At 71.1% G+C, this 56,666-nt stretch carries 49 protein-coding genes (2 of these 49 cut by a window edge); 15 read left to right on the plus strand and 34 right to left on the minus strand.

The genetic code is table 11. The features are described from left to right. Window positions 1-331 carry the 3' portion of a type VI immunity family protein gene (locus tag K8612_RS10475; protein WP_223762177.1) on the plus strand. 596 nt of this gene lie to the left of the window's left edge, so only the last 331 of its 927 coding nucleotides appear in the window; its start codon lies beyond the left edge, outside the window; its stop codon occupies window positions 329-331. On the opposite strand, the gene K8612_RS10480 is transcribed toward K8612_RS10475, so the two are convergent. The 4 genes from K8612_RS10480 to K8612_RS10495 form a co-directional block, all read right to left on the minus strand. After that, a complete protein-coding gene (locus K8612_RS10480; RefSeq protein WP_223762178.1) occupies window positions 328-2,253 on the minus strand; it encodes a sulfatase-like hydrolase/transferase in 1,926 nt (641 codons plus the stop codon). The two genes, K8612_RS10475 and K8612_RS10480, sit on opposite strands and share 4 nt — an antisense overlap. 119 nt (window positions 2,254-2,372) lie before the next feature. Next, a complete protein-coding gene (locus K8612_RS10485; RefSeq protein ID WP_223762179.1) occupies window positions 2,373-4,346 on the minus strand; it encodes a PAS domain S-box protein in 1,974 nt (657 codons plus the stop codon). A gap of 119 nt (window positions 4,347-4,465) precedes the next feature. Then, a complete protein-coding gene (locus K8612_RS10490; RefSeq protein WP_223762180.1) occupies window positions 4,466-11,911 on the minus strand; it encodes a HAMP domain-containing protein in 7,446 nt (2,481 codons plus the stop codon). A 222-nt stretch (window positions 11,912-12,133) separates the two neighbouring features. Then, window positions 12,134-13,033, minus strand: a complete 900-nt coding sequence (locus tag K8612_RS10495; RefSeq protein WP_223762181.1) for a hypothetical protein — start codon at window positions 13,031-13,033, stop codon at window positions 12,134-12,136. Window positions 13,034-13,306: 273 nt separating this feature from the next. Between K8612_RS10495 and K8612_RS10500 the strand changes: the two genes are divergently transcribed. After that, the gene (locus K8612_RS10500; protein WP_223762182.1) at window positions 13,307-14,092 is read left to right on the plus strand and encodes a hypothetical protein; all 786 of its coding nucleotides are present in this window, start codon (window positions 13,307-13,309) and stop codon (window positions 14,090-14,092) included. A 77-nt stretch (window positions 14,093-14,169) separates the two neighbouring features. On the opposite strand, the gene K8612_RS10505 is transcribed toward K8612_RS10500, so the two are convergent. Next, the gene (locus K8612_RS10505; RefSeq protein ID WP_223762183.1) at window positions 14,170-14,907 is read right to left on the minus strand and encodes a MerR family transcriptional regulator; all 738 of its coding nucleotides are present in this window, start codon (window positions 14,905-14,907) and stop codon (window positions 14,170-14,172) included. A gap of 356 nt (window positions 14,908-15,263) precedes the next feature. On the opposite strand from K8612_RS10505, the gene rsgA reads away from it, so the two are divergent. Then, window positions 15,264-16,355 (plus strand): ribosome small subunit-dependent GTPase A, encoded by a 1,092-nt coding sequence (rsgA, locus tag K8612_RS10510; protein ID WP_223762184.1) that lies wholly within the window; start codon window positions 15,264-15,266, stop codon window positions 16,353-16,355. A gap of 54 nt (window positions 16,356-16,409) precedes the next feature. Here the strand turns inward: rsgA and K8612_RS10515 are convergent, their stop codons facing one another. Then, on the minus strand, window positions 16,410-16,955 hold the full coding sequence (locus tag K8612_RS10515) for a hypothetical protein (RefSeq protein WP_223762185.1): 546 nt from the start codon (window positions 16,953-16,955) through the stop codon (window positions 16,410-16,412). A 91-nt stretch (window positions 16,956-17,046) separates the two neighbouring features. Further along, on the minus strand, window positions 17,047-17,652 hold the full coding sequence (locus K8612_RS10520) for a TetR/AcrR family transcriptional regulator (protein WP_223762186.1): 606 nt from the start codon (window positions 17,650-17,652) through the stop codon (window positions 17,047-17,049). Window positions 17,653-17,756: 104 nt separating this feature from the next. On the opposite strand from K8612_RS10520, the gene K8612_RS10525 reads away from it, so the two are divergent. Continuing rightward, window positions 17,757-18,506 carry an SDR family oxidoreductase gene (locus tag K8612_RS10525; RefSeq protein WP_223762187.1) on the plus strand — a complete coding sequence of 250 codons (750 nt, stop codon included), beginning with the start codon at window positions 17,757-17,759 and terminating at the stop codon, window positions 18,504-18,506. A gap of 15 nt (window positions 18,507-18,521) precedes the next feature. Here K8612_RS10525 and K8612_RS10530 read toward each other — a convergent pair whose 3' ends face one another. Together K8612_RS10530 and K8612_RS10535 are read right to left on the minus strand one after the other, a co-directional pair. Continuing rightward, on the minus strand, window positions 18,522-18,752 hold the full coding sequence (locus K8612_RS10530; RefSeq protein WP_223762188.1) for a hypothetical protein: 231 nt from the start codon (window positions 18,750-18,752) through the stop codon (window positions 18,522-18,524). 28 nt (window positions 18,753-18,780) lie between these two features. After that, window positions 18,781-19,623 (minus strand): 2-oxo acid dehydrogenase subunit E2, encoded by an 843-nt coding sequence (locus K8612_RS10535; RefSeq protein ID WP_223762189.1) that lies wholly within the window; start codon window positions 19,621-19,623, stop codon window positions 18,781-18,783. A gap of 116 nt (window positions 19,624-19,739) precedes the next feature. Here K8612_RS10535 and K8612_RS10540 point away from each other — a divergent pair, with 116 nt between their 5' ends. After that, window positions 19,740-20,663, plus strand: a complete 924-nt coding sequence (locus K8612_RS10540) for a DUF1684 domain-containing protein (protein WP_223762190.1) — start codon at window positions 19,740-19,742, stop codon at window positions 20,661-20,663. Between the two features lie 74 nt (window positions 20,664-20,737). Here K8612_RS10540 and K8612_RS10545 read toward each other — a convergent pair whose 3' ends face one another. After that, on the minus strand, window positions 20,738-21,613 hold the full coding sequence (locus K8612_RS10545) for a hypothetical protein (RefSeq protein WP_223740990.1): 876 nt from the start codon (window positions 21,611-21,613) through the stop codon (window positions 20,738-20,740). Window positions 21,614-22,027: 414 nt separating this feature from the next. Continuing rightward, window positions 22,028-22,606 carry a type 1 glutamine amidotransferase domain-containing protein gene (locus tag K8612_RS10550; protein WP_223762191.1) on the minus strand — a complete coding sequence of 193 codons (579 nt, stop codon included), beginning with the start codon at window positions 22,604-22,606 and terminating at the stop codon, window positions 22,028-22,030. 165 nt (window positions 22,607-22,771) lie between these two features. Here K8612_RS10550 and K8612_RS10555 point away from each other — a divergent pair, with 165 nt between their 5' ends. After that, the gene (locus K8612_RS10555; protein WP_223762192.1) at window positions 22,772-23,944 is read left to right on the plus strand and encodes a PQQ-dependent sugar dehydrogenase; all 1,173 of its coding nucleotides are present in this window, start codon (window positions 22,772-22,774) and stop codon (window positions 23,942-23,944) included. Here the strand turns inward: K8612_RS10555 and K8612_RS10560 are convergent. Beyond that, the gene (locus tag K8612_RS10560; protein ID WP_223740987.1) at window positions 23,941-24,744 is read right to left on the minus strand and encodes an ABC transporter permease; all 804 of its coding nucleotides are present in this window, start codon (window positions 24,742-24,744) and stop codon (window positions 23,941-23,943) included. The two genes, K8612_RS10555 and K8612_RS10560, sit on opposite strands and share 4 nt — an antisense overlap. Beyond that, entirely contained in the window at window positions 24,741-25,511 is a 771-nt protein-coding gene (locus tag K8612_RS10565) for an ABC transporter ATP-binding protein (protein WP_223740986.1), read from the minus strand. The genes K8612_RS10560 and K8612_RS10565 overlap by 4 nt, the downstream gene beginning before the upstream one ends. A gap of 171 nt (window positions 25,512-25,682) precedes the next feature. On the opposite strand from K8612_RS10565, the gene K8612_RS10570 reads away from it, so the two are divergent. Further along, entirely contained in the window at window positions 25,683-27,272 is a 1,590-nt protein-coding gene (locus K8612_RS10570) for a cation:proton antiporter (protein WP_223762193.1), read from the plus strand. Continuing rightward, window positions 27,269-28,405, plus strand: a complete 1,137-nt coding sequence (locus tag K8612_RS10575) for a cyclic nucleotide-binding domain-containing protein (RefSeq protein ID WP_223740984.1) — start codon at window positions 27,269-27,271, stop codon at window positions 28,403-28,405. Before K8612_RS10570 ends, K8612_RS10575 begins: the two co-directional genes overlap by 4 nt. A 108-nt stretch (window positions 28,406-28,513) precedes the next feature. Here the strand turns inward: K8612_RS10575 and K8612_RS10580 are convergent, their stop codons facing one another. The 7 genes from K8612_RS10580 to K8612_RS10615 form a co-directional block, all read right to left on the minus strand. Next, window positions 28,514-28,906 carry a hypothetical protein gene (locus K8612_RS10580; RefSeq protein ID WP_223762194.1) on the minus strand — a complete coding sequence of 131 codons (393 nt, stop codon included), beginning with the start codon at window positions 28,904-28,906 and terminating at the stop codon, window positions 28,514-28,516. 7 nt (window positions 28,907-28,913) lie between these two features. After that, window positions 28,914-29,297, minus strand: a complete 384-nt coding sequence (locus K8612_RS10585; RefSeq protein ID WP_223762195.1) for a hypothetical protein — start codon at window positions 29,295-29,297, stop codon at window positions 28,914-28,916. 78 nt (window positions 29,298-29,375) lie between these two features. Continuing rightward, window positions 29,376-29,927: a hypothetical protein gene (locus K8612_RS10590; protein ID WP_223740981.1), complete on the minus strand. Its 552-nt coding sequence runs from the start codon at window positions 29,925-29,927 to the stop codon at window positions 29,376-29,378. Between the two features lie 72 nt (window positions 29,928-29,999). Beyond that, the gene (locus tag K8612_RS10595) at window positions 30,000-31,175 is read right to left on the minus strand and encodes a tetratricopeptide repeat protein (protein WP_223740980.1); all 1,176 of its coding nucleotides are present in this window, start codon (window positions 31,173-31,175) and stop codon (window positions 30,000-30,002) included. Between the two features lie 51 nt (window positions 31,176-31,226). Next, the gene (locus tag K8612_RS10600; protein WP_223762196.1) at window positions 31,227-32,942 is read right to left on the minus strand and encodes an aldehyde dehydrogenase; all 1,716 of its coding nucleotides are present in this window, start codon (window positions 32,940-32,942) and stop codon (window positions 31,227-31,229) included. 86 nt (window positions 32,943-33,028) lie between these two features. Then, entirely contained in the window at window positions 33,029-35,350 is a 2,322-nt protein-coding gene (locus K8612_RS39210; RefSeq protein ID WP_373692098.1) for a M56 family metallopeptidase, read from the minus strand. Window positions 35,351-35,354: 4 nt separating this feature from the next. Further along, window positions 35,355-35,735: a BlaI/MecI/CopY family transcriptional regulator gene (locus K8612_RS10615; RefSeq protein ID WP_120547074.1), complete on the minus strand. Its 381-nt coding sequence runs from the start codon at window positions 35,733-35,735 to the stop codon at window positions 35,355-35,357. A gap of 270 nt (window positions 35,736-36,005) precedes the next feature. Here K8612_RS10615 and K8612_RS10620 point away from each other — a divergent pair, with 270 nt between their 5' ends. Together K8612_RS10620 and K8612_RS10625 are read left to right on the plus strand one after the other, a co-directional pair. Then, a complete protein-coding gene (locus tag K8612_RS10620; RefSeq protein WP_223762197.1) occupies window positions 36,006-36,602 on the plus strand; it encodes a hypothetical protein in 597 nt (198 codons plus the stop codon). 104 nt (window positions 36,603-36,706) lie between these two features. Continuing rightward, complete coding sequence (locus K8612_RS10625) at window positions 36,707-38,074, plus strand: hypothetical protein (RefSeq protein WP_223740976.1); 1,368 nt, start codon at window positions 36,707-36,709, stop codon at window positions 38,072-38,074. On the opposite strand, the gene K8612_RS10630 is transcribed toward K8612_RS10625, so the two are convergent. The 10 genes from K8612_RS10630 to K8612_RS10675 all read right to left on the minus strand — a co-directional run bounded on the left by K8612_RS10630 (window position 38,071) and on the right by K8612_RS10675 (window position 46,302). Further along, entirely contained in the window at window positions 38,071-39,684 is a 1,614-nt protein-coding gene (locus K8612_RS10630) for a phospholipase D-like domain-containing protein (RefSeq protein WP_223762198.1), read from the minus strand. The two genes, K8612_RS10625 and K8612_RS10630, sit on opposite strands and share 4 nt — an antisense overlap. Before the next feature lie 61 nt (window positions 39,685-39,745). Next, on the minus strand, window positions 39,746-39,982 hold the full coding sequence (locus tag K8612_RS10635) for a chaperonin (protein ID WP_120608198.1): 237 nt from the start codon (window positions 39,980-39,982) through the stop codon (window positions 39,746-39,748). 638 nt (window positions 39,983-40,620) lie between these two features. After that, window positions 40,621-41,073, minus strand: a complete 453-nt coding sequence (locus tag K8612_RS10640) for a hypothetical protein (RefSeq protein ID WP_223740974.1) — start codon at window positions 41,071-41,073, stop codon at window positions 40,621-40,623. Next, on the minus strand, window positions 41,070-41,729 hold the full coding sequence (locus K8612_RS10645; protein ID WP_223762199.1) for an anti-sigma factor: 660 nt from the start codon (window positions 41,727-41,729) through the stop codon (window positions 41,070-41,072). Before K8612_RS10645 ends, K8612_RS10640 begins: the two co-directional genes overlap by 4 nt. Before the next feature lie 85 nt (window positions 41,730-41,814). Next, entirely contained in the window at window positions 41,815-42,429 is a 615-nt protein-coding gene (locus tag K8612_RS10650) for an RNA polymerase sigma factor (RefSeq protein WP_014400131.1), read from the minus strand. Window positions 42,430-42,490: 61 nt separating this feature from the next. Further along, a complete protein-coding gene (locus K8612_RS10655) occupies window positions 42,491-43,558 on the minus strand; it encodes an Immediate early protein ICP0 (RefSeq protein ID WP_223762200.1) in 1,068 nt (355 codons plus the stop codon). 174 nt (window positions 43,559-43,732) lie between these two features. Continuing rightward, window positions 43,733-44,254: a hypothetical protein gene (locus K8612_RS10660; protein ID WP_223762201.1), complete on the minus strand. Its 522-nt coding sequence runs from the start codon at window positions 44,252-44,254 to the stop codon at window positions 43,733-43,735. Beyond that, window positions 44,254-45,153 carry an oxygen-dependent coproporphyrinogen oxidase gene (gene hemF / locus K8612_RS10665; protein WP_223740970.1) on the minus strand — a complete coding sequence of 300 codons (900 nt, stop codon included), beginning with the start codon at window positions 45,151-45,153 and terminating at the stop codon, window positions 44,254-44,256. The genes K8612_RS10660 and hemF overlap by 1 nt, the downstream gene beginning before the upstream one ends. Window positions 45,154-45,196: 43 nt before the next feature. Further along, window positions 45,197-45,949 (minus strand): hypothetical protein, encoded by a 753-nt coding sequence (locus K8612_RS10670; protein WP_370639936.1) that lies wholly within the window; start codon window positions 45,947-45,949, stop codon window positions 45,197-45,199. 59 nt (window positions 45,950-46,008) lie between these two features. Continuing rightward, the gene (locus K8612_RS10675; RefSeq protein WP_223740968.1) at window positions 46,009-46,302 is read right to left on the minus strand and encodes a DUF3467 domain-containing protein; all 294 of its coding nucleotides are present in this window, start codon (window positions 46,300-46,302) and stop codon (window positions 46,009-46,011) included. Window positions 46,303-46,372: 70 nt separating this feature from the next. Here K8612_RS10675 and K8612_RS10680 point away from each other — a divergent pair, with 70 nt between their 5' ends. Next, window positions 46,373-47,197: an alpha/beta fold hydrolase gene (locus K8612_RS10680; RefSeq protein WP_223762314.1), complete on the plus strand. Its 825-nt coding sequence runs from the start codon at window positions 46,373-46,375 to the stop codon at window positions 47,195-47,197. On the opposite strand, the gene K8612_RS10685 is transcribed toward K8612_RS10680, so the two are convergent. After that, the gene (locus K8612_RS10685) at window positions 47,148-49,268 is read right to left on the minus strand and encodes an ATP-binding protein (RefSeq protein WP_223762202.1); all 2,121 of its coding nucleotides are present in this window, start codon (window positions 49,266-49,268) and stop codon (window positions 47,148-47,150) included. The genes K8612_RS10680 and K8612_RS10685 overlap by 50 nt on opposite strands. A gap of 224 nt (window positions 49,269-49,492) precedes the next feature. Here K8612_RS10685 and K8612_RS10690 point away from each other — a divergent pair, with 224 nt between their 5' ends. From K8612_RS10690 to K8612_RS10700, 3 genes are read left to right on the plus strand one after another with little or no spacing between them, the layout of a single operon-like run. Then, window positions 49,493-50,224 (plus strand): ABC transporter ATP-binding protein, encoded by a 732-nt coding sequence (locus tag K8612_RS10690; protein ID WP_223762203.1) that lies wholly within the window; start codon window positions 49,493-49,495, stop codon window positions 50,222-50,224. After that, window positions 50,221-52,761, plus strand: coding sequence for an FtsX-like permease family protein (locus K8612_RS10695; RefSeq protein ID WP_223762204.1), 2,541 nt, complete (start codon window positions 50,221-50,223; stop codon window positions 52,759-52,761). Before K8612_RS10690 ends, K8612_RS10695 begins: the two co-directional genes overlap by 4 nt. 3 nt (window positions 52,762-52,764) lie before the next feature. Continuing rightward, entirely contained in the window at window positions 52,765-53,967 is a 1,203-nt protein-coding gene (locus K8612_RS10700; RefSeq protein WP_223762205.1) for a lipocalin-like domain-containing protein, read from the plus strand. Between the two features lies 1 nt (window position 53,968). On the opposite strand, the gene K8612_RS10705 is transcribed toward K8612_RS10700, so the two are convergent. The 3 genes from K8612_RS10705 to K8612_RS10715 all read right to left on the minus strand — a co-directional run bounded on the left by K8612_RS10705 (window position 53,969) and on the right by K8612_RS10715 (window position 55,839). Then, window positions 53,969-54,382, minus strand: a complete 414-nt coding sequence (locus tag K8612_RS10705; RefSeq protein WP_223762206.1) for a DUF6194 family protein — start codon at window positions 54,380-54,382, stop codon at window positions 53,969-53,971. A gap of 76 nt (window positions 54,383-54,458) precedes the next feature. Beyond that, complete coding sequence (locus K8612_RS10710; RefSeq protein WP_223762207.1) at window positions 54,459-55,328, minus strand: hypothetical protein; 870 nt, start codon at window positions 55,326-55,328, stop codon at window positions 54,459-54,461. Next, complete coding sequence (locus K8612_RS10715; protein ID WP_223740961.1) at window positions 55,306-55,839, minus strand: hypothetical protein; 534 nt, start codon at window positions 55,837-55,839, stop codon at window positions 55,306-55,308. The genes K8612_RS10710 and K8612_RS10715 overlap by 23 nt, the downstream gene beginning before the upstream one ends. A 186-nt stretch (window positions 55,840-56,025) precedes the next feature. On the opposite strand from K8612_RS10715, the gene K8612_RS10720 reads away from it, so the two are divergent. Continuing rightward, on the plus strand, window positions 56,026-56,666 hold the 5' portion of the coding sequence (locus K8612_RS10720; protein WP_223762208.1) for an SDR family NAD(P)-dependent oxidoreductase. It continues 343 nt past the right edge of the window; the window shows 641 of its 984 coding nt (coding positions 1-641); the start codon lies at window positions 56,026-56,028; its stop codon lies beyond the right edge, outside the window.

Here is a 56,666-nt window from a genome sequence, read left to right on the forward strand (position 1 = left end):
CACCGGCTTCAGGTCCATCTTGGGAACCCGGGCCCTGGCCCCCGCCTGGCTCACGTTCCTCGGCCAGCCCCTGCTGGGACAACTGGGCGGCATCACCGCGCTCCGCAACGCCCTCCCCATCCCAGAGGTCTCCCTGCTCCCCATGGACGGAGACCGCGTGCTCGTCACCCTGGATGAATGGCCTGACCCCATCGACACGCAGGCCAAGGCCATCCCCCCCCAGTACCGCGCCCTTGCGCGCCTGCTTGAGCCGTTTACGTTCAAGTACGAGGGTCAAGAACTCATTCCATACGAGAGCGACACGAACCAGTGGCTCCGGCGGTTCCTCTAACCCTGCGGCCAGGGCGACAGCTTCTCCGCCTCGTACCGCTCCAGCAGCGCGTGCGTCGCGCGCGCCGCCTCCTCCACCTCCACGCGGGACAGCCCTCGCGGCAGTGACGGAATCAACGTCGGGAACGGCTGGTCGAAGACGAGCAGGTTCTCCAGCTCCAGCGGGTCCGTCTGCAGGTCATACAGCTCCCACTGGTCCGCGTGCGCTCCGGACGGGTCGAACGTCCTCGCCAGCTTCCAGCGGGGCGTGCGCACGCAGCGGACGTGGTTCGGCTGGCACACCGCTCCGGGCCTCAACCCGGGCACCTTGCCCTGCTCCCTCAGCCGCTCCACCGCTCGCGTATACACGTTGAACAGCGCGTCGTCGTGCACCTGGTGCGGGTCTCCCGTGCGCGGCAGCGGCTCCGTGATTTCGTCGTCCGTGATGAAGAGGACGCCTTCTCGCGGCGTGCCGTTGGGCTCCAGCACCGTGGTGGACTCGCCCTTCGCCAGCGGGCTCAGGTCCGCGCCCACGAACGGCGGCACCGGCCGGTGGAGCCGCAGGTCCGTGCGGATCGCCGCCTGCTCCTCGCGCGTGATCCCCGCCAGCCCCAACACCGTGGGCACGATGTCCGCGTGGCTCGTCAGCGCGTCGATGTACCGCGTCTCCTGCTCCTGGGAGAACTGCACCACCAGCGGCACGTGCAGCGCCTCCTGGTAGGACGCGTGCCACTTCTCCATCAGGTAGCCGTGCGCCGCGCCGTACTCGCCGTGGTCGGAGAGGAACACCACCACCGTGTTCTCCCGCAGCCCCGTCTCGTCCAGCGTCTTCAGCACCCTCGCCAGGTGCCCGTCCACCAGGTGGATGAGCCACGCGTAGTACTGCTGGAAGCGCTCCGCCGCCTTCTCCGGGTCGTGCGTCAACTGGAACGGGATGCCCGCGTTCAACGTCACCGTCACCGGGTCGATGTTCTCGTTCGCCTGGTGGAACGTCAGCCCCGTCTTCGACGACAGCGCGAGCCCCATCTTGTACGCGTAGTCCCGCTGGCAGTCCGGCTTGTTCGCCAGCGTGTCGCGCAGGTTCGACGGCACCCTCGCGTTGTCCTGCGGGAACCCCAGCGGGTTCAGCGGCACCGTGAGCGTCCCCGCCGTGGGCGTCACCGACCGCGCCCCCTGCGCCGGCACCGTCAGCGGCCCCAGCTTGGGCGCCCCCGGGTCCAACTGCCGCGGCAGGATGGGATACGTCGCGATGTCGTGCGGGTTGGTGAACGACGCCACCGCCAGCCATGGCTGGGCCTCGCCCTCCGGCGCCGCGGCCCGGGGCGCCGCGTACGACTGCTCCGCCAGGGCCCGGTTGTACGGCTCCCCCAGCGCCATCCGCCGCAGGAAGCCGCACGTCACGTCCGCGAAGCCCTCGTCGCGGAACGCGCCCAGGTTGTTGATGGAGGCCCCGTGCGGCTCCGGATACGACAGCTCCCAGTCGTCAAAGCCATACTGTTTCAACGAGTGGTCCGGCGGATTGCTCACGTGCCACTTGCCGAAGTAGTGCGTGTGGTAGCCCGCCTTCTGGAACCAGTGCCCCAGGGTCGGGATCCCCTGCGCCGACAGCCACGGGAAGGCCGCCGCGTCCCCGCTCTTGAACAGGCCGTCCGTCTGCGTGACGCCCGTGCGCGTGCCGTACTGCCCCGTGTAGATGACCGCGCGGCTGGGCGTGCACGCCGACGCCGCGATGGTGTGGTTGCGGAACACCGCCGCGTTCTTCCGCAGCGCCGCGAAGCCGGGGAAGAACTTCCGGAACGGGTTGTCCTCCCCGCCCTCGGCCACGAAGCCCAGGATGTCCTTGATGGCCGGCAGGAAGCCGCCCTCCGGCCCATAGGCGAAGCGGGGGAACTGGAGCTGATCAACCGTCAGGATGAGGATGTTGGGCCGCGAGGACGAGGGCATGCCCCGTCCCTGAGCACGCGCCGTACCAACGGCGCTTCAGAGCCACGGGCGGACACCCCCGCCCCCCGGACCGCGTCCCCCCGGGACGCACGCCGCGTCCCGGCCCGACGCGCGGGCTTTCAGCTCGGCGTGCGCGAGGACTCCGTCGGCGTCGCCGCCTGGGCCTCCGTGCGCCGGGGCAGCCAGACGTTGAAGGTGGAGCCCTGGCCGGCGGTGCCCGTGGACTCCGCCCAGATGCGGCCCCCGTGCTGCTCCACGATGCCCTGGCTGATGGTGAGCCCCAGCCCCAGCCCGCCGTACTTGCTGCCGTGCGCGCGGCCGAAGCGCTCGAAGATGAGGCGCTGCTTCTCGCTGGGGATGCCCACGCCCTGGTCCTTCACGGACAGGTGCACGCCGCTGTCGCCCTCCGCCACCAGGCGCACCAGCACCTGGCCGCCCTCCGGCGAATAGCGGATGGCGTTGGACAGGAGGTTCGTCAGCACCTGGTCCAGCCGCCCCCGGTCCCACGTGCCCTCCAGGTGCTCGGGCACCTCCACCTTCAGCTCGTGCGTCTGCGACAGCACCGCCATGCGGTCCCGCGTCTCCAGCACCAACTGCGACAAGTCGAACGGCTCCAGCTCCAATGACAGACGCCCCGCCTGCAGGCGGCTGATGTCCAGCAGGTCCTCCACCAGCTTCGCCATGCGGTCGATCTGCCGGTTGATGATCTGCAGCGACTTGCCGGGGCCGGCCTCCGTCTGCCCGCCCAGTTTGAGCAGCGCCAGGTGCGCGTGGCCCTTCGCCGCGGCCAGCGGCGTGCGCAGCTCGTGGCTCGCGGCGGCGAGGAACGCGTCCTTCGCCTCGCTCGCCAGCCGCAGCGCCGTCTCCGCGCGCTGGCGCTCGGTGATGTCGCGCGCCACGGAGATGAAGCGGCCGGGGCCGTCCCCCTCCGCCACGTACTGGAGCACCACCTCCACCGGCACCTCCGAGCCGTCGCGGCGGCGGTGGTTGGTGGAGTACGTCTGCGACGGCAGCGTGCCGGACATCAGCGGCGCCAGCAGCTTGCGGAAGCCCGTCTCGTCGAAGGCGCTCTCCACCTCCAGCACGGACAGGCCCACCAGCTCCTCCACGGAGGAGGCCAGTTGCTTGGCCGCGCCCGCGTTCGCGTACGCCAGCGTGAGCGAGTCCGGGGTGAACATCAGGACGCAGTCCAGCGTGGCGTCCAGCGTCGTCTTGAAGCGCCCCAGCGCCTCCTCCGCGCGCCGCTTGTCGTCGATGTCCGTGGCGATGGCCAGCCAGCCCACCAGTTGCCCGTGCTCGTCCTGCTCGGGCACCGCGCGCGCTAGGTGCCAGCGGTAGACGCCGTCCTTGCGCCGCAGCCGGAACTCCTGCGAGCTGCTCTGCACCTGCACCACACCCTCGCTCCACACGCCGCGCATCCGCTCGCGGTCCGCCGGGTGCACGTCCTGGAGGAAGGAGGAGAGCGACAGCTCATAGCCCTCCTGGTGGCCCGTGTACTCCCGCCAGGCGCGGTTGGCGTACGTCAGCGAGCCATCCGCCCGGGCCGCCCACATGGGCTCCGGCAGGGCCTCCGTGAGCCGGCGGTAGCGCAGCGCGCTCTGGCGCTCCAGGGCCTCGCGGTCGCGCTGGCGCAGGAGGGCCGCCTGGCGCTGGAGCTGCTGCTCCTTGAGGAACAGGTCCACGAAGACGCTGACCTTCGAGCGGAGGATTTCCGGGTCGAAGGGCTTGAGCAGGTAGTCCACCGCGCCGTGCGCGTAGCCCTTGAAGACATGCGCCGCGTCACGGCTGAGCGCGGTGAGGAAGATGATGGGGATGGTGCGCGTGCGCTCGCGCTGCTTGATGAGCGCCGCCGTCTGGAACCCGTCCAGCCCCGGCATCTGCACGTCCATCAGGATGACCGCGAAGTCGCGCTGCAACAACTGCTTGAGCGCCTCCTCGCCGCTGGTCGCCTTCACCAGTTCCTGGCCCAGGGGCTCGAGGATGGCTTCCAGCGCCAGCAGGTTGGCCGGGTGGTCGTCCACCATCAGGATGGCCGCGCGTGGGCTCGCGGCGGCTTCCTGGGGACGTTCCGGAGTGTGCTCAGTGGAGTTCATGTGCGCGGTGGGGGAGCGCGTGGGTCAGGGGACCCGAGACACGGCGAACAAGGCTAGGGCTGCCCCCTTCCAGACGGAAGTGCAAAGGGGGCACGAGGATGGATCGCCCTCGTTGAGTATCAAGCACTCACCCACAGCCGGACCAGCTCCAGCAGCTTGTCGGTGTCCACCGGCTTGGGCAGGTAGTCACTCGCGCCAGCGGCCATGCACTTCTCACGGTCGTCCTTCAGCGCCTTCGCGGTGACGGCGATGATGGGGAGGCTGGCGTACTTGGGGTCCTTGCGGATGGCACGCATGGTCTCATAGCCATCCATCTCCGGCATCATCACGTCCATCAGCACGACGTCCACGTCGGGGTGCTGGCCGAGCATCTCGATGGCAGCCCGCCCGTTCTCCGCGAAGACGACCTGCATGCTGTGATTTTCCAGCACGCTGGTGAGCGCGAAGATGTTGCGCATGTCGTCATCCACCAGGAGCACCTTCTTGCCGGCCAGCGGCGCGTCCTGGTCGTTGCGCTGCGCCAGGGCCGCGCGCGCGCGCGCCGGGAGGTTCTCATCCAGGCGGTGCAGGAAGAGCGCCGTGTCGCTGAGCAGTTGGTCCGGACTCTTCGCGCCGCTCTTCAGGATGACGCTGCCGGTGTAACGCCGCAGGCGGGACTCGTCCTTGGGCGTCAATTCACGGCCGGTGTAGACGACGATGGGCAGGTCGCGGAAGCGCTGCTGCGTCTTGACCTCCTCCACCAGCTTGATGCCGTCCATGTCGGGCAACAGGAGGTCGATGACGAGGCAGTCGTACTCGTTCTCCTCCAGCTTCTGGAGGGCCTCCTGGCCGGACGCCACCGCGGTGACGACGACGTCACCGCCGTCGCTGAGCAACTGGGTGAGGCTGTTGCGCTGCACGTCGTCGTCTTCAATGACGAGCAGGCGGCGCTCCCGGCGCTCCAGGAAGCGCGACAGTTGGCCGAAGACGCGCTCCAGCCCCTCCTTGCTCACGGGCTTGGTCAGGTAGCCGAACGCGCCCTGGGTGTTGCCCAGGTGTTTGTCCATGACGCTGATGATGTGGACGGGGATGTGGCGCGTGCGCGGGTTGCGCTTGAGGCGGTCCAGCACGCTCCAGCCGTCCACCACGGGCAGTTGGATGTCCAGGGTGATGGCGTCCGGCTGGTACTCGTGCGCCATGGACAGGCCGCTGTCACCGCGCGTGGCGACCAGGGCCTTGAAGCCCTTCTCGCGCGCCATCTGCACCATGATGCGGGCGAACTTCAGGTCGTCCTCGATGATGAGCAAGGTGCGGTCACCCTCGCGGATGGACTCGCGGTCGTCCTCCACCACGACGGGCGTGTGCGCCCCCTCCACCTGGGGGGGCAGCGCGGCGTCCAGCACATGGGCCTGCGGCTCCGCCACCGACACCGGCGCCGGCTGGGCGAGCGCCGACTGCGGCGTCGTCGCGGGGGTGCCGGAGGTGGACGGGGTGACGAGCGTCTCCGGCAGCGTCCCCACCGCGCGGCCGGCCGGCTCTCCGCCCTGCGGCACCTCCTCGTCCGCGCCCTGGTACTCCGGCGGCAGGTAGAGGGTGAAGGTGCTGCCCTTGCCCGGCTCGCTCTCCAGGCGGATCTCTCCGCCCAGCAGCTTGGCGATTTCGCGGCTGATGGACAGGCCCAGGCCGGTGCCGCCGTACTTGCGCGCGGTGGAGCCGTCCGCCTGCTGGAACGCCTCGAAGATGATGCGCTGCTTGTCCTTGGCGATGCCGATGCCGGTGTCCTTCACGGCGAAGGCCAGCACGTGGCGCGAGCGGCGCAGCGCCTCGTGGTCGAAGCGGATGCCCTTCTCCGCCAGGCGCACGGAGAGCTTCACGCCGCCCTCGTCGGTGAACTTGAAGGCGTTGGAGAGCAGGTTCTTGAGCACCTGCTGCAGCCGCTGCGGGTCGGTGCGCACGTGGCGCGGCGTGCCCGCGAGCACCTCCACCTGGAAGGTGAGGCCCTTCTGGTCCGCCACCGGGCGGAAGCTGCGCTCGATGAACTGGTTGAGCTCCGTGAGGACGATGTCCCGGGGCTCCACCTGCATCTTGCCCGCCTCCACCTTGGACAGGTCGAGGATTTCGTTGATGAGGCTGAGCAGGTCCCCGCCGGACGCGTAGATGGTGTTGGCGTACTCCACCTGCTTGGTGGAGAGGTTCCCGTCCTTGTTGTCCGACAGGAGCTTGGCGAGGATGAGCAGCGAGTTGAGCGGCGTGCGCAGCTCGTGGCTCATGTTGGCCAGGAACTCGCTCTTGTACTTGGAGATGATGGTGAGCTGCTCCGCCTTCTCCTCCAGGCTGACGCGCGCCAGCTCCACCTCGCGGTTCTTCTCCTCCACGCGGGTGTTCTGGTCCGCCAGCTCCTTCGCCTTGTCCTCCAGCTCGATGTTGGTGCGCTTGAGCTCGTCCTGCTGCTGGGTGAGCTCGCGCGACTGGCTCTGGAGCTCCTGGGTCAGGCGCTGCGACTCGGAGAGCAGCGTCTCCGTGCGCATGTTCGCCATGATCATGTTGAGCACCACGCCGATGCTCTCCGTGAGCTGATCCAGGAAGATTTGATGGATGGCGCTGAACGGGTGGAACGAGGCCAGCTCGATGACGGCCTTCACCTCGCCCTCGAAGAGGACGGGCAGGACGATGATGTTGAGCGGCGCGGCCTCACCCAGCCCGGAGGAGATGGTGATGTAGTCCGACGGCACGCGCGTGAGCAGGATGGTCTTCTTCTCCAGCGCGCACTGGCCGACCAGCCCCTCGCCCAGGCGGAAGCGGTTCGCCAGGTGCTTGCGCTCCCGGTACGCGTAGGTGCTGGTGAGCTTGAGGGACGGCATGCCGCCCTCGGGGTCGGAGAGGAAGAAGGCGCCGTGGTGCGCGGACACCAGCGGGGTCAGCTCGCTCATGATGAGGCGGCTGACGGCGTCCAGGGACTTCTGGCCCTGCATCATGCCGCTGAACTTCGCCAGGTTCGTCTTGAGCCAGTCCTGCTCCTGGTTCTTCTGCGTCGTTTCACGCAGGTTGACGATCATCTGGTTGATGTTGTCCTTCAGCGCCGCGACCTCGCCCTCGGCGACGACCGTGATGCTGCGGGTCAGGTCGCCCTTGGTCACGGCGGTGGCCACGTCGGAGATGGCGCGCAACTGGCTGGTGAGCGTCCCGGCCAACTGGTTCACGTTGTCCGTCAACTGCCGCCACGTGCCGCGCGCGCCGGGCACGCGGGCCTGGCCGCCCAGCTTTCCTTCGATACCCACCTCGCGGGCCACCGTGGAGACCTGCTCCGCGAAGGTGCCCAGCGTGTCGGTCATGTTGTTGATGGTGTCCGCGAGCGCGGCGACTTCACCCTTCGCGTCCACGATGAGCTTCTGGGTCAGGTCGCCGTTGGCCACCGCCGTCACCACGCGCACGATGCCGCGCACCTGGGTGGTGAGGTTGGACGCCATGAAGTTCACGTTGTCCGTGAGGTCCTTCCACGTGCCGGCGACGCCGGGCACGCGGGCCTGGCCGCCCAGCTTCCCTTCCACGCCCACCTCGCGGGCCACCGTGGAGACCTGCTCCGCGAAGATGCCCAGCGTGTCGGTCATGTTGTTGATGGTCTCCGCCAGGGCGGCCACTTCGCCCTTCGCGTCCACCACCAGCTTCTGCTTGAGGTCGCCATTCGCGACCGCGGTCACCACCTTGACGATGCCGCGCACCTGGGTGGTGAGGTTGCGGGCCATGAAGTTCACGTTGTCCGTGAGGTCCTTCCACGTGCCGGACACGCCCTTCACCTCCGCCTGACCGCCCAGCTTGCCCTCCGCGCCCACCTCGCGCGCCACGCGGGTCACTTCGGAAGCGAAGCTGTTGAGCTGGTCCACCATCGTGTTGATGGTGTTCTTCAGCTCCAGGATTTCGCCCTTCGCGTCCACGGTGATCTTCTTGGACAGGTCACCGTTCGCGACGGCCGTCGTCACCAGCGCGATGTTGCGCACCTGGCTGGTGAGGTTGGACGCCATGCTGTTCACGTTGTCCGTGAGGTCCTTCCACGTGCCGGCGACGCCGGGCACCGCGGCCTGACCACCCAGCTTGCCGTCCGTGCCCACCTCCTTCGCGACGCGGGTCACCTCGGAGGCGAACGCGCGGAGCTGGTCCACCATCGTGTTGATGGTGCTCTTGAGCTCCAGGATTTCGCCCTTCGCTTCGACGGAGATCTTCTGCGACAGGTCGCCGTAGGCCACCGCCGTGGTCACCTTGGCGATGTTGCGCACCTGGTCCGTGAGGTTCGCGGCGAGGACGTTCACGTTGTCCGTGAGGTCCTTCCACACGCCCGCGACGCCGGGCACAGCGGCCTGGCCGCCCAGCTTGCCCTCCGTACCCACTTCCTTGCCCACGCGCGTGACTTCCGAAGCGAACGCGCGGAGCTGGTCCACCATCGTGTTGATGGTGTTCTTCAGCTCCAGCACCTCGCCCTTCACGCTCACGGTGATCTTCTGGGACAGGTCGCCGTTGGCCACCGCCGTGGTCACCTTGGCGATGTTGCGCACCTGGTCCGTGAGGTTGCCGGCGAGGACGTTCACGTTGTCCGTGAGGTCCTTCCACACGCCGGACACGCCCTTCACGTCGGCCTGACCGCCCAGCTTGCCTTCGGTGCCCACTTCCTTCGCGACGCGCGTCACTTCCGCGGCGAACGCGCGGAGTTGGTCCACCATCGTGTTGATGGTGCTCTTGAGCTCCAGCACCTCGCCCTTCGCGTCCACGGTGATCTTCTTGGACAGGTCGCCGTTCGCGACCGCCGTGGTGACCTCCGCGATGTTTCGCACCTGGGCCGTGAGGTTATTGGCCAGCAGGTTCACGTTGTTCGTGAGGTCCTTCCACGTGCCCGCGACGCCCGGCACCTCGGCCTGGGCGCCCAGCTTGCCCTCCACGCCCACCGTGCGCGCCACGTCCGTCACCTGCTGCGCGAAGACGGACAGCGTCTGGGTCATCGCGTTGATGGTGTCCGCGAGCGCGGCGATTTCACCCTTGGCCTCCATCACCAGCTTCTGGGACAGGTCGCCGTCGGCCACCGCCGTCACCACCTTGACGATGCCGCGCACCTGGGTGGTGAGGTTGAAGGCCATGCTGTTCACGTTGTCCGTGAGGTCCTTCCACACGCCGGACACGCCCTTCACGTCGGCCTGGCCGCCCAGCTTGCCGTCCGTGCCCACTTCCTTCGCGACGCGGGTCACTTCGGCGGCGAACGCGCGGAGCTGGTCCACCATCGTGTTGATGGTGCTCTTGAGCTCCAGCACCTCGCCCTTCGCGTCGACCGTGATCTTCCGGGACAGGTCGCCCTTCGCGACCGCCGTCGTCACCTCGGCGATGTTACGGACCTGGTCGGTGAGGTTGTTCGCCAGGAGGTTCACGTTGTTCGTGAGGTCCTTCCAGGTGCCCGCGACGCCCGGCACCACGGCCTGGGCGCCCAGCTTGCCCTCCACGCCCACCGTGCGCGCGACGTCCGTCACCTGCTGCGCGAAGATGGAGAGCGTCTGGGTCATCGCGTTGATGGTGTCCGCGAGCTCCGCGACCTCGCCCTTGGCCTCCATCTTCAGGCGCTGGGTGAGGTCGCCGTTGGCGACCGCGGTCACCACCTTGGCGATGCCTCGCACCTGGGTGGTGAGGTTGGACGCCATGAAGTTCACGTTGTCCGTGAGGTCCTTCCACGTGCCGGACACGCCCTTCACTTCCGCCTGACCGCCCAGCTTGCCGTGCGTGCCCACCTCGCGGGCGACGCGCGTCACTTCCGAGGCGAAGCTGTTGAGCTGGTCCACCATCGTGTTGATGGTGTTCTTCAGCTCCAGGATTTCGCCGCGTGCGTCGACGGTGATCTTCTTGGACAGGTCACCGGTGGCCACCGCCGTCGTCACCAGGGCGATGTTGCGCACCTGGGTCGTGAGGTTGGAGGCCATGCTGTTCACGTTGTCCGTGAGGTCCTTCCACGTGCCGCCGACCCCCGGCACCGCGGCCTGACCGCCCAGCTTGCCGTCCGTGCCCACTTCCTTCGCGACGCGCGTCACTTCGGCGGCGAACGCGCGGAGCTGGTCCACCATCGTGTTGATGGTGCTCTTGAGCTCCAGGACCTCGCCCTTCACGTCCACGGTGATCTTCCGGGACAGGTCGCCATTGGCGACGGCGGTGGAGACCTCCGCGATGTTGCGCACCTGGCTGGTGAGGTTGGACGCCATCAGGTTCACGTTGTCCGTGAGGTCCTTCCACGTCCCCGCGGCGCCGGGCACCTGGGCCTGGGCGCCCAGCTTGCCCTCCACGCCCACCGTGCGCGCGACGCTGGTCACCTGCTGCGCGAACACGTTGAGCGTGTCCGTCATGTTGTTCAGCGTGGCGCCCAGCGCGGCGATTTCACCCTGCGACGGCACCATCAGCTTCTGGGTGAGGTCACCGTTGGCGACCGCCGTCACCACCTTCACGATGCCGCGCACCTGCGTCGTGAGGTTGGACGCCATGAAGTTCACGTTGTCCGTGAGGTCCTTCCACGTGCCGGACACGCCGGACACCGCGGCCTGACCGCCCAGCTTTCCTTCCGTACCCACCTCGCGCGCGACGCGCGTCACTTCGGAGGCGAAGCTGTTGAGCTGGTCCACCATCGTGTTGATGGTGCTCTTGAGCTCCAGGACCTCGCCCTTCACGTCCACGGTGATCTTCCGGGACAGGTCGCCGCGGGCCACCGCCGTGGTGACCTCCGCGATGTTTCGCACCTGCGCGGTGAGGTTGCCGGCGAGGACGTTCACGTTGTCCGTGAGGTCCTTCCACACGCCGGACACGCCCTTCACGTCGGCCTGGCCGCCCAGCTTGCCTTCGGTGCCCACCTCCTTCGCGACGCGCGTCACTTCGGCGGCGAAGCTGTTGAGCTGATCCACCATCGCGTTCACGGTGGTGCCGATGCGGAGGAACTCGCCCTTCACGGGCTGGCCGTCGATCTCCAGCGCCATCTTCTGGGTGAGGTCGCCTTCGGCCACCGCCACCAGCACGCGGGCGACCTCCGTGGTGGGCTGCACCAGGTCGCCGATGAGGGCGTTGATGGACTGGACGCTGGTGGCCCAGTCGCCGCGCACGTCGCCCAGGGTGACGCGCTCGCCCATGCGGCCCTCGCGGCCGACGACGCGCTCCACGCGGACGATTTCGTGGGTGAGCGTGGAGTTGAGCGTCACCACCGCGTTGAACGCGCGGGCGATCTCATCCATCACCACGTCCTGCGCGCCCGAGGGCAGGCGCACGGAGAAGTCGCCGCCCTGCACGGCCCGGAGCGCCGCCAGCAGTTGCTGGAGCGGAGGAGGGCCGCCGGGGCGCAGGCCGTCATCGGCGGCCGCCGGGCGGCCGTTGCCGTTGCGGCTCCGCGCGGGAGCGCGGCGGGAGGGCGCGGGTTCGGCACGCGTCGCTTCGGTGTTGCTCAGCCGGTTGGCCGCCACGTTGCCCTGGGAGCGGGGGCCTGCGGGGCCAGCCTCCTGGCTCGCGGCGGTCGCGGCCGTCCTTCGGCCGTTGGCGCGCTTGCGGGGAGCGGAGGAGCTGGAAACCTTGGTGTCGTCCACGAGTGAAACCCCTGATCGGCGGAAGCGTTGCGACCGGACCTGCGAAGACGGCCCGCGATCCCAGGAACGTCCAATGAGTTCGCGGGTTTGTCGAATGTAAAGCCGGGGCGGAAAGGCCCTCGGTGTCGGGCACTGAACGTCATGCCTGGACCTGAGCCCCACCAACCCCGGAAGCCCCGGGTCGCGGTCACGAGCCCGAGGAGGAACCTCCCCATAACAGCTTCAAGGAGGCGAGGCCGTGCACGGGAAGCCATCGCACCCCTGCACATACAACGCCCGCCCCGAGAGCCTTCGGGCAGGCGCGCGTGGGCGCGCGGGCACCTCTTCACGTGCGCCGGTGCGGACATCGAAGCGGAGTGAGGCCGGCGCGGGTGCGTCCTGGGAAGCAGGCGAGCCGCAGGCCAGCAGGACCTGATCCGCGGTGTCGAGCCACCACAGGAACTCCACGGCGCAAGGGGCCTCCGCCCGCACCAACTCCAGGGTGCGGGCGTCGTAGACGATGACGCCGCCGCCCCACTCCACCGCCGCGAGCACGCCGCCGGGGCCGATGGACAGCCGGCCTCCCGGACCGGGCACCTGCGCCTGCCCCAGCACCTTGCCGTCCGGCGCCACGGAGACGAGCTGCCCGCTGGCATCCAGCGCGAGGACCCCGCCCGCGTGGCCGATCAGCCACTCCGGTGGCGAGATGTCGCCCACCGGCAGGAGCGCGCCGTCCCGCTCCCGCAACAGGCGGCTTCCAGCAGCGGCCCACAGCCAGCGCTCGCCATCGAAGGCGATGGCGGTGGTGCCGGGGATCTCCAGGCGCGAGTGCGAGCCATCCTCGCCGCAGACGGCGACGACGCGGGGTCCGAACACGGCCGCGCGCGACGCATCCGGAGCCACGGCCCAGCCCAGCCGCGTGGCGCCTTCCAACTGCCGCGCCAGACAGTCATTGAGCGCGCCCAGGTGCGCGTCTCCGGCGGGTGAAGCGATGAGGTACGGGAGGCTGGTGGTGGCGACGTAGAGCAGCAGGCCCAGTCCCGCGGCGATGACGAGCGTGAGCGGCCATGCCCGGGCGCTCACGCTTCGCGCGAGGCGCGCGCTCGTGCGGCCCACCGCCAGATGCCCGTCCCGTCCGCTCACGCACGCTCCTTCACTGGACCGGAGGACAGCACAGAAACGGGGCGAAGACTTCCCACAGCGATGCGGAAACGCAGGTGTTGGACACCCGAGTGCGCTGTCCCCACCTGTTTCACGGAACCCGGCGCGCGTGCGCGCAACCCCTGCCCCGCGTGCTTCGTTCCATGAACGACCTGCGAGCTGGCGGCCTGCCATGTGCCAGCGGGTTTCCAAGGGTTGCCCTGTCCGGTGAAGCACACACCTTTACGCCTCAAGCGACGGAAAGGGTTCCTTCACATGCGACGCTCCATTGGCACCGCGGCACTGGCCTTCAGCTTCCTCCTCTCCACCAGCGCGCTCGCCCAGCAGGTAGGCGACGGCTCGAGCCCCGGGACGACCCCTGGCTCCTCCGGCGCCTCTCCGGAGATGGTCAACAGCGGCCAGACCGGCAGCGCCGGCTCCCAGGGCACCGTCACGCCCGGCACCACCAACTCCACCGGCGTGGAGACGGGCAACACCGCCACCGGCACGGGGGGCTCTGGCACCAGCGTGAACCCGACCCCGGGCACCACCGGCACCGGCACCACCGGCGGTAGCACTTCCGGCACCGGTGGCACCGGGACCAGCGGCATTGGCACGGGCACCGGCACCGGCTCCAGCACGGACACCTACGGCACCGGCAGCACCGCGCCCTCCACCGGCACGGGCTCATACACGCAGCCCTCCACGAGCACCGGCACCTACGGCGGCTCGGGCACCAGCACCAGCGCCACGGGCGCTGGCAGCACCACCAGCACCGGCACCATTGGCGGCACGGGCACCGGCACCACCGGCGCCACCCAGCCCGGCACCGAGTCCAACGGCTCGACCGTCCTCAACCCGGGCGGCACCGGGACGGGCGGCACCAGCGGCACGACCGGCACGGGCGGCGTCGGCGGCACCGGCACGGGTGGCTCCGGCGGCACCACGGGCGGCGTGGGCGGCACCGGCACCAGCGGCTCCGGCGGCACCATGGGCGGCGTGGGCGGCACCGGCACCGGCGGGACCAATGGTTCGTCGGCCGGCACCGTCGGCGGCCAGTAGCCTTCGCGCCCGGATGGACTGCAATGACAGCCACGGCCGCCAGCCCTTCGCTGGCGGCCGTCGCTCCATGTCTGGCTTTACTTCGGCGCGTCCAGACAGGCCATGGCCCGGCCCACGTACTCCATGAGCTGGGGGTCGCGGCCCTGGCGCTCGGCCATCCGGGGCTCCTGCTGGTGCATCGTCTGGAGCGACTTCTCGATGCCGGGGTTGCCTCCCGTGAAGGCGCGGATGAGCTCGCGCCAGCGCGTGGCCAGCGCGCGCACCGGCTCGGAGGCGGGGTCGGCGCCCTGCTCCATCTGCTCGCGCATGCTCGCGATGAGGCGGGGCCACTCGGCCTCCACCTGCCGGAGGGCGTCGTCCCCCATCGCCTGGCGGCGGGCCTCCAGCTCCTTCAACTGCTCCGGGGTGTAGTACTTCTCGAACATGGTCATGGCCTCGATGGTCTGTAGGAAGTCGTCGGCGGAGACGTGCTCCGCCGCGCGCAACTGCCGTGCGAGGGAATCCAGGCGGTCGCAGAGCTGACGCTGTTCCGCCAGTTGCTCCCGGGCCCGCTGGAGCCGCAGCTCCACCACGCGCAGGGCGGAGAAGTCCGCCCGGCCCAGCGTCTCGGCGATCTCCTCCAGCGAGAACCCGAGCTGCTTGAGCGACAGGATGTGACTCAGGCGGGCGATGTCCGCCGCCGTGTAGAGCCGGTGCCCCGACGCCGTGTGCGCCGAGGGCTTGAGCAAGCCAATCTCGTCGTAGTGGTGCAGCGCGCGGATGGACAGCCCCGTACGCCGGGCCAGCTCCCCTACCTTCAGCTCCGTGTGCTGCATGCCTCACCCCTTTCCAGCCGCGCCCCTTCGCGCGACTGGATGTCATGGGTACAACCTCACGTCGCGTGAGGTTCAAGGGGGAAAACGCACGGGGGTGGCCAATGGACGACAGGGATTGCTAGGGTTCCCGCCTGGAACGGCGATGACCGCCGGTGGTTCCACGCACCCTTGAGGAGACCTGTCCTGATGACTCCGCCCCTTGTCGTCGTCGCGGCCCTGTCCGCCACGCGGGCGTGCATCCGCTGAGCCGGTCGCAGCACCGTCGTCCGTCGCAGCGCGAGCCCGCTTCCTTCACGCCCGGCGCCCCGGAGTCCCCTCCCGCGCGTCCTGGCATCGCTCTGCCCGGAGTTCCTCAAGTGTCACTCGAAACCCTCGGCTGGGGTCCCGACCTCGACCTCGCGCTGTCCAACACCCTCTCGCAGTCGTCCTCGTCCCTCGTCCCCGGGCGCGTCGTGCGCCAGCAGCGGGGACTGCTCACCGTGCAGACCGCCGGCGCGGCCTTCCTCGCGCGCGCCGCCGGACGCCTCCTCCATCAGGCCCAGGGCGCGGAGGCCCTGCCCACCGTGGGCGACTGGGTCCTCCTGCAACCGCCCGCGTCCGGTGACGGCGAGGCGCTGATGCACGCCGTGCTTCCCCGCCGCAGCCTCCTGAAGCGGCGCGAGGCGGGCAGCGAACACGACGGCCAGCTCATCGCCGCCAACGTGGACGTGGTGTTCCTCGTCATGGGGTTGGACGGCGACTTCAACCCCCGCCGCGTCGAACGCTCCCTCACCGTGGCCTGGAACAGCGGCGCCACGCCCGTCGTGCTCCTCAGCAAGGCGGACCTCGCGGACAACGCGGCCGAGCGCGTCCGGGAGGTGGAGGCCCTGGCCCCCGGCGTGGACGTGCTCGCGGTGAGCGCGCAAACGGGCCTGGGCGTGGAGGACGTGCGCATCCGGCTTCCTCCCGGAAGGACGGGCGTGCTGCTGGGCTCGTCCGGCGTGGGCAAGTCCACGCTCGCCAACCGGCTGCTGGACGCCGCGCGCCTGGTCACCCAGCCCGTGCGGGCGGACGACGACCGGGGCCGGCACACCACCACGCACCGCGAGCTGTTCGTGCTGGAGAATGGCGGCCTCATCATCGACGGGCCCGGCATGCGCGAGCTGGGGCTGTGGGGCGATGAGGAGGAGGGCCTGGCCAACGCCTTCGCGGACGTGCTCGCGCTGGCCACCGGCTGCCGCTTCAGCGACTGCGGCCACCAGGGCGAACCGGGCTGCGCGGTGAAAGCGGCGGTGGAGGACGGCACGCTCTCCGAGGAGCGGCACGCGAGCTTCCAGAAGCTCCAGCGCGAGCAGGCCTTCCAGCACCGCCAGACGGACGCCGCCGCGCAGCGTGCGCACAAGCGGGTGGAGCGCGCCCGGTCCAACCAGGGCTGGGCCCTGACGCGCTCGAAGCGGCGCGGCGAATAGACAGACACCCTCGGGCGCGGCGCGGACACCTCCCGCGCCGCGTCCGGAGGTGCGTCAGAGGCCGGGGTTCGAGTCCGGCACGGAGCCGGGCGGCGGCAGCGGCGGCGGCGTCGGGGCCTCGAGCGCCGGGACCTCCCCCTCCTCCGGCGCGTCCGGGGCGCGGACCGGCGTCTCCGGGCCCGGGTCGTGCCGCGGGTGGATGTTCGAGGGCTCCGCCGCGCAGGCGTAGGCCACGGTGCGCGAGCCCACCAGGACCGAGGGCAACAGCAGGCCCATCGCGGCGCAGTTGCCCCGCTCCTCGTCGGTCCGGTTGCCACCGGCGCACACCGCCGCCCCGACGAACGCGCCCGCCACCGCCAGGCCCGCCTGGATGAGGAAGTCGCTGGCGGTCGCGCGGCTCTGCGCCCACGCGACGCCGTTCTCGCACTCGCTGCCAGGGGGGCTGGACACGGGCAACAGGCCCGCCACCGTGAACCACTGCCGGTCCTGGTGGACCTGCGGCTCCGGCCGCAGGTTCGTGACGATGCTCGTCCGATAGCAGCCCGTCTGCCCCAGCATCAGCGCCACCATCGACGCCGCCACCGCGTGTGCCTTGCGCATCCATGCCCCCAATCCCGGTGAGTGACCGCCCGCACCGGCGGTCAGGCCCCGTGCCTAGCCTGAACGCCGGGGTCACCGGAAGAGGGCGGCGCTAACGTCGGCGCTTCGGCGCGGCGGGGAGGCTCTCGAACGCGGTCTCCACCATGCCGCGCAGGGTGGCCTCGTCCATGCCCGCCTTGCCCACGGCCTCCAGCCCCCGGTGGACCCCGAGCAGCATGGCGCCCAACCTCTTCGGGTCCGCCTGGGGCGCGAGGTCCCCCTGCGCCCGGGCCTGCTCCAGGCAGCGCACGAACGCGACCTCCAGCCCCCGGAGGGTCTCCAGCGCCCGGTCCGCCACCTGCCCGTCCTGCGCCGCCAGCTCCGACGTGCCGCGCGCCAGCAGGCACCCGCGCCGGTTCGTAGGCGACGCGGACGCGGTGGCCACGCCCAGCAGGTACTGACGCAGCCGCTCCAGCGCGCCAGCGTCCGGCCCCTCCAGCGTCTTCTTCACCGACTCCACGGAGCTCACGCAGTACGCGTCGAAGACCTTCAGGAAGAGCTGATGCTTGTCGCCGAAGGCCCCGTAGAGGCTGCCCTTGCCCAGCCCCGTGGCCTGCATCAGGTCGTCCATGGACGTCGCCGCGTAGCCCTTGTTCCAGAACTGGTCGCGCACCGCCCGCAGCACCTGCGCTTCATCGAATGTCCGAGGCCGAGCCATGCCTGGAAAATAAAAGTTATTGACCGCTCGGTCCACCATTCTTAGATATGGACCATAAAGTCCATAACCCCTCGCTGGCGCGGGGACGGGACAAGGAGCGGGACATGGGCAGGCTCGACGGGAAGGTGGCAGTCGTCACGGGTGGGACCACGGGCATCGGCTTCGCGTCCGCGAAGCGCTTCGCGCAGGAGGGGGCGAAGGTGTTCCTCACCGGCCGCCGGCAGGCGGAGGTGGACCGGGCGGTGAAGGAGATTGGCCAGGGCGCGGTGGGCGTGCGCGGGGACGTGTCCGTGATGGCGGATCTGGACGCGCTCTACGCGCGGGTGAAGGAGGAGGCGGGGCACATTGACGTGGTGTTCGCCAACGCGGGCGGCGGCGAGTTCGCGGCGATGGGCTCCATCACGGAGGCGCACTTCGACCAGACGTTCAACATCAACGTGAAGGGCACGCTGTTCACGGTGCAGAAGGCGCTGCCGCTCCTGAAGGACGGCGGCTCCGTCATCCTGACGGGCTCCACCGCGGGCTCGGACGGCTCCGCGGCGTTCAGCGTCTACGCTGCGACGAAGGCGGCCATCCGCTCGTTCGCGCGCACCTGGGCCACGGACCTGAAGGGGCGGCGCATCCGGGTGAACACGCTCAGCCCGGGCCCCATCGACACGCCGGGACTCAACGGGCTGGCGCCCGACGCGGCGGGGGCGAAGCAGATCAAGGACTACCTCACCAGCCTCATCCCGCTGGGGCGCATGGGGCAGCCGGACGAGGTGGCGAAGGCGGCGCTGTTCCTCGCGTCGGACGACAGCAGCTTCGTCAACGGCGCGGAGCTCTTCGTGGACGGCGGCGCCGGACAGGTCTGAGGCCCGGCGGACGCGTCAGTCGTCCTTGCCGTCCGGGTTCGACGCGGCCAGCTTGCGCAGCTTCGCGGCGAAGGGGCTCTCGCCGTTCACCGGCAGCGGGCCGCCGGCCATGCGCTGGCGGCGGTCCATGGCGAGGGGGCCTTCAGGGGGCCCTTCCAGGGCTTCCTTCTCGAAGCGGTCCTGACCGCTCAGCACCCGGCCGATGGGGCGGGACGAGCCGACGCGACGAAAGGGATCCACGGACATGCGCTGACCTCCGGATGACGCCCCTGTTCTACCGCGCTTCGGTCCCGGGTGCATCCCACCCGCTCGGGTCCTCCAGCGCGCCGCCGATGTGCCGGAGCACCCGCGCGGCCAGGTCCACGTCGATGAGGCGCGCGTCCCAGGTGCAGGTGAGCGTCATGGCCTTGCCGGGCACCAGCGCGTCGCCCTCCACCACGGGCACGTCCCGCACGAGCCCCGGCGCCAGCAGCAGCGGCACGCGGGTGTAGGGCACCATCGCGACGAAGCCCCGCTCCAGCCCCAGCGAGCCCAGGTTCGTCACCGCCACGGAGCCGAACGGGTCGAACGGCATGCCCACCCGGCGCAGGTCCACGTTCAGGCCGTACCAGACGAAGGACAACAGCCGCAGCGCGGGGCCCATCAGCCAGCCGGGCAACAGCGACGAGCGGCGCTTGCCCCGTTCGATCTCCACGTCCTCGCGCGCGCGGACCCGCGACACGCGCGCCTCCATGGCGTCCGCCAGCGCCTCCAGCGACTTCTCATCCGCGCGGTGCACGGTGGCGGTGGTCAGGTCCACGCGCGACGCGCCGCTCGCCGGCTGGACCACCAGCACGCAGACGCCCACGTCCTCGCGCAGCCACGGGCGCTGGCCGCGCAGCACGACGTTGGCCTCCGGGTAGCGGCGCAGCGCGTCCGCCGCGGCCTTGGCCACCAGGTGCGTCACCGTCAGCCGGCGGCCGGTGCGCGTGCGGTGCGTGGCCATGAACGCGAGCGCCGGCTCCATGCGGACCTCCAGCGCCGCGTAGGAGGTCGGGTCGCGGGGGGCGCGCCACGTCCCCAGCGCGAGCTTGCGCAGGGCACTGGCCGGGGGCGCGGGGTGGAGGTCCAGGTTCATGGAAGGTTTCTCAAGCCTTTGCACGGCGGGGGGACCGCGCGCAACCGGGGCGGGCACCTGTTAGACATTGGCCCCAGCGCCCCTGCCCCTCCTCCCGCGCTCCGAGGCCCATCCGCATGAGCACCCTCGCCCTGGTCCTGTCCCTGGCCCTGCAGGCTTCGCCGCCCGCGAAGCCGCTCCCGAAGCCCGCCGCGCAGGCGCAGAAGAAGGCCCCCGCGGAGGACGTCGCCGCCGCCACCCAGGCGTGGCAGGCCGAGCGGCTGCAACGCCTGACGTCGCCGGACGGCTGGCTGACGCTGGTGGGGCTCACCTGGCTGAAGGAGGGCGAGCAGACGGCCGGCTCCGCGCCCGACAGCGCCGTGCCGCTGCCTTCGCCGGTGCCGGCCAGGGCGGGGACGTTCGTGCGCCAGGGGGACACCGTGAGCTTCCAGCCCGCGCCGGGGGTGGCCTTCACGCTGGAGGGCAAACCCTTCACGGGCGGCGCGCTGAAGACAGACGAGAAGGGCGCGCCGGACGTGGTGCGGCTGGGGGGCGTGAGCTTTCAAATCATCCGCCGGCAGGACCGGCTGGGCGTGCGGGTGAAGGACTCGGAGGCGGCGGCGCGCAAGCAGTTCCACGGCATCCCGCTGTATCCGGCCAGCGCGGCCTGGAAGGTGGAGGCGCGGCTGATGCCGGACGAAACGCCGCGCATGCTCAGCGTGCCCACGGTGCTGGGGTACTCGGAGGAGATGAAGTCCGCCGGCACGCTCGTCTTCACGGTGGGGGGCAAGGAGCACCGGCTGATCCCCGTGGCGGAGGAGGGCTCGGACGAGCTGTTCATCGTCTTCGGCGACGAGACGAACCGCGACGCGACCTACGGCGCCGGCCGCTTCCTGGAGGCGCCGCTGCCGGACAAGGACGGGCGCGTCGTGCTGGACTTCAACCGCGCCTACAATCCGCCGTGCGCCTTCTCGCGCTTCGCCACCTGCCCGCTGCCCCCGCGCGGCAACCGCCTGGCCCTGCGCGTGGAAGCCGGTGAGAAGCGCGCGGGAGAACACTGACCCCTCAAAACGCCACCGCCCGCTTCCCTCCAGGAGGGAAACGGGCGGCGTGGGGGTGGCACTCAGGTGAAGCCTCAGAGCTGGATGGTCTTCTCCACATCCGCCATGCGGAAGCGCGCCATCGCCAGGTTCGCGTTCGCGCGGTGCAGCGCGATGTAGAGGAACAGGCCTTCGCGGGCCGCGAGCGGGCGGATGATGTGGTACTGCTCGCCCAGGGTGATGAGCATGTCCTCGATGCGGTCCTTGATGCCCAGGGCCTTCATCGTCTTCAGCTTGGCGCGCATCACCTCCGTGTTGCCCGCGGCCGCCGCCTCCACGTTGAACGTCGCGTTCCCACCGACGCTGCCCAGGGTCATCCCGCTGTTGGCATCCGCCAGACAGACCGCGAACGCCCCTTCAATCTTCATCGCCTCTTCCAGCGCCTGCTTCACGTTCGCCATGACTTCACCATCCAGTTCGGGGGGACTCGAGGGGGACTGCGACTGCGGTGGGTGGGCCGTGAGCTCCGCCAGCTCGAACGTCAGTTGGCTGGAGTAGGAGCGCGGCTGCGGCACGAAGAGCGCCTGCGCCTCCGCCAGCCCGAAGAGCGTCTCCAACTGCGCGGCCACGTGGTGGCGGAGCAGGTCGCGCAGCGTGTCGCGCGGCACCAGCCCCCACGCCACCAGCGTCTCGCAGAAGTTGCCGCCGCTCTTGCGGCACTCCGCCATCACCTGCTCGACGTCCTCGCGGTTCACCAGCTTCGCGTCGATGAGCGCCGTGGAGAAGCTGCGCGCGCCCGGGCCCGTGAGCACCGTCCACGCCACCTTGCGCTCCACCACGAAGACGCGCCCGGACACCGTGGTGGACTTCACCACCACCTCGCCGCCCAGCTTGCTCTCCAGCGCTTCGTTCAATACCGCCCGGACGACCTGACGGGGCTGGGACACCGCGTTTCGAGGAGCCGGGTTCATGCGGGAGTCCAGAGTGACCGCCAGTGTTGGCGCGGTCCGTCAAGGGGGCGGGGCTGGCGAAATAATAAGCAACACCGCTGCACAATCGCAACCTAGCTGTAAAATTCAGGGAAGAGATGACTCCCCTGGGGTTGGTGAAACCCCGTACAAACGTCTGAGTGTCTTGTATCGAAGCGCCAAAGACAACGGAACAATTCCAGAGCAGCGAAAACCCGACGCATGCGTGCGACAGCGCCATGCGACTGGGGGATGAGGGGTTGTCCCGCCAACATTTCCCCCTCTGGAAGTGGGGGCAGGCAGGCATGGCCCTGGGGTGGAGTGCGTCCCCTGACGCGGCACGCAAAGACCCCCGGAGCGCATGGAGCCCCCCGGGGGTCTGGGTCCTGTTGGACCGTTTCGAGGCCTGCTCTCGGCTCAGTGCACTGGCGGTGCGCGGTCCGCGGCGGCCTCCGGGGCCAGAGGTGACTCCAGACGTGGGGCGATGCCGTCCTTGAGCTGGCGCAGGAGGGCGGCGCTGAAGGCCTCCAGGTCATCCGGCTTGCGGGACGTGATGAGGTTGCCGTCCTCCACCACCTGGCGGTCCACCCAGCGCGCGCCGGCGTTGATGAGGTCCGTCTTGATGGAGGGGAACGAGGTGACGGTGCGCTCGTCCGCGATGTCCGCCTCCACCAGCATCCACGGCGCGTGGCACACGGCGGCGATGGGCTTGTCCGCCTTGAAGAAGTCGCGCACGAAGCCGACCATGGCGATGTCCATGCGCAGGTGGTCCGGCGAGTAGCCGCCGGGGATCACCAGCGCGGCGAAGTCCGCGGCCTTCACCTCCTTCACCGCCTTCTCCGCGCGGATTTCGGCGCCCTTCTTCCCCTTGAGCGCCTTGCCGGCCTCCACGCCGATGACGACGGGCTCGTGGCCCGCCTGCTTGAGCTTGTCGAAGGGGACCTGGAACTCGGAGTCCTCGAAGTCGTTGGCCACGATGAATGCGATGCGCGCCATGGAACTGCCTCCCGCTGGGCATTGGTGTCGTTGAACCCGCCCGAGCAAGGTGCCCACGACAGGGGCCGCGACAACGCCATCCGGGACCGTTGTCCCATCCCGGCCGCGCTCGCCTGCCCCCCTTCCAGGTCGGTGGGCCGCGTTCACCCACGCTAGATTGTCCCCATGCGCTCCCGACGCCTGCTCCTGTCCGCCCTCGTGGTGCTCGCCGCCTCCGCCTCCGCCTGCCGCAGGAGCCAGGCGCAGGGGACGGCGTCCGCCGCGGACTGCGTCCGGGTGGAGGACGGCTGGGGCCAGGACGGCGGCGTGCCCATCACCGTGGACGTGGTGGCGGAGGGGTTGGAGGTCCCCTGGGGCGTGGCCTTCCTGCCGGGCCAGGGCACGGACGCGCTCATCACCGAGCGGCCGGGCCGCGTGCGGCTGCTGCGCGGAGGCCAGTTGCAGCCCGGGGCCGTGGCCACGCTGCCCCTGGCGGCGAACGGCGAGGGCGGCCTGCTGGGCATCGCCGCGCACCCGGACTTCGCGACGAACCGCGCGTTCTACCTGTACGTCACCACCGAGGCGGACGGGAAGGCCCGCAACCGGGTGGAGCGCTGGACGCTGTCGCCGGACGGCGCGAGCGCGACCTTCGAGCGCGTCATCTTCGACGGCATCCCGTCCGCGAAGTACCACGACGGCGGGCGGCTGCGCTTCGGGCCGGACGGCATGCTGTACGTGGGCACGGGCGACGCCCGGGACCCGGACCTGTCCCAGGACGTGGCCAGCCCCGCGGGCAAGCTCCTGCGCCTGACGCCGGACGGGGCGGTGCCCCAGGACAATCCCTTTCCCCACTCGCCCGCGTTCCTCCTGGGCGTGCGCAACACGCAAGGCTTTGACTGGAAGGACGCCACCACGCTGTACCTCACCGACCACGGCCCCAGCGGCGAGACGCTGCGCTTTGGCCATGACGAGGTGAACGTGGTGAAGGCGGGCGACAACCTGGGCTGGCCCGGCATCTATTCGTGCGAGACGCAGGGCGGGCGCATCACCCCGTCGCTCACGTTCGATGACGCCATGCCCCCGGGCGGCGCCGCCGTCTACACGGGCAGCGCGATTCCGGAGTGGAAGGGGTCGCTGCTGGTGGGGACGCTCAAGTCCAAGCACCTGCACCGGGTGGAGTTCGACGCGAGGCAGCCCCACCGCGTGACCCGGCACGAGGTGTACCTGCGCGACACGTATGGCCGCCTGCGCGACGTGCTGATGGGGCCGGACGGGCACCTGTACGTCACCACCAGCAACTGCGACGGCCGGGGCGAGTGCGGCCCCAGGAAGGACCTGCTCCTGCGCGTGCGGCGTTAGCTCACGCTCTCCGCGCTGTAGCGGGCCAGCAGGCCCGTGCGCACCGCGTAGCGGTAGACGCGCTGGAACACCCAGCCCGCCAGCACGATGTCCAGCAGCGCCAGCGCGAAGCCCCAGCCGAGCGTGGCGCCGGAGAACTCGCCGCCGGCCACCAGCGTGCGCACGCCCTCGAAGACGTAGGACGGGGGCAGGAGCTTCGCCACCCACTGCATCCACTCCGGCAGCGTGGACAGCGGGTAGAAGACGCCCACGAACGGGGACAGCAGGCTGGGGATGGGCCAGACGAACCACTCGGACGCGGGGCCCAGCCTCAGCACCATCGCGCTGCTGAGGATGCCCAGCGCGATGCCGAAGAGGAACAGCACCAGCACGAAGGGGATGAACAGCGCCCCGTAGGCGGCGAAGGACAGGCCGAACACCGTGGTGGACAACAGCAGCATGACGACGAGGCCGATGGCGCTGGTCGCGATGCTCGTCACCACCAGGCCGCCCACGTACTCCGGCAGCGTGAGCGGCGTGGCGAAGACGTTGAGGAAGTTGCGCGACCAGACGTCCTCGAAGAAGCCCGTCGTCAGCCCCTGCATCACGCGCGCGAAGAAGTCCCAGAGCAGCACCGCGCCCAGGAGCGCCGGCACGAAGTCGTAGCCGGAGGACGTCACCTCGTTGAGGTACCGGGTCATGAAGCCCCACAGCACCATGTCCACGGCCACCCAGGCGAACAGCGGCACCACGCGCGCGAAGTTGCCCTTGTAGAGATAGAACTGGCGCAGCGCGATGCCCGCGACGTGGTCCAGGTTCATGGCGCTTCGGTCCTCTCCAGCGACAGCGGCTCGTTGGCCACGGCGATGAACAGCTCCTCCAGCGTGGCCTTGCCGTGCTCGCGGGGCAGCGTCCTGGGGTCGCCCTCCAGCAGCACCCGGCCGCGCGCCAGGAAGAGGACGCGGTCGCAGACGGACTCCACCTCGTACATGTTGTGGGACGTCCACAGCACGCCGCTGTCGCCCTTCGCCGCGAAGGCCTTGATGCGGGTGCGGATGTCCAGCGCGGTGGCGGGGTCCAGCGACGCGGTGGGTTCGTCCAGCAGGAGCAGGCGGGGCTCGTTGAGCATGGCCTTGGCCAGGGACACGCGCGTCTGCTCGCCGGAGGACAGCACGCCGCACTTGGTGTCCCGGAAGCGCTTCAGGTCGTACTGCTCCAGCAGCGACTCGATGCGGGCGGACAGCCCCTTCACGCCGTAGACGAGGCCGAAGACCCGCAGGTTCTGGGCCACGGTGAGGTTGCCGGGCAGGGGCGCGTAGACGGCGGCGAAGTTGGTGCGGGACAGCGCCTTCACCCGCTGGGTCTCCAGGTCGGTGCCCTCGATGGCGATGGTGCCGGAGGTGGGCTGGAGCACGCCCAGGAGCATGTTGATGGTGGTGCTCTTGCCCGCGCCGTTGGGGCCCAGGAGCCCCACGATTTCGCGGCGGCGCACGTGGAAGGAGATGCCGTCCACGGCCGTGCGGGCGCCGTACGTCTTGCGCAGGGCCGTGACGGAGAGCACCAGGGTGTCCAGCGAGCCGGAGTTCATCGGGGGTCCCGCTGTACCACGCGCGCGCCGTATCGCCAGGGCGCACTTCCGACGGGGGGAAGGCAGGCGGGCGGGGCCTCGGGCGGGGCGATGAAAAGCGGACGGTGCCCGTGCACGGTCCGCGCGAATCTGGAAAGCTTCGCGTCCCTTCCCGGTCCCAGTGGAGTCGCCGTGCTGCTGGAAGTACCCATCCTCATCGGCCTGATGGTGGCGGCCATCGCGCTTGCCATCGCCGCCAAGCGGGCCAGCGTGCCGTACAACGTCGCGCTGGTGCTTGGTGGCTTGCTCATCTCGGTTGCACACCTGCTGCCGGGGGTTCCTCCGCTCAATCCCCAGGTGGTGTTCCTCATCTGCCTGCCGCTGCTGCTCTTCGAGGGCGGCATCATGGCGGACCTCAATGGCATCCGCGCGAACGCGGTCCCCATTGGCCTGCTGTCCACGCTGGGGATGGTCCTCGCCATCGGCGCCACCGGCGCCTCGCTGCACTGGATGCTGCACCTGGCGTGGGGGCCCGCGCTGCTCCTGGGCTCCATCCTCGCGGTGACGGACACGGTGTCCATCCTCTACGCCTTCCGCCGCGCGCCGGTGCCCGGGCGGCTGTCGGGCATCATCCAGGGCGAGAGCCTCTTCAATGACGGCACCGCGCTGGTGGCGTACACGGCCATCGCGTCAGTGGTGGCGGGCGGCGCGGCGCCCTCGCTGAGCTTGTTGAGCGGCCACGTGCTGCTCGCGTCGGTGGGCGGGGCGGTGGTGGGCCTGGCGCTGGGCTTGCTGGGCGGCTTCATCATCCGGCGCGCGGAGGATCCGCTCGCGGAGATCATGGTGACGACGGCGGTGGCGCTGGCGTCCTACGTGATGGCGGAAGAGGTGCACCTGTCGGGCGCCATCTCCGCGGTGGTGGCGGGGCTGGCGGTGGGCGTGACGCTGCGGCGGGAGGTGGCGCCGCAGAGCCAGGTGGCCATCCACTCCTTCTGGGAGTACGCCACCTTCGGCGTCAACACGTTCCTCTTCCTCTCCGTGGGCCTGGACACGCGGCCGGAGGCGCTCCAGGGGCACCTGCCGGGCGTGGGCATCGCGGTGGTGGCGGTGGTGCTGGGGCGCGCGGTGGCCATCTACCTGCCCTTCCTGCTGCTGCGCCTGTTCAAGCCCGCGGAGTCCATCCCGGTGCGCTGGCAGCACGTGTTCCTGGTGGGCAACATCAAGGGCGCGCTGTCCATCGGTCTGGCGCTGGGTCTTCCGGACACCACGCCCGCGCGCGAGCAGATTGTCTCCATCGCGTTCGGCGTCACGCTGGTGTCCATGGTGGGCCAGGGGCTGATGCTCACGGGCGCGCTCAAGTGGCTGGGGCTGTTCCAGCAGGACGCGGTGGCGCTGGAGATGGCGGAGCAGCGCGGGAAGCTCATCGCCAGCCGCGCGGCGCACGTGGAGCTGGACGCGTTGCACTCGCAGGGCCTGCTGCCGCGCGCGGCCTATGAGCACCTGCGCAGCGAGTACCAGGTGAACATCGCCCGGGCGGAGCGGGAGCTGCGGCGCATCAGCGAGCAGCACCTGGCGGAAGGGGCGAAGGACCTCCTGAGCACACGGCGGAGGCTCATCGACGCGGAGCGCACGGCGTTGCAGGGCGCGCGGCGCAACGGGCTGATTCCGGAGGGGACGGCGGAGGAGATGCTGGCGCAGTTGGACGCGCGGATGTTGGACCTGGAGAAGGTGCTGCACGGCGGGCACGCGAGCCTGGAAGGCAAGGAGCACAAGGCGTCATGAAGATCGTCATCGCGGGGGGAGGACGGGTGGGCGGCGCGCTGGCGGCGCGGCTCGTGTCGGAGCAGCACACGGTGACGGTCATCGAACGCGACGCGGCCATCTGCGCGCGCCTCTTCGAAGAGGTGGGCGTGGTGACGGTGTGCGGGGACGCCACCAACCCGCGCGTGCTGGAGGCGGCGGGCATCGGGACGGCGGACGTGGCGGCGGCGGTGCTGGCGCACGACCCGGCGAACCTGGCGTTCGCCATGCTGGTGCGCTCCACGTCCAGCGCGCGCCTGATGGTGCGGATGCTGGACACGAACTACCGGGACGCGTACCGGCTGGCGGGCGTGAAGGAGCTGGTGGCGGAGGCGGACGTGGTGGTGGCGAAGATGACCACCGCCATCGACTTCCCGCAGGTGTCCGGGTCGCTGCCGCTCAGCAGCGGCGACGCGCTCCTGTTCGAGCTGGCCATCCCCGTGCGCGCCCGCGTGGCGGGGCAGACGGTGGCGCAGGTGCGCGGCATGGAGGGCTTTCCTCGCGAGTGCATCTTCATCGCGCTGGTGGATCCGCAGGGCCACACCGCGCTGCCGGAGGGCAACACGGTGCTGAAGGCCGGGCACAACGTCATCCTCGTGGCGCGGCGCACGCAGGTGGCGCAGGCGGTGGAGTTCCTCACGTCGGAGCCGCCGCTGGGCGCGGGCCTGGCGTCGTCGCTGGCGACGACCTTGCGCAAGCTGGACTTCCTGGCGCCGCTGAGTGACGGCGAGCTGGAGACGGTGGCGCGCGGCGCGGAGCTGCTCCAGACGCCCGCGGGCACGGAGCTGTTCCGCCAGGGCGACGCGGGCGAGACGTTCTACGTGGTCATCTCCGGCGAGGTGGCGATGAAGGACGCCTCCCGGCAGACGGTGGCCACGGTGAAGCAGGGCGGCTTCTTCGGAGAGCTGGCCCTGCTCACGGGCGAGCCCCGCAACGCCACCGCCGTCACCGCCACGCCGTGCGAGCTGGCCGCCGTGGGCCGCGAGGACTTCCGCGGCGTGATGATGGCCAACCCCGCCGTCGCGCTGGAGATGAGCCGCATCCTGGGCCAGCGCCTGTCCCGCCTGGGCGGACAGGCACAGCCGGCGAAGCGGCGCGGGCTGTTCGGGCGCTGAAAAGACAGACACCCTTCCCCCTCGCGGGCCTCTTCCATGACGACGAAGCACACGGCGCGGGTGCGTCAACTCCAGGCGGAGAAGCGCATCCCCGCCTGAGGTGGCCCGTCACGGGCTGTCGATGACGACCCTGGGCGTGAAGCCGAGCTGGATGGTGAAGGCCCCCTGGCGCGGCACGGGGTCCAACGAACGGATGACCACCGTCGCGCCCTCGACCCGCGGCGGGGTCACGCACTGCACGCCCGACGTGATGCTCTTCGTGGACGACGGACTGTACCCGTTGTCCCAGGTGGCCATCACACAGTGCTCCTCGCCGTCCGCGTCGCAGTCCCCACCCAGGGAGCCGTCCCGCGGCACGCACGTGAGGATGGCCGTCACCGTGACGTGGTCGTCCGCGTCCCGGACAGCGGTGGCGGCCCGGACGCCCACCAGGTCCGAGCCGGAGCCACACGCGGCAAGCAGGCCACAGCACGTCAACATCCAGGGGATGCGCGGGGACATGGGGACCTCAGGGGCTGGCGATGATGAAGCGGGTGGTGCGCGGATCCACCTGGACCCGGATGCGCAGGCCGCGCTCCACGGGGACGGCGTCCGGCGAGACGACCTTCATGGTCCTGTAGATGCGGGTGCCGGCCGGCTCACACGTCCGCTGTGAGAACAGGGGCGCGCTGAAGGTGGTGTCCTGCGCCGGGTGCCAAGCCGCATCGACGCAAAGGGGTTGGTCTTCCGGCCATCCGCAGTCGTCGTCCGCCGGCCGCTGCCCCTTGAGCACCGCGCAAATGACATAAACATCGAGCGACACCCGGCCATCCTCCAGCCGCGTGGCCTGGACACTGGTGATGTCGGGGGCCTGCAGGTCCTCGCCGCCACAGCCCATGGCGGCCAGCGCCAACCACATTCCCCTCACGGTACGGCGCATCGCGGGCCCCCCAACAAGAAGACCCGCCCTACATACCAAGACACGCGCGCGTCAGGGAGATGACTTGATGCGCCCGCACAGCGCGGACGCCGCCAGGAAGCCCACGCTGAAGGCGTTGCGGAAGCGGTCGTAGAGCGCGCCCACGCCGGGCACGTTGGCGATCATGTCGCCGAAGCTCCACATCTCTTCATGCGCGTGGATGAGCGGCAGCACCTCACCGCCGTCCTCGCCGCGCTGGAGCGTGAAGTCGTACACGAGCAGCGTGCGCAGCGGGTACGTGTAGAGCCACGCGAACTGCTTGAGGTTCATCACCCCGTCCACGATGGCCCGCCCGCTCTTGCCGTCCGGCTCCAGTTGGACGTTGAGCTGGAAGATGTCGAAGTCGAAGCGGAACATGCAGTGGAAGCCCGCCGCGCCCTTGCGGTACGTCTCCTTGCCGCCCCCCTTCTGCCAGGGGTCGGTGAAGGTGACGTCCTCCGCGATCATCGGCATCAGCTCCGCGTCCAGCACCGACGCGGGGATGGACGTCGTGTAGAGCAGCCGCGTCACTTCCCGGAAGCGCGCCTCCAACTGCTCGATCAATGCCTGCTCCGCCTTGCGCATGCGCCCCCCTGCCCCGGATTGGACCGGGCCTGAAGGTAGGCACGGGCCCGGGACAGGGGAAGACGGGGTGCGTCAGCCGCTCAGCTCCGTGAGGAGCTGCGCCGCCTGGTCCTTCACGGACGCGTCCGCCGTGCCCAGCGACTGCGCCTGCCTGGCGTGCCGGGTGGCCTCCGCCCGGTCGAACGGCTGGGTGGCGCGCGCCAGGTTCAGGTGCGTGAGCGCGTCCTCGGGGTTCGCCTCCAGCACCCGCTCCAGCAGCACGCGGGCGCGCGCGTGGTCCTGGTCCCCCATCAACAGGCGCACCAGGTCGTTGGTGGGGCCGGGCTCGTGGGGCACCACCGCCACGGTCTCCTCCAGGAGCTTGCGGGCCTCGGCGCGCTCGCCCAGCGCCTCGTGCGCCTGCGCCAGCGAGTGGCGGATGTCCCACTGGTTCGGGGCGCGCTGGAGGGCCTCCGTGAAGAGGGCCTTCGCCTCCGCCAGCTCCCCGGCCAGCATGCTCGCCAGGCCGTGCAGGTGGACGTAGCGGACCTGCGCCGGGTCCAGCTCGCGCAGCTCCAGGATGGTGCGGCGGGCCGCGTCCTTGCTGCTGGCCTGGAGGTAGAGGCGGAAGAGGTCCTGCAACACCGCCACGCGCGTGCGGCCCTGCGCGTGCTCCAGGGCCCGCGTCGCCGCCGCGATGGCCGCCCCGATGGCGCCGTTCGCCGCGTGCGCGCGCGACAGCATCAGGTGCGGCAGGGCCTCCTGGGGCGCCAGCGCGGAGGCCTGCTGGAAGTGCGCCGCCGCCGCCGCCGTGTCCTTGCGCAGCACCGCGATGCGGCCCAGCTCGAAGTGCGGATAGACGCTGTGGGGCGCCACCACCTGCGCGGCCTCGAAGGCGGCCTTCGCGCCCTCCAGGTCGCCGCGCTCGGCCAGGAGCGTGCCCAGGTTGAAGCGCTCGAAGTAGCCGGCGGTGGGCGCGGCGGCCAGCGCCTTGAGCGTCACCAGCGCCACGGGGTCTCCGGCCTGCGCCTTGAGCATGGCCAGGTGCGCCTGAGCCTCCGTGTTGTCCGGCTGCACCTGCAACAGGCGCGTCACGGCCCCTTCGGCCTCCTTCGCGGCGCCGGTGCTCAGGTGGGTGCGCACCAGGCCCATCAGACAGTCCACGTCCTTCGGGTCGATGGAGAGGCCCTTCTGGAAGCTCTTCACCGCCTCCGCCGGCTGCCCCTGCTGAAGCGACTGCCCACCCTCTTGCGCGTACCTGGATGCCATGGCCCCCCTACCTACCACGAGCCTCCAGAATCCCCGCCTCCCCGCCTGCCCCTACCGGCGCAGCGCGGCCAGGGCGACACCCGGCAGCTTCCACCAGGACGGGGACTGCTCGAATTCCACCAACCGGCGGCCCAGCGCCGCCACGCCCTTGTGACCCGGCACCCACGGGGGCGAGAGCAGGGCCGTGAGCGGGGCGCGCAGCACCGCCTTCTCGATGGACTCCAGCATGAACGTGTTGTGCACCCAGCCCTGCCCGCTCTGGATGTCCCGGGGCGACGTGGACGGATGGCCGCCCCAGGGCATGCTGCCCAGCGCGTACGCCGCCGCGGGCCAGGTGTTGAGGGCCACGGTGCCGTAGCGCAAGTCCCGCACCGCCTTCTCCACCGACGCGCGCACCCGGGGGTCCCGCAGCGTCTTCGGGTGGACGATGAGGGTGGCGTTCAGGGTGCCCCACACCTTCTCGTTGAGGAACGCCACTGCGGCCTCCAGGAAGGCCACCGGCTCGTCGGAGCCCGGCAGCCCCGTCTCCGACAGCACCGTGCACCAGGGCTCGTGGTGGAAGACGCGGTCGTCCGTCTTCGATGGATCCACGTCTGGAATCAGCGCGTAGGCCAGGTCGCCCTCGCCGGGGTTGCCCACCAGCCGCAGGTTCGGGCGCGCGTCCGTGAACTGGTGCCAGCGCTCCCGCGCGCCCGGGTAGTACGCGCGGCGCACGGGCGCGTGGCCCAGGCTCGCCTGGATGCGGTCCACCAACATGCCGCGTTTGCTCCAGTCCCTGGGCTGCACCAGCAGCTTCGCCGCGTTGCAGTTGAAGGACGCGTTGTTGGCGACCATGCCGGCGATGTCGTTCGCCTGGAAGCGCAGCTCGCCGTCGGAGTACGGCCCCGGCACCACCACCACGGGGGAGATGTTGCCCAGCTCGCTGGAGACAGGCTTCGCGAGCAGCGGTTCGTTCCTCCTCCGGCGCTCATCGGACTCCGGGCCGGGCGGACCCCACACGAGCGCGTCGTGGGTCTTGTCGCTGCCGGTGATGTGCACCTCGTCCACCGCGTCATGGTGGACCAACTGCGCGCCCTCCTCCGCGCCGCCGTACACGATGGCCAGCGCGTCGCGCGCGATGAGCGGGGCGAAGGCCTGCTCCAGGAACGTGCCCAGGTACGCGTTGACGGGGTTCATCTTGAGCACGCAGGCGGTGCCCTCGACGAAGAGCTTGTAGAGGCAGTCCATGGGCGGGATGGAGTTGACGTTGCCGCCGCCCAGCACCGCGCAGACCCGGCCCTTGTGGGGCTTCTTGTAGAAGGACGCCTGGTGTTCGCGCAGGTTGGCCGCGGTGACGCCGGGCTGGAAGTAGACCTCGCCCGTGGTGCCGGGCAGCAGCATCCCCTCCAGCCGGTGCCGGGGGAACAGCCGCGCGGCGAGCCGCCCGTCCTCCAGCGTGCGCAGGTGCTTCGCGGGGATGACGGGCACGCCGTGCTTCTGGATGTCCTTCAGCGCGTCCGAGAGCAGCCGCAGGTTGCGCACCACCACCATGGGCCCGGCGAGCCACTCCTCACCCGCGAGTGGACCGCCGGGGTCGATGCCCTTCGCCTCGCAGGCCGCGCGCACGCTGGGCTCCGCGATGGCGGCGTACGCGTGGCACAGGTCCTCCAGGAGCCGGATGCGCTCCGTCAGGGCGAGCTTCGCCCACGCGCTCGAGCCCTCACGGACCCGGCGCACCAGGATGTCGATGGTGGTGCGTGACGTGTGCTGCGGGACGGCGGCGGACATGGCGACCTCCGAGACAGGCTTCACACCGGGTCCCGGTGGAGGGAACCCCCGCGTGCGCCGTCATCGAGGGGCCGCGCCCTCCGTCCTCAGGTGGGCAGGGGCTCGGCCAGGCCCTTGCGGATGGCCTCGTCGATGACGGCCATCACCTTCTTCATGTTCTCGCGGCCGCGCGCCGCCTGCTGCTCGCCCAGCTTGCCCTGCTGCTCGCCGAGCTTCGCCTGCTGTTCACCCAGCTTCGCCTGCTGCTCGCCGAGCGCCTCCAGCTTCTCGCTGAGTTCCTCCTGCTGCTTGTCGAGCGCCTCCAGCTCCGTGTCGAAGGAGTCGTCGCGCTTGTCGAGCTCCGCTTCCTTGCGGTCGCGGTCGGGGCCGTCCGCGAGCGAGTGGAGGCGGGCGCGCTCCATGGCGATCTCCGCGCGCTTGGAGGCGATGGCGGCGTGCTTCGCGGCGATCTGGGACATGGGGTAGGCCAGCTCCGCCTGCTTCTGGCCCAGCTCCGCCTGCTGCCGGCCCAGGGCCGCCTGCTTCTCACCGAGCGCGCCCTGCGCGTCACCCAGCTTGCGGTCGTCCTCCATCAGCTTGCGCACCTGCTCCAGCGTCTTCGCGTCGCGGATCAGCATGGGCTTGTTGTCGCGGCGCACGAAGAGCAGGTCCTTGCCCTGCTGCTTGAAGGTGCGCGCCAGGTACATGTCGTCCGTGGAGCCGGCCATCATCGTGCGGCCGTCGGAGAGGTACGCGAAGGTGTCGCCGTCATCGAGGTCCATGTCCGGAGGCGCGGGAGGCGCGGGAGGTGCGGGAGGACGCGGCGCAACCGCGAGCATGGGGGCCAGCGGGGACACCGCGCCGCGGACCGGAGGCGCGGGAGGCACGGGCGGGGTGGGCCTGCCAGCGACCGGAGGCGCGGGCGGCACGGGCGGGGTGGGCCTGCCAGCGACCGGAGGCGCGGGAGGCGCGGGCGGAACCGGAGCCCGCTTGTCGTTGTCCGGGATGGGCGCGGGCGCGGGCGGCGCGGGCAGGGTGACCAGCATGGACCTCGCCGCCCCCGACGTGGGAGGAGGCAGCGCGGGAAGCGCGGGCAGCGGCGGCGCATCCGAGGGAGTCCCCGTCGCCTTCGCGGTGTGCTCCGTCACGGTGGGCTTCGACGCGGTCGACGGCTTCGCGTTGGAGGCCGGCGCGGCGTCCTCGGGCAGTTGCTTGACGGTGCCCACCTTGACGGGGGCGGGGGTCGCGTCCTTCGCGGTGGGGGCGGTGCTCTCCGCGGGCGCCTTGGCGACGACCTGGAAGGGCATCAGGACCACCGCGCCGAGGGCGAACAGCGCCCCCTTCAGCCACCGGCGGGGTTTCGTGGGGACGACGTCGACATGTTCCAGCATGCGGAGCCTCCTGTGCAGCGCGTGAAGGTGGGCCGACGCCCCGAGCGCCGCTGCGCTGCCCGGAGGCCGGGTGATGCCAAAGGCGATGAGCAGTTCGCCGTAGTCCGCGGGCTCCGCGCCGGTGAGACGCAGCGCCTCCGCGTCGCACGCCTCTTCCCGGGCGAGCGCGTACTCACGGGCCGCCTGGCGCGCGAGCGGGTGGAAGAAGAGCACCGTCTCCGCCAGCGCCGGCACCCAGCCCAACCACAGGTCCCCGCGCCGCAGGTGCGCCACCTCATGCGCCAGCGCCATGCGCAACGAGTCCTCCGGCAGGTCACGCAGCGCCTTCGCGGGCAGCACGATGACCGGCGACACCAGCCCCGCCGCCAGCGGGCTCACCACCTCGTCCGACACGAGCAGCGTGGGCGGACGCCGCAGGCCCGCTTCATTCGCGAGGAACTCCGCCTCCTCCTCCAGCACCGGGTGACGCAGGGGCCGCGCGCGCTCCCGCATGCCCCGCACCTGACGCCACGCCAGCACGTGGCCCCGCACCTTCCACGCCACGCCCGCGCCCCACAGCACGAGCAGCGCCCACACCCCACCCACCGTCCACGGATGCTCGCGCAGCGACGCCACCGCGCTCTTGAACAACGCGGCGACCCGCGCCCCGGCCGAGGGCTCCTCCACGCGAGCCGGTGTCCGCTCTTGCTGAGACACCGACATGCGCACGGGGGCGCCGCGCACCTCGGGCTCCGTGTGCATCATGACCACCACGTCCGGCGTCTGGGATTGCGCGCCCTCCACGCGGAGCGTCTGGGATTGCGCGGTCGCGGCCTCCTCGGGCAGCAGCGCCAGCGGCATGGGCTTGGGCCAGCCGAGCGTGAGCACGAACTTGAGCGCCACCAGCCACCAGAGACCGGCGCGCAGGGCCGCGGGCAGGCGCGGCACCGCCCGGGCCAGCACCCAGACGGCCAGCGCGCACAGCGCCCCCTGCCACGAGGCGCGCCACACCGACTCCGACCACGACGACCACCACGGCGAGGTCATGAGAGGCGTCACGGGCTCACTCCTTCCGCTTCTGGCGCAGGCGCGCCACGACGTCCTGGAGCTGCTTCAGCTCTTCGTCGGACACGTCCTCCGTCTCCGACAGATAGGTCACGAACGGCGACAGGGAGCCGGAGAGCGTGCGCTGCACGAAGTTCCCGACGACGTCGCGCAGCAGCTCTTGCGGCGCCACCGGCGAGGCGTACTGGAACACCCCGTCCACCTTGCTCCGGGTCAGGTGCCCCTTCAGCCGCAGCCGCTCCATCACCGTCAGGATGGTGGAGCGCGCCAGGCCCTGCGCCTCACCGAAGCGCTCGGCCACTTCACCCACCGTCGCTGGCCCGTGCTCGGCCACGTACCGCAGCACCGCCAGCTCCTGCTCTCCCACCGGCTTCTTCATGCGCCCTGCCCTTCATGACGACAACTGTAGTCAAGAAGCAAGGTACGCCTGACTACAGCCGTAGTCAAGCAGGTGTCTCCGCGGGGCGGACGCGCGTCGTGATTGGGATTGGCGAGGGCGCCTACGGCGCGGCACCTGGGCGCCCGCTCGCCCGGCCGCTCAGGTAAGGGTCAGTTAGCAGAGGACCGTGTGTGTCCTTGTCTCTGTCGGAAGGGCAACCCAATTTCTGGCAGCCGACTTGAACCCACCCGACACACACGGAGAGTTCCCATGAAGCTCCCTCTGTTCGCGGCGATCGCCGCCCTGTCGCTGTACGGTTGCGCCAGCCACAACGCCAACACCCGCGAGGCCTCTTCGCCGGAGGCAGGCGCCATCGGCGGCTCCGGCAGCGCCGGCAGCACCACGGACACCAGCGGGAGCATCGACTCCTCGTCCCCGGACTCCTCCAACCAGGAGCTGCCCGGTGAGACCGGCAACGTCAGCGACCTGGAGAAGCGCGACCGCATGGACGCGCCCACCGTCTACGAGGGCGAGGCCACCGGCGGCTCCGGCGCTCCCGACGAGGCCGTGAAGACCGGCGACGGCCAGAAGTGGGACGTGCAGCAGAACACGCCCACCGAGCTGGGCGACACGCAGTCCCCCTCCGGCGCGGTGAACCAGAACCGCGATCCCAAGGAGAAGGGCAACCTGGGCACGGAGGGCGACCTGGGCGGCACCGGCGGCTCCGGCTCCACCCGCACCGACGGCAAGAGCGACGTGAGCGACGAGACCGGGTCGTCCGACGCCCTCAACAGCGACCGGGACGACGCCTCCAGCACGGACCGCTCCAAGGTGGAGACGGACGCCACGCCGGATCCCACCAACTAGTCATCGCGCCCCACGCGAGGGCGGATACCCGGGAAAGCCCGCTCGCGGGTCGTCCCGGGTATTCGTCTGTCCAGCCCGCGCCCCGCCAACTAGAGTGAGCACCAATGACTGGTGCTCCCTTCGTGGCCCTTCTCGCCCTGCTTCACTCCCAGTCCTCCACCATCGAGGAGGTCCCGAATGATCCGCCGCGGGGGCCGTACTCCGCGTCGGAATCCCCGGGGAGCGCGGAGGGCTCGGACGGCATCGGGTTCCGGGCGCTCCTGGAGGTGGGGCCGCTGAGCTTCCCGTCCGGGACGCGGGGTGGGAAGCAGGACCTGTTCGCCTACGCGTACCCGTCGCTGGGCGTGGATGGCGGCGAGGACTTCGCCTTCATGCTGGGCGCGCCGCTGCGCTTCCGGCTGCTGGACAGCGAGCCGAAGCAGAAGGACGACGACTACGGCGCGTGGCTGCGGCGCGAGGACTGGGACGAGCGCAGCGACTTCGGACAGGTGGTGCGCCTGCTGCGCATTGGCGACGAGTCCGGCCGCTTCGGGCTGCGCGTGCAGCCGTTCCTGGAGGAGTCCCTGGGGCGCGGCTACCTGGTGAACCGCTACGACAACCAGCTCAACCCGAACTACCACCCGGCGGGCGGCACGCTGTCGTTCACCGCGGGGCCCGCGCGCGTGCAGCTCCTGGCCAGCGACGTGCTCGCCGCGCGCGTGTTCTCCGGCGAGCTGCTCCTGGACATCGGCCGCATCGCCAGCGACAGCGAGGCGAACTTCGACCGCTACCTGGTGCGCGCCTCGGCGGCGCACGACTTCGGCGAGGCGGGCGGGGTGACGCCGGAGGCCACGGTGGCGTCGGTGGGCGGCGAGTTCGCCATGTACAAGGGCGAGCGGCTGCGCTCGTGGGCCCTGCTCGCGGGCGGCGCGCGGCTCAACGAGGGCGCGCAGGACGTGGGCGGCCTGCTGGGCGTCGCGTTCGAGGGCAACTTCAAGGGCACGCAGTTGAGCGTCACGGTGCAGGGGCGCCGGCAGGGCGGCGGCTTCCGCTTCGGCTACTTCGGCGCGGGCTACGAGCTGGCGCGCTTCTCCGGCGTGGGCCTCTCCGAGGAGCCCCAGGCCGACCAGCGCGTGCCCAAGGACTTCTCCGGCTACCTGGAGCTGTCCGTGGCGCGCGGCGACGGACCGGACTCGCCGGAGGTGGTGGCGAGCGGCGCCGTGGAGTACTCCGCCTATGGCCGCACGGACGGCGACCTGTCCCTGAGCTTCAGCACCCCGGGCGGCGAGTCGCGAGGCATCGCGCGCGTGGTGGTGATGGGCCTGGGTGACAACCCCCGCTACTCGGTGGCCGCGGAGTTCCGCCAGCGCGTGCTGCCCGCCATGTACATCTGGGGCGCCGGCGCCACGGTGACCTTCCCGCAGCCGGACGACACGCTGGTGCGCGGCGTGAGCGTCGGCGCGGGCGTTGGCGTGGACTTCGCCCGCCGCTAGTTCCCCACCGTCCCGCCCTCCTCCGGGGCGGGCTCGCACGGCAGGATGGCGCTGTGCCGCCGGGCCGTCTCGCACGACTTGCCCACCAGCCAGCGCGACAGCAGGCGCACGCCGGAGGCGAAGAGGCCGTCGTCGCCCTTGTGCAGGGCCTCGAAGAGGGACTCGTCCAGCACCGACTCCTCCGGGTCGATGAGGAACTCCTCCGGCTCCAGCGGCTTGAAGAGGGGGTTCTGGTCGAACACCGTCTCCAGCGGGTGCGGACGCAGCCGGTGCTGTCCCGCGAGGGCCAGCCCGTCCAACGCCTCCACCAGGTGCTCCGCGTCCACCAGCGGGCGCAGCGCGGCCACGCCAGCGAGGCCCACGTGCTCCGCCATCAGCGACACGCGCACGCGGCGGATGGCGCGCGACACGGCGTCGCCGGGGGCTTCCGCCTCCCAGCTCAGGTTGAGCTCCGAGTCCAACCCCAGGCTGCGGTTGGTCGTGTTCGCGGAGCCGATGGTCATGAAGGTGTCATCCACGATGAGCACCTTCGAGTGGATGTACGTGAAGACGTCCGAGCCGTCCTCGTCCTTCGCCGCCGAGCCGTACACCGCGAAGCCGTGGCCCGTCTCCGAGGCCACCTCGCGCAGCGCGCGCAACAGGCGCACCTGGGCCACGCCCATGGCGATCTGCTCGCGCAGCGCCTCCGGCTGACGGGGCAGCACCAGCATCACCTGGAGCCGGGGCCGCCCGGCCGCGCGCATGCGCTTGACGAGCGCGTCGTAGATGGCGCGTGAGGAGAAGTACTGGTTCTCGATGTAGATGAAGCGCTCGGCCGCGTCGATGGCGTCCACGTACAGCGCGCGGATCTCCTGCACCTCGTCCTGCGGCGGCAGGAGCGTCTTGCCGAAGGTGCGGCTGATGGCCACCGGGCCCGGAGGCGCGGGCATCGTCGCTTCGAAGGTCATGTCGTCGCGGTTCACGGGCTCCAGGTGGAACTCGCCCCCGCCCGAGTGCGCCCAGCGCGCCTCGAACAGCTCCGCGAGCGGCTTCACCGCGGGGCCCGTCAGCACCGTCTGCACGTCGTGGTAGGGCCCGTGCGGGTCGCGGCCGGAGTCGCAGCGCAGCTTCGAGCGCGCGGGGTGGTCCCGGTCGTCCCAGCGACAGTCACACACGTCCATGCCGCCGGTGAACGCCATCACGCCGTCCACGACGACGAGCTTCTGGTGGTGGGCGCCGTAGAGCGGACTGGAGGAGTCGAAGCGGAAGCGCAGCCGTTCGTTCGTCGTCCAGTTGAAGAGCATGTGCTGCATCCACTCGCGCTCCATGGCGAGCAGCATGCTGAAGTCCCACGCGAGGATGTAGACGTGCAGCTCCGGGTTCTCCCGGCACATCTGGTCCAACAGCGGCAGCAGCCGGACTTCCCCGCCCTGTGCCTCCTCCAGGTCCTCGCCGCGCAGCAACGTCACGTCGCTGTCGAACTGCCAGCCGGTGATGACGATGGATCGGCGGGCCTTCCGGATGGCCCGGTACAGCTCCCGGTAATAGTCCCGGGCGTCCACCAGCACGCCCGCGTCATGCGTTTCCGTCCGCGTCCAGCAGTTGCGTCCGGGGTTGAGGATGCGTTTCACGTCGGTCACCTGGCCCTGGAGTGGATCCCTGATGTCGTCCGCGCCCGGCCGGCGGAAAGCATCACCCCACGAAGACAATGTGCTTTCCGGTCGCCAGCGTCATGTCGGTCGAGGAGACCACCCTGGCCACCTTGCGAGCCTCGCCACCCACGGTGTCGAAGGCCGCGGCGATCAGGTCGCCGAGCGTCACCTGCACGCGCTTCGCCTGCTTGCCGGCGTTGGACACGGCCTTGACCGTCTTCGCCTTCATCTGACGGGCCTTGCGCTGGATGGTCTGCTTCTGGGTCTTGGTCGCCATGGTCTTCGTTCTCCGAGGATGAAGAGTCTGCCCGTCTGCGTGATGTGCCGTACCGCCCCGTACCGCCCGTCCTGCCGTGCTGCCCCTGCCCCGTCCCGCCCGTACCGCCCCGACCCGCCCTGCCCCGTCCCGCCGTGCTGCCCCTGCCCCGTCCCGCCCGTACCGCCCCGTCCTGCCTTGCTGCCCCGACCCGCCCTGCCCCGTACCGCCCCGTGCTGCCCCGCCCCGCCGCCCTGCCCGCCCACCGTCCCGCCCGCCCTGCCCTCAGACCCAAGAGCAACTGCCGTGCCGTCGCCCAACCCGGCGTTTTCCGAGGGAAGAAAGCCTGGAAGTGCCCCTGTACCGCCGGGCAAGACTGACTTTTTTTCAGCCTCGCGGCAGGGAGTTCCGCCCTCTTTCCTGCCCGCCGGTGCGATGCGCCCCCCGGCGCACGTCAGGCGTGGAACGGAGCCGTCCGACGCCGGGGCAGCACACCGGCCACGCAGGGGTGGATGTGCGAGGACCGGGGAAGATTCAGGGGGGAGGAGCCCTGACGCGGGGCCGCCCGGGGAGGAGGGGGCCATCCAGGCGTCAGGGTGGGGCTTTTCGCGGACGGCGCCTGCCTTGGGGGCGGCGCGCATCCGGCACGACTCACACGGCTACTTCGACGGCGGCACCAGGACGAGGATGAGCTCGCCCCCCACGTGCTTGCCGGCCTTCTGGTACACGGCGCCCTGGCGGCCCAGCTCCACCTCCACGGAGGACTGGTTCGGGATGATGACGCGCAGCGTGGCGCTGCCGTCCTTCATGCCCAGGAGCTGGAGCGACGCGTTCGTCCCGTTGGGGAGCTTCACTTCCGTGGGCTTCTGGGCCCCCACCTCCACGGTGTCCAGCGACATGCGCTTGAAGGAGGTGAAGCTGAAGTTCTGCTTCTGGAACGCCTCCTTCATCTTGGAGAGCTCCGGCGGGTCCACCACGGTGCCCTTGTTGGAGGCCAGCACCACCTCCACCTGCACCTTCACCTTCTGCTCCTGGGCGGAGGCCACCGCCGGCCCCAGCACCAGGCCCACGGCGAACAGCAGTGCCAGCACCGCCCACGTCGGCTTCGTCATAGTGCTCCTCCGGTGGGCCGGGGCGGGACGGACGGAGCCGGCGTCGGCTGTCCTTCCAGGTCCTCCGACTCCACGCTCGAATCCTGGGACTGCGCCGCGCCCGGCTTCTTCTGCCCGGCGGCGTCCTTCACGGGCTCCGGGGCCTGCTCCTGCTCGTCCACCATCCAGATGATGGAGGCGCCGCCCTCCGTCTCCATCACCACCGGGGCCACGCGGGCGCCCTGGTAGGACTGGATGGACTTCACCGTCATGCGCTCGGCGGCGTAGCCCTCCGGCGCGGTGTCGCGCAGCACCAGCGGCAGCGCCACCAGCATCACCACCGCGGCGGTGGCCAGCGAGGAGATCATCGCCGTGCGCTGGTAGAGGAACATCTCCGACAGGGCCAGCCGCATCCGCTCGATGAGGGGCGGCTTCTCCGGCGTCACCCGGGCCATGACCTTCTGGGCGAAGTCCTTGAAGTCGACGTCGTCCACCGCCATGTCCAGGCCGACCCGGAGCAGCCCGGACTCCGCGCGCAGGTCCGCCGCGCGGCCCGTGCAGTCCCGGCAGGCGGCCAGGTGCCGCTCCACGTGGACGCGCTCCCCGGGAGCGAGTTCACCGTCGATGTAGGGAGACAGGAGCGGTACGAAGCGCTCACACGCGGGATTTCCGGCCATACTCTTCACCCTGCGGGCTGGTGGGAATTCGTCGGTGGGGACGCGACGGGACCCACGGATATTCGAGGAGGCCTTTCTGGCATCCTCATTCGTTGCCCACCCCGCTCTTGGCTTCGTCCAGCTCCAGGTAATCCCCCAGGATTTTCTGCACCTTGGCGCGCGCGTGGAAGAGCCGGCTCATCACCGTGCCCTTGGGGATGTCCAGCGTGCGGGCCAGGTCCTCGTAGGACATTCCCTCGATTTCGCGCAGCAGGAGGATGGCGCGGTGCTTCTCCGGCACCGTGGCCAGCGCTTCCTGGATCTTCTCCGCCAGCTCCTTGCGAAGGGCGCTCTTCTGGGGATTGGTCCCCAGGCGGCTGCCGAGCGCGCCGATGCGGGCCTCGGAGAGGTCCACGTCCTGCGTCTCGTCGAACTCCACGGGCTCGCCGCCGCCGCGGCGCTTGCGCAGCACGTCGATGCAGATGTTGGACGTGATGCGGTAGAGCCACGTGTAGAAGGACGCGTCGCCCTTGAAGTGGTCCAGGTACTTGTAGACCTTGACGAACGCCTCCTGGGAGACGTCCATCGCCTCCTCCTTGTCCTTCAGCATTCCGAGCGCGACGGCATACACCTTGCGCTGGTAACGCTCGACGAGGAGCTTGAAGGCGCGCTGGTCCCCGCTGCGGACGCGCTTGACGAGTGTGAGGTCGTCGGTGGCCAAGTGCGCGGCACCGTAACACAGGCCGCGCCAAGCCCAAGGCTTTCGACGCGCCCCGCCGCTCCTAGAGGGAGCTGACGAGCGCGATGGCCGCCAGGGCCAGGCCCACCATGGCCAGCACCGCCCCGAAGACCATGCGGTCCCACTGGGCCTGGGTGACGGCGGAGTCCTCCGTGTCCTCGCCGGCCCGGAAGGCGTGGAGCACGTTCCAGAACATGCGGGCCCCCAGGCGGCGGTCGGTGCCCTGGCGGTCGCGGGGGTCGTCGTTCTGGAGGGGGCGCCCCTGGGCGTCCCGGCGCATGAAGGGTCCGGGCAGGGGCTGGTAGAGGCCGGGGGTGAGCGGGGCGGCCTGCTCGGAGTGGCGCACGTCCGGCGGGGGCTCCAGTTGGACGGCGTCCGCGCGCTCGCGGGCCTCCTCCGGCGTGGGCGCGTCCATCACCCACATCCCGGCCGCCACGCCGTTCTGCCCGGTGTGGGCGTCCTGGAGCTGGGCGAAGCCCTGGTCCTTGAGGGCCTGCTCGAAGGCGGCCCTGCCCTCTTCCTCGGGCGGGTGCCGCGCGGCGGCCTCCGCGTAGGCGGCGAAGAAGGCCCACAGGCGGGCCACCCGGTCCGACGAGGGCAGCGACGAGGGCCGCACCTGCGCGGACAGCAGCGCCGCGTCCGACGCGAAGCGCTTGCCCACCGCGAGGTGGCCCTCCAGGTCGTCCAGGTCGGAGGGGATGAACGACTCCACGTCCAGCACCGGCCCGCGCGCCTCGCCCGCGCCCAGGTAGGGGCTGGCGGTGGTGGGGAGGGAGCCGGGCGTCCGGAAGCCGTCGGCGCCCTTGCGCCGGGGAGTCTGGGGGGCCGCGCCGGGGGACTCGAAGCCCGTGCCGGCGTCCGCGCGGGGCGCGCGCGTCGTGCCCTGCGGGCCCCGGTTGGGCACGCCGGCGCGGACCGAACGGGGGCCCACGTCGCCGCCATCCAGGGAGGCGCCGGCCTCCGTCCCTTCACCGCCGGGGAGGCCGGGCTCGCCGGGCTCGCTTCCAGGCTCCAGCGGCGCGCCGCCGTCGGCCTCGGGGGGCAGCCCCACGGGCGGAGCGCCGATGCGGGTGCGGTCACCGGGCGAGGTGGTGCGGGTGGAGGTCTCCATCCCGTCATCGCGGAACGGAGACGCCGGCGACGGGCTCGCGGGCGCCGAGGGGCCACCGCCGGAGCGGGGCCCACCAGGGCCGGAGGGACCTCCTGCGCGGGGGCCGCGGATGTCGCCGACGTTTCCCATCACGGGGGATTCTCGCACAACGAGAAGCCCGAGTTGCATGGGGGGCTACTCCCCCTCGTGCTCCACCTCCACGGGGGTCGTCATCCCGTTGGCATCCAGACGGACGCGGTACACGGCGTTGAGGCCGTCCCCGTCCGTGTCCGCGCGGACGAAGCAGGACACCTCCGGCTCGCCCACGGGGCTCTCCTCCACCCGCACCTCGTACTGGAGGTGGACGGTGGGGCCGGGGTCGAAGCCGATGCGGCGGAAGTCCTCGTGGTCCTTCGGGAAGGGCACGGCCTCGCCGTGCCGGGGCACGGGGACGGGAGCGGGCGCGACGGACACGTAGTCGCCGTGCTCGTCGCGGAAGCCCTGCACCGCGTCGCACAGGGCCAGCACCTGGACGCGCGCCTCGGTGGCCACCTGCTCCGGCGGCACGGTCCCGGAGGCCTTCATCGCGGACAACCGGACGATGAACAGGCCGGTGGCGGCCATCGCCGCGAAGACGGTGACGGCGATGCCCGTGCGCACCGCCGTGTTGCGCGGGCGCGCGGGGCCGGGCTCCCCAGGTTCCGGAGCCGCCGCCATCAGGCCCACTCCCGGGGGTTGCGCAGCACCTCCACCAGCCGGGCCTCGGGCGTGCCGGGCTCCGGGTGGTGGTCGTAGCGCCAGCGCACGCGCGGCGGCAGCGACATGAGGATGGACTCCGTGCGCCCCTGCGTCTCCAGGCCGAAGATGGTGCCCCGGTCGTAGACGAGGTTGAACTCCACGTAGCGGCCCCGGCGCACCTCCTGCCAGAAGCGCTGCGCCTCCGTCACCGGCGTGTCCTTGTGCTTGCGCGCGATGGGCAGGTACGCGGGGATGAAGCTGTTGCCGCACGCCTGCACGAACGCGAACTCGCGCTCCAGGTCCCCGCCCATGTTCTCGAAGAAGAGGCCGCCCACGCCGCGCGCCTCGCCCCGGTGGCGCAGGTGGAAGTAGTGGTCACACGCGGCCTTGAAGCGCGGGTAGTACGTGGGGTCGTGCGCGTCACACGCGGCCTTGTGCACGCGGTGGAAGTGGGCCGCGTCCGCGTCGTCCAGGTAGTACGGCGTCAGGTCCGCGCCGCCGCCGAACCACGCGCGCGCGCCCTGGTGGATGAAGCGGTAGTTGGCGTGCACGGTGGGCACATGCGGGCTCCTGGGGTGCAGCACCAGCGACAGGCCGCCGGCCCAGAAGGAGCGCCCCTCGCCCTGGAGCTTCTTCGCGAAGGCCTCTTCCAGCTCGCCGTGGACGATGGAGATGTTGACGCCCGCCTTCTCCAGGACGGCGCCCTCCTCCAGCACGCGGCTGCGGCCCCCCCCGCCGCCGGGGCGGCTCCACGCGTCCTCGCGGAAGCGGCCCTGGCCGTCCAGCTCCTCCAGGGCTCCGCAGATGTCGTCCTGGAGCTTCTGGATGAAGGCGGCCATGCGCCCCTTCAAACCCTCCACGTCCACCGTCGCCGTCATGCCCGTTGTCTCCCTGTCTCGGGTTGAACGGGCGGAAACACTACTAGGGGCCCTGGGCGGACGGGGCCTCGAAGTCCACGGGGGGCGTGGATGGCGCCAGGTTGCCCGCCGCGTCGAAGGCCTCGATGCGCGCGCGGTAGCTGCGCCCGTCCTCCAGGGAGAACGCCCCGCCACAGGCCTCATGGCCCAGATAAGCCGTGTTGCCCTGCACGGGCAGCAGGTACTGCTGCGGCGAGAGGCCCAGCCGCCGCGGCGACAGCTTCACCACCAGGAAGGCGGGGCTCTCCTCGCGCAGCGCCAGGTTGAGCTTCACGAAGCGCGCGATGCCCTGGGGCGAGCGGCGCACGAAGCCCTCCGACACGGCGGGGCGCTTCACCCACTTGGGGGCCTTGGCGTCCGGTCCCTTGCCGCTCAGCCATGACGGCTGCGCGCCCACCTGGCCGTTGAGGAGCGCGATGTTGGGGAGCACCTCCTGCAGGTTCAGGAAGTAGCGCTTGTCCGGCTGCATCGGCTCCGCCAGCTTGAGGATGACGGTGGCGCGGCCCAGGGAGCTCTCCCAGCCCTTGGTGACCTTGAGCTTCACCTCGTGGTCGGTGGAGACCAGCTTCAGCGGCTTGCCCACCAGCCCCAGCACCGGCGACTTCGCGGTGCCCACGCCTTCCAGCAGGATGCGCATGTTGGTGGGGACGATGCCGCCGGGCGCGGGATACAACTGCACTCCGTCCCCGGTGCACTGGGCGGAGGCGTTGACGGCGGACAGCAGGGCAGCGGCGAACACGAGGGCGCGGAACACGATGCCGCGCAGTGTGCGCCGGGAACGGCCGCGAGGGAAAGTCCCGGACGGCCCGCGCACTTTCAGTGCCGGGGGCCTTCGTCCTCGCCCAGGGTGATGGCGCCGAAGCGGGCCTCGTAGCGCTGCACGTTCTCCTGGAGGGCCTTCAAGAGCCGCTTGGCGTGGCGCGGGCTGGTGATGACGCGCGAGCGGACGCGGGCCAGGGGCTGCTGCGGCTGGACGTAGAGGAAGTCCAACACGAACTCCGAGTCCGTGTGGTTCACCAGGACCAGGTTGCTGTACTGGCCATTGGCCACCTCTTCGGTCATCTGCACCTGGAGCTGCACTTCAGGAGGCTTCGTCGGAGTGTCGGCCATGAATCAGGCGGCATAGCGCCTGGGGCCCGCCGTGGCCAGTGTCCTCCCGGTGAGCACGCGCTGGCGGGACATCGACGGGGAGTCCACCGCGCCCTTCGCCCTGGGGCGGGGGCCGGACGCCTGCCTGCTCCTGCACGGCTTCACCGGCAGCCCGTGGGAGGTGCGCCCCCTGGGCGAGGCCCTGGCCGCGCGCGGGATGCGCGTGGTGGCGCCCAGGCTTCCGGGCCACGGCACCACGCCGGAGGCGATGCTGGACGTGGACTTCCGCGACTGGCAGGCCTGCGCGGACGAGGCGCTGGCGTCGCTCTCCGGGCACCGGCGCGTGTTCGTCGCCGGACTGTCCATGGGCGCGCTCCTGGCGCTGCGGCTGGCCGCGCATCAGCCGGAGGCGGTGCACGCGCTCGTGCTGGTGGCGCCCGCGGTGCGCTTCCGGGGCGCGCGCATGGCGCTGGTGCGCCAGTTGTGCCGCACGCCGCTGCTGGAGTGGACCACGCCGTGGGTGGACAAGGGCGGCACGGACATCTCCGACCCCGCCGCGCTGGCGCAGGCGCCGGTGCTGCCCGTGTTCCCGGTGGCCCGGCTGCGCGACCTGTGCCGGCTGCAGGACCTGGCGCTGTCGGACGCGCCCCGGGTGCGCTGTCCGGTGCTGGTGGCCACCGCGGACCAGGACCACGTGGTGGATCCGGAGGGCGGGCGCTGGCTCGCGCGGCGGATGAAGGCGTCTCCCGCGGTGCGGCACGTGGCGTACCCGGAGGGCTTCCACATCATCCCGCGCGACGTGTGCGGGGCGCGGCTCGCCCGGGAGGTGGGGGACTTCCTCCAGCAGTGGCGCGAGGAGGAGGACCTCAGGAGCTGGCCGGTTCGAGCGGAGGAGCCAGGCGCGCCACCGCCGTGAGCAGCTCCACCGCGTCCAGCGGCTTGGTGACGAAGGCGCTGAAGCCCGCGCGCAGGGCGCGGTCGCGGTCCTCGCGGCGCGCGGCGGCGGTGACGGCGAGCGCGGGCACGCCGCCTCCAGACTCCCAGGGCAGCGCGCGCAGCCGGTACAGGAGCGAGTAGCCGTCCTCGCCGGCCAGCGTCACGTCCGTCACCAGCACCGTGGGCGGCGAGCGGCGCACTTCGTCCATGGCGTCGGTGACGTTGGTGGCGGTGAGCACGTGCGCGCCCACGCGGGTGAGCAGCACGGACATCCACTCGCGCGCGTCCGGCTGGCCATCCACCACCAGCACGCGCTGGCCCTCCAGCTCCGGGAAGCGCGGCAGCGTCAGGCCCTCCACGGGGCGCGGCTCGCGCGAGGACCCCGGGGCCGTGCCCACGCGCGAGCGGGGCAGCAGGACGGTGAACGTGGCGCCCCTCCCCGGCCCGTCGCTGGCGGCCGTCACGGCGCCGCCGTGCAGCTCCACCAGGTGCCGCACGATGGACAGGCCCAGGCCCAGGCCTCCGTGCTGGCGGCTCACGCCGGTGTCCGCCTGCTGGAAGCGCTGGAAGAGGAACGGCAGGAAGTCAGGCGGGATGCCCTCGCCGTCGTCGCGCACCACCAACTCCGCGCCCTCGTCGCGCGTGCGCGCGGACACCGTCACGTGGCCGCCGGGCGGGGTGAACTTGATGGCGTTGGAGAGCAGGTTCCACACCACCTGCTGCAAGCGGTCCGGGTCGCCGAACAGCGGCACGCCGTCCTCGTCCACGGAGACATGCAGCGTCAGCTCGCGCGCGAGCGCCGTGGGCCTGACGGCGTCCAGCGCCGCCTCCACCACGCTGCCCAGCTCCAGCGGCACCGGCTCCAGGCGCAGGCGGCCGTTGGCGATGCGGCTGATGTCGAGCAGGTCCTCGATGAGCTGTCTTTGCGCGCGGGCGTTGCGCTCGATGGCCTCCACCGCGCGCTGGCGCTTGTCCTCGCCCAGCAGGCCCTGCCGCAGCATCTGCGACCAGCCGAGGATGGACGTGAGCGGCGTGCGCAGCTCATGGGACACCGTGGCGAGGAACGCGTCCTTGGCGCGGCTGGCGGCCTCCGCGGCGCTCCGGGCCGCGCGCTCCTCGTCGTACAGGCGCGCCCGGTCCAACGCCTGCGCGCACAGGCGGCCCACCGTCAGCAGGAAGGCGCGCTCCGGCCCGTCGAAGTCGCGCGCGTCGCCGAAGCCCAGGCCCAGCGCGCCGAACACGCGCCCGCCGCTCACCAGCGGCACGCACGCCCACGCCGCCAGGGTCCGCTCGCGGGACAACTGCGCCAGCCTGGGGTAGCGCGCCATGCACTCCGTCCACGAGCCCAGCGCGCAGGGCTCGCGGGTGCGCGTCACGTCCGTGAGGGGACAGGTCGCGGAGACCTCGAAGCGCTGCCAGCCCTCCAGCTCCCCGGGAGAGAAGCCGTGCGCGGCGGCGCGCTCGAAGACGTCCAGGGCCGCCCCCGTGGGCACCACCACCAGGCCGGTGAGGGCCCCCATGGCGAGGGCGCCTTCGCGCGCGGCCACCTCCACCACCTGCGCGGGGGTGAGCGCCTCGGAGAGCGCGGCGGTCATCGCCTGGAGGCGCTCGGTGCGCCAGGCCGCGGTGGTCCACGCGGCGCGGCGGGTGCGCACGAGCTCCGTCACGTCCACCGCGAAGGCGAGCACGCCCTCCACCCTCCCCTGGGCGTCGCGTCGCGGCAGCAGGGACAGGTTGAAGAAGCGCTCCTCGTCGGCGGGGCGCGCGCGGGCGGAGGCCTCGCGCAGGTGCAGGGGTTCTCCGGTGGAGAAGACGCGGTCCCAGGCGTCGTGCCAGCCGGGGCCCTCCAGTTGGGGGCAGGCCTCGCGCAGGGGGATGCCCACCTGGCCTCGCGCGTCGAGCAGCGGCAGGCGCGTGGCGGTGCTGAACTCGATGTGGTGGCCGGGGCCGCGGTAGAGGCCGAAGAAGGCAGGGAGCTGCTGAAGCAGCTCATGCAGCGGCGGGGGCACACCGCCGGACGCCGCGACCCACCCGGCCTGGGCTTCGTTCATGTGTGGCCCCCCCTACCCCGGCGGAAGGCAAGGCCTCCGGCGAGAAGAGGCGGCCATCAAACACCGGGACGTGCCGGCACGCACGAAAAGCAACCCGGCCTACCTGTCAGGTGTCATGGGCTGAGCGCTCCCTGGCGCTGCTGGCGTCCAGTAGCGGGCATCCCTCCCGGTCGTGCGGGGAAACGCTCCCGGACGTCGGGCATCGGCTATGTCGGATGCCCGGCATGCCCTCCTCTCCTCCCGATTCGCGGCCCCTCGTCGAACTGCGCGCCGTCACCAAGTCCTACGCGGAAGGCGATTCCGTGCGCGAGGTGCTCTCCGGCACGTCGCTCGCCCTGTACCGGGGCGAGTTCGTGGTGCTGCTGGGCCGCAGCGGCTCCGGCAAGTCCACGCTGCTCAACCTCATCAGCGGCATCGACCAGGCGACGCACGGCGAAATCCTCGTGGAGGACCGCGACCTGGGGCGCATGCCGGAGCGGGACCGCACGCTGCTGCGCCGCGAGCGCATCGGCTTCATCTTCCAGGCGTTCAACCTGCTGCCCACGCTGACGGTGGAGGAGAACGTGCGGCTGCCGCTGGAGCTGCTGGGCCGCTCGGCCGCGGAGGCCGGCGCGCGGGCGCGGGAGCTGCTGACGCGCGTGGGCCTGGGGACGCGCGCGAACAGCTTCCCGGACCGGCTCTCCGGCGGAGAGCAGCAGCGCGTGGCGGTGGCGCGAGCGCTGGCCCACGCCCCGCCGCTGCTCCTGGCGGACGAGCCCACGGGCAACCTGGACGAGGAGACGGGCGGCCAGGTGCTGGACCTGCTGGAGGGGCTCACGCGGCAGGGCAACGCCTGCGCGCTCATCGTCACGCACGAGCCCGCGATGGCGGAGCGCGCGGACCGCGTGCTGACGCTGGAGCACGGGCGGCTGGTGGACCGCCCCGGCGGCGCGCGCGGACGGGGGACGACGCCATGAGGGCGCTGCTCGCGCGCTCCAGCCTGCGGCACCTGGGCGGGCACCCGTGGCTCACGGCGCTGTCGCTGCTGGGCATCGCGATGGGCGTGGCGGTGGTGGTGTCCATCGACCTGGCGAGCGGCAGCGCGCTGCGCGCCTTCGAGCAGTCCACGGACGTCGTCGCGGGCCGCGCCACGCACCAAATCACCGGCGGCACGTCCGGCCTGCCGGAGGGCGTCTACACGGCGCTGAAGCTGCGGCCGGACGCACCGGACGCGGCGCCCGTGGTGCAGGGCTTCGTGCAGGTGGAGGGCGGCAACCACCGCACGCTCACGCTGCTGGGGTTGGATCCCTTCGCGGAGGCCCCCTTCCGGGACTTCTCCACGGGCGGCGCGGTGGGGGACGTGGGCGCGCTGCTCACGCGGCCGGGCACGGTGGTGATGGGCGCGAAGACGGCGCGGAGCCTGGGCGTGAAGGCCGGGGACACGCTGCCGGTGACGGTGACGGGGCTGCGCCGGGAGCTGCGCGTGTCGGCGCTGCTGACGCCTTCGCGGGAGACGACGGAGCGCGCGCTGGAGTCGCTGCTCATCGCGGACATCTCCACCGCGCAGGAGGTGCTGGGCCTGGAGGGCCGGCTGACGCGCGTGGACCTGCGCCTGAAGGGCGGAGAGGCGCAGGCCTCGGCGCTCAGGGCCACGCTGCCGCCGGGCGCGGAGCTGGTCCAGACGTCCGGGCGCGCGGGCACGGTGGAGCAGATGACGCGGGCGTTCCGCACCAACCTCACCGCGCTGTCGCTGCTGGCGCTCGTGGTGGGGATGTTCCTCATCTACAACACGATGACGTTCTCCGTGGTGCAGCGGCGCGGGATGCTGGGCCGGCTGCGCGCGGTGGGCGTGACGCGCGGCGAGCTGTTCGCGGTGGTGCTGGGCGAGGCCCTGCTGCTGGGCATCGTGGGCACCGCGGCGGGGCTGCTCCTGGGCATCCTGATGGCCAGCGGCCTGGTGGGCCTCATCACCCGCACCATCAACGACCTGTACTTCGTGGTGAACGTGCGGCGCCTGTCCCTGGAGCCGTTCACGCTGATCAAGGGCCTGAGCCTGGGCCTGGGCGCGACGGTGCTGGCGGCGCTGGTGCCCGCGTGGGAGGCGGCGCGGGCGGCACCGGTGACGGCGCTGCGGCGCTCGACGGTGGAGGACGTGTCCCGCGACCGGGCGCCCCGGCTGGCGGTGCTGGGGCTGCTCATCCTGGCCCTCTCGGCGGCGGTGCTCGCGTGGCCCACGCAGGCGCTGCTGCCGGCATACGCGGGGCTCTTCGGCGTGCTGCTGGGCAGCGCGCTCCTGGTGCCGTGGGTGACGGAGAAGCTGACGGTGGCGGCGGCCCGGCCGCTGGGCGCGCTGTTCGGTCCCCTGGGGCGCATGGCGGCGCGCGGCGTGACGGCGAGCCTGTCGCGCACGGCGGTGGCGCTGGCGGCGCTGATGGTCGCGGTGGCGACGACGGTGGGCGTGGGCCTGATGGTGTCCAGCTTCCGCGGCACGGTGGCGGCGTGGCTGGAGTCCGCGTTGCAGGCGGACGTGTTCGTGTCGCCGCCGTCGCTGGTGGCGCGGCGCGGGGACTCGTCGCTGGTGCCGGGGCTCGCGGAGAAGCTGCGGTCCACGCCGGGGGTCGAGGCGAGCGGCTCCATCCGGGTCATCCATGTGCGCGTCAACGACGTGGACACGGACCTGCTGGCGGTGGACTTCGCGAAGGGCCACGAGCGGACGTACCGCTTCAAGGAAGGGCGCGCGGAGGACGTGTGGCGGCGGCTGGACGCGTCACCGGACGCGCTCATCGTGTCGGAGCCCTTCGCGTTCCACCGGAACGTGCACGCGGGCGACACGCTGCGCGTGGCCACGGACAAGGGGCCGCACGACTTCCACGTGGCGGGCGTGTACTTCGACTATGGCTCGGACGTGGGGACGGTGCTGATGCCGCGCGCCACGTACGAGCACTGGTACGAGGACCGGGGCGTGACGGGCCTGTCCCTCTTCGCCGCGCCCGGACAGGACGTGGACGAGCTGGTGGCCCGCGTGCGCGACCGCGCGGGCGGGGAGCAGGCGCTGAACGTGCGCGCGAACCGGGCGCTGCGGCAGGCGTCGATGGAGGTGTTCGACCGGACCTTCACCATCACGCAGGTGCTGCGCCTGCTGGCGATTGGCGTCGCGTTCGTGGGCGTGCTGAGCGCGCTGATGTCGTTGCAGTTGGAGCGTGCGCGCGAGTTCGCGGTGCTGCGCGCGACGGGGCTCACGCCGGGACAACTGTGGGGCATGGTGTCGTTGCAGACGGGCCTGCTGGGGCTGCTCGCGGGGCTGTTCTCCGTGCCGCTGGGGCTGGCGTTGGCCTACGTGCTGGTGCACGTCATCAACCAGCGCTCGTTCGGGTGGACGTTGCAGTTGGTGGTGGCGCCGGGCGTGGTGGGCCAGGCGCTGGTGCTGGCGCTGGTGGCGGCGGCGCTCGCGGGGCTGTACCCGGCGTGGCGCATGGCGCGCGCGAACCCGGCCATGGCGCTGCGGGAGGAGTGAGGCATGGGGCGGGGACTCGTCATCGGGGTGGTGTTGGTGCTGGCCGCGCTGGGCTTGGCGGTGGGCGTGGTGCTGCGGGACACGGAGGACACCGGGCCCGCGAACGCGGGCGGCATGACGGTCGCGTCCGCGATGGGCGGGGACGGCGGCACGGAGGGCTTCGCGCGCGCGATGGAGCCCCGGCCCTTCCACTTCCCGGAGGACCACGGCCCCCACCCCGACTTCCGCACCGAGTGGTGGTACTGGACGGGAAACCTGGAGACGCAGGACGGGCGCGCCTTCGGCTACCAGTTCACGCTGTTCCGCAGCGCGCTGTCGCCGGAGCAGCCCCAGCGTGAGTCCGGCTGGGGCACGCGGCAGGTGTTCATGGGGCACTTCACGCTGACGGACGTGAGCGCCGGCAGGTTCCACGTCACCGAGCGCTTCAGCCGCGCGGCGCAGGGGCTGGCGGGCGCGGACGGGGCGCCCTTCCATGTCTGGCTTCAGGACTGGGACGTGCGAAGTGAAGGCACGAACGGCGGCACGTGGCCCATGCACCTGCGCGCGCAGGGCGACGGCGTGACGCTGGAGCTGACGCTGGATGAAGGCAAGCCGCCGGTGCTCCAGGGTGACAAGGGTTTGAGCCAGAAGGGCCCGGAGCGGGGCAACGCGTCCTACTACTACTCGATGCCGCGCATGCCTTCGCGGGGCACGGTGTCGGTGGACGGGCAGACGGTGCAGGTGAAGGGCGAGAGCTGGATGGACCGCGAGTGGAGCACCAGCGCGCTGAGCGGCGACCAGGTGGGCTGGGACTGGTTCGCGCTCCAGCTCTCCGACGGCAGCGAGCTGATGCTCTACCAACTGCGCAAGAAGGACGGGTCGAAGGACGCCTTCAGCGCGGGCACGTATGTCCCCGCGACGGGCGAAGCCGTGCACCTGGGCGCCGATGACATGCGCTTGGAGCCCCGGGGCACCTGGAAGAGCCCGCGCGGCGGCGAGTACCCGGCGGGCTGGCGCGTGCAGGTCCCCAAGGTGTCCCTGGAGCTGACGGTGACGCCGAAGCTGCCGGACCAGGAGCTGCCGGTGCTGGTGCGCTACTGGGAGGGCGCGGTGACGGTGGACGGCACTCGCGAGGGCCAGCCCGTGCAGGGGCGCGGCTACCTGGAGATGACGGGCTACGCGGACGCGCCCCGGAGCGACGAGACCGTGCGCAGCCGCACGCCGTGACTCAGCCCCGGGCGGCGCGCTTGACCTGGAGGTCGTGGGCCTCCTTGAGGTACGGGCGCAGCAGGCGGAGCGTTTCGTGGCTGGGGTTGACCACGCTCAGCCAGAACATGCGCGCGTAGGTCGGGTGCGGCAGGAGCACGTCCAGGTCCGCGTAGTCCACGTTCGGGTCGGGCTCCGGGAACAGCTTCTGGAAGCTCTCCTTGCTCAAGCCCAGGTTCAGCCGGAACACGCCGTCGCGGTCCAGCTCCGAGTGGTGGTCGAGCTCCGTGTCCCGCGTGACGATGGTCGCGAAGGGGAACTTCCGCTCGTCCCCGGCGAAGAAGAAGAGGTCCGGCGTGCTGGTGTCCATGTGCACGTCCCTGAACGCATCCCGGATGTACGCCGCCAAGGCCTCCAGGCTGATGGCTCCCGTCATGACGTCCTCCCCGAGCTAGAACCGTGCGTGACTTAGCACGCACGGCGCAACCTCGGGGGAGGGTCCGCGGACGAGGCTACTGGGACCAGTAGCACTCCAGCGACTCACGCGCGGACTTGCCAATGAGTTCACAGTTCTCGAAGCGGGCGCGCGCGTCTCCCTCGAGCCCCTGCCGATACTGGTCCGCGAAGCGCCGGAAGTAGCCGTCCGGCAGCGCCTTCGAGTCGAGCCGGAAGGTGGCGGCGGGTGTCCGCTCGAACTCCAGTCGGAATCCGATGCCTCGGCCAGCGACGAGCTGCCGGATGCTGGACTCCTCGGTGACAGACTCCGCCACCATCTCGTTGAGCAGGCTCGACAAGGCCACCGTGCCGTCGCTCCCGGTGCGGCCCTTGCGCTGCGCCGACCCCATGACGACGCTCCATTGCAGCGGCGCCTTGAGGGTGAAGGAGCGATCCTCGCAACGCTCCGTGCGCACATCCTCCACCTCGCCGGTGACGACCTCGACCTGTCTGACGTCCTTGTCGGTGAGCGCCGTCACCAGGGGATAGATGGCCGCGGCCGACAGCCCTATCCCGAGCGCCGAGGAGAGGCCATCGTCTTCCTCCTCGTCGGAGGAGCCTCCCGACTGAGACATCAGCACGAGACCACCGCCGAGCATCGCGACGCCCAGAATGAGCGAGCCCATGGGCGGGCCCTCCTTCGTGTCGATGCGCTTGCGGCTGAACTCGGTGGAGACTTCAGTGCAGGTGTTGCGCTCCACGACGACGCTGCCCACGTAGGACGGGTCCACATTCGTCCGCAGCGTGTCCGTGTGCTTCTCGCCGAGCGAGGACTCCCGCAGGCGCTCGCCACGGACGTACTCGGAGGAGGTGGTGCAGCCCGCCTGGGTGAGCAGCAGCGCCACGAGCCCCGTGACCAATCCCCTAGAAGAGACGGTTGCGCGCATCTTCCATTGCTCCACAAAGCCGCGAGTAGTGCTCCAGCGCCCGCTCCAGACGGAGGCTCTTGTCCTCGTCCGTCCGTCGGCCGCTGATGAAGTCCGTCACCGACGTCACGGTGAGGTCGACGTAGGGCAGGCTCTGGAACTTGCCGGTCGGCTCCGCGCAGTAGCGGTTCTCCGGGCCACACTTGCGGAACATCGAATACGTGCCGGTGTGCTTCTGTTTCACGCGCAGCCGCAAGGTCGCGTCCTTGCCGTTGTCGAGCCGGATGACCTCGATGGGGAGCAACAGCCCACGCAGGTCGACGATCTCCGTGCGCTCCCGGGGCTTGTCGAGCACCATGATGCGGCAGTCCTTCACGGTGACGTGCACCTCCGAGTCATTCCATGCCTCGATGTGCTCGCGCAGCCACTCCTCCGTCTGCGCCGCGGTCGGGTCCACCTTGCGCACCTGGGCGGGAGCTTCGGGGGGCGGCGTCTTCTCCGCTGCGAGCCCCCCCGCCGAGGTCAACAGCATCAGGGAAAACGACCACAGACAATGTTGAGAATGTCGCACATTGGAACGCTGCCATGCCCCGGCGTTCGACAGCAACACCTTGTTGATTCAAGCCCCGGCCCCGCCGGGACCTCCGCCGCCACGGCAAGGCCGGTGCCGGCGTGCCGTGTACAGCCAGCGGGCCCGGGGGCTTAGATTGCCGGTCCCATGAACGTCCTCGTCACCGGGGCCACCGGCCTCATCGGCAACGCCATCGCGCAGCGGCTCGTGAAGCAGGGCGCCTCCGTCCGCGCGCTCGTGCGGGACGTGGCCCGCGCCGCGAAGCTGCTCCCGGACTCCGTGAAGCTCATCCAGGGTGACGTCACGTCCCCGGGCACCCTGCCCGCCGCGATGCAGGACGTGGAGCGCGTCTTCCACGCCGCGGGCATGCCGGAGCAGTGGCAGCGGGACGACTCCATCTTCGACCGCGTGAACCGCCAGGGCAGCGTCAACGTCCTGTCCGCCGCGCACGCCGCGAGGGTGCGCCGCGTGGTCTACACGTCCACCATGGATGTCTTCGCCGCGCCCCGGGGCGGCGAGCTGACCGAGGCGAACCTCGACCCGCACCCCAAGCCCACCGCCTACGAGCGCTCCAAGCAGGACGCCGAGCGCGCCGTGGAGGCCATCCGCCAGCAGGGCCTGGACGTCGTCTACGTCAACCCCGCCGCCGTCTACGGCCCCAGCCCCGTGCACGTGGGGCTCAACTCCTTCTTCATCCAACTGCTCAACAAGAAGGCCCCGCTGCTGCCGCCGGGCGGCATGTCCGTGGTCTACGTGGACGGCTGCACCGACGTGCACCTCGCCGCCGC

It is taken from the genome of Corallococcus sp. AS-1-6, from assembly GCF_020037015.1.
GTDB lineage: Bacteria > Myxococcota > Myxococcia > Myxococcales > Myxococcaceae > Corallococcus.

What these genes read in the sequence shown, in the direction of transcription:
- K8612_RS10480 (WP_223762178.1), bottom strand. Translation starts at nt 2,253, where the DNA reads ATGCCCTCGTCCTCGCGGCCCAACATCCTCATCCTGACGGTTGATCAG.
- K8612_RS10485 (WP_223762179.1), bottom strand. Translation starts at nt 4,346, where the DNA reads ATGAACTCCACTGAGCACACTCCGGAACGTCCCCAGGAAGCCGCCGCG.
- K8612_RS10500 (WP_223762182.1), top strand. Translation starts at nt 13,307, where the DNA reads ATGCGACGCTCCATTGGCACCGCGGCACTGGCCTTCAGCTTCCTCCTC.
- K8612_RS10505 (WP_223762183.1), bottom strand. Translation starts at nt 14,907, where the DNA reads ATGCAGCACACGGAGCTGAAGGTAGGGGAGCTGGCCCGGCGTACGGGG.
- K8612_RS10515 (WP_223762185.1), bottom strand. Translation starts at nt 16,955, where the DNA reads ATGCGCAAGGCACACGCGGTGGCGGCGTCGATGGTGGCGCTGATGCTG.
- K8612_RS10520 (WP_223762186.1), bottom strand. Translation starts at nt 17,652, where the DNA reads ATGGCTCGGCCTCGGACATTCGATGAAGCGCAGGTGCTGCGGGCGGTG.
- K8612_RS10525 (WP_223762187.1), top strand. Translation starts at nt 17,757, where the DNA reads ATGGGCAGGCTCGACGGGAAGGTGGCAGTCGTCACGGGTGGGACCACG.
- K8612_RS10530 (WP_223762188.1), bottom strand. Translation starts at nt 18,752, where the DNA reads ATGTCCGTGGATCCCTTTCGTCGCGTCGGCTCGTCCCGCCCCATCGGC.
- K8612_RS10535 (WP_223762189.1), bottom strand. Translation starts at nt 19,623, where the DNA reads ATGAACCTGGACCTCCACCCCGCGCCCCCGGCCAGTGCCCTGCGCAAG.
- K8612_RS10540 (WP_223762190.1), top strand. Translation starts at nt 19,740, where the DNA reads ATGAGCACCCTCGCCCTGGTCCTGTCCCTGGCCCTGCAGGCTTCGCCG.
- K8612_RS10545 (WP_223740990.1), bottom strand. Translation starts at nt 21,613, where the DNA reads ATGAACCCGGCTCCTCGAAACGCGGTGTCCCAGCCCCGTCAGGTCGTC.
- K8612_RS10550 (WP_223762191.1), bottom strand. Translation starts at nt 22,606, where the DNA reads ATGGCGCGCATCGCATTCATCGTGGCCAACGACTTCGAGGACTCCGAG.
- K8612_RS10555 (WP_223762192.1), top strand. Translation starts at nt 22,772, where the DNA reads ATGCGCTCCCGACGCCTGCTCCTGTCCGCCCTCGTGGTGCTCGCCGCC.
- K8612_RS10560 (WP_223740987.1), bottom strand. Translation starts at nt 24,744, where the DNA reads ATGAACCTGGACCACGTCGCGGGCATCGCGCTGCGCCAGTTCTATCTC.
- K8612_RS10565 (WP_223740986.1), bottom strand. Translation starts at nt 25,511, where the DNA reads ATGAACTCCGGCTCGCTGGACACCCTGGTGCTCTCCGTCACGGCCCTG.
- K8612_RS10575 (WP_223740984.1), top strand. Translation starts at nt 27,269, where the DNA reads ATGAAGATCGTCATCGCGGGGGGAGGACGGGTGGGCGGCGCGCTGGCG.
- K8612_RS10580 (WP_223762194.1), bottom strand. Translation starts at nt 28,906, where the DNA reads ATGTCCCCGCGCATCCCCTGGATGTTGACGTGCTGTGGCCTGCTTGCC.
- K8612_RS10590 (WP_223740981.1), bottom strand. Translation starts at nt 29,927, where the DNA reads ATGCGCAAGGCGGAGCAGGCATTGATCGAGCAGTTGGAGGCGCGCTTC.
- K8612_RS10595 (WP_223740980.1), bottom strand. Translation starts at nt 31,175, where the DNA reads ATGGCATCCAGGTACGCGCAAGAGGGTGGGCAGTCGCTTCAGCAGGGG.
- K8612_RS10600 (WP_223762196.1), bottom strand. Translation starts at nt 32,942, where the DNA reads ATGTCCGCCGCCGTCCCGCAGCACACGTCACGCACCACCATCGACATC.
- K8612_RS10615 (WP_120547074.1), bottom strand. Translation starts at nt 35,735, where the DNA reads ATGAAGAAGCCGGTGGGAGAGCAGGAGCTGGCGGTGCTGCGGTACGTG.
- K8612_RS10620 (WP_223762197.1), top strand. Translation starts at nt 36,006, where the DNA reads ATGAAGCTCCCTCTGTTCGCGGCGATCGCCGCCCTGTCGCTGTACGGT.
- K8612_RS10625 (WP_223740976.1), top strand. Translation starts at nt 36,707, where the DNA reads ATGACTGGTGCTCCCTTCGTGGCCCTTCTCGCCCTGCTTCACTCCCAG.
- K8612_RS10635 (WP_120608198.1), bottom strand. Translation starts at nt 39,982, where the DNA reads ATGGCGACCAAGACCCAGAAGCAGACCATCCAGCGCAAGGCCCGTCAG.
- K8612_RS10640 (WP_223740974.1), bottom strand. Translation starts at nt 41,073, where the DNA reads ATGACGAAGCCGACGTGGGCGGTGCTGGCACTGCTGTTCGCCGTGGGC.
- K8612_RS10645 (WP_223762199.1), bottom strand. Translation starts at nt 41,729, where the DNA reads ATGGCCGGAAATCCCGCGTGTGAGCGCTTCGTACCGCTCCTGTCTCCC.
- K8612_RS10655 (WP_223762200.1), bottom strand. Translation starts at nt 43,558, where the DNA reads ATGGAGACCTCCACCCGCACCACCTCGCCCGGTGACCGCACCCGCATC.
- K8612_RS10660 (WP_223762201.1), bottom strand. Translation starts at nt 44,254, where the DNA reads ATGGCGGCGGCTCCGGAACCTGGGGAGCCCGGCCCCGCGCGCCCGCGC.
- hemF (WP_223740970.1), bottom strand. Translation starts at nt 45,153, where the DNA reads ATGACGGCGACGGTGGACGTGGAGGGTTTGAAGGGGCGCATGGCCGCC.
- K8612_RS10675 (WP_223740968.1), bottom strand. Translation starts at nt 46,302, where the DNA reads ATGGCCGACACTCCGACGAAGCCTCCTGAAGTGCAGCTCCAGGTGCAG.
- K8612_RS10685 (WP_223762202.1), bottom strand. Translation starts at nt 49,268, where the DNA reads ATGAACGAAGCCCAGGCCGGGTGGGTCGCGGCGTCCGGCGGTGTGCCC.
- K8612_RS10690 (WP_223762203.1), top strand. Translation starts at nt 49,493, where the DNA reads ATGCCCTCCTCTCCTCCCGATTCGCGGCCCCTCGTCGAACTGCGCGCC.
- K8612_RS10695 (WP_223762204.1), top strand. Translation starts at nt 50,221, where the DNA reads ATGAGGGCGCTGCTCGCGCGCTCCAGCCTGCGGCACCTGGGCGGGCAC.
- K8612_RS10700 (WP_223762205.1), top strand. Translation starts at nt 52,765, where the DNA reads ATGGGGCGGGGACTCGTCATCGGGGTGGTGTTGGTGCTGGCCGCGCTG.
- K8612_RS10705 (WP_223762206.1), bottom strand. Translation starts at nt 54,382, where the DNA reads ATGACGGGAGCCATCAGCCTGGAGGCCTTGGCGGCGTACATCCGGGAT.
- K8612_RS10710 (WP_223762207.1), bottom strand. Translation starts at nt 55,328, where the DNA reads ATGCGCGCAACCGTCTCTTCTAGGGGATTGGTCACGGGGCTCGTGGCG.
- K8612_RS10715 (WP_223740961.1), bottom strand. Translation starts at nt 55,839, where the DNA reads ATGCTGTTGACCTCGGCGGGGGGGCTCGCAGCGGAGAAGACGCCGCCC.